Raw genomic sequence first — 57,671 nt, 5'->3', positions numbered from 1 at the left:
GGAGCGCGACCCTTGAGGACGCCGAGTTGGCCTGGGTGCTGATCAGCCAGTGCGTCGGCGCCTTGCTGGTCGGGCGCATGCTGGTCACTGAAAGCGTGCAGTCGCAGGTACTGGACGCCAGCCGCCACTTTGTCGAGAACGCCCTGCATGAAGCGGATTAGCCTACTGCTGGGGCTGCTGCTGGCCCTGCCTGCGCTCGCCGAACAGGCCTGCCCGCCAGGGCAGTACCAGGTGTGCCTGATGGGGTGCTTCTGTGCGCCCGTCGACCCCGGGCAAGCCGGGCAGATTCTCAAGGACGTGGAAGTGCTGGCTTCATCCAGCCTGACGTACGCCTTGCACCAGGCTCGCGACGAAGCCACTGCCAGCGGCGTCGAGCCGATCCCGCTGCATATCCGCGCGCAACTCGAACCCTGGTACGACTTTGCCGTGCTCGACGCGGCACGCTTCCGGGTGGGTGACGAACAGCAGATGAGCGCGGCCAATGCGCTGCTGCAGAACCCTGACGTGAACGCCGTGACGCTGATCGACACGATCATCTTCCGCCGCCCCGCCGATGCCGAGGACAACGTGGCCTTGTGGGCACACGAGCTCAAGCATGTGCAGCAATATCAGCAGTTGGGTGTGGAAGAGTTCGCCCGGCGCTATACGCGCAACTACGACGACCTGGAAGCGCCGGCTTACAAGATCGAGACTGAAGTGAGCAAGGCGCTGCGCGAGCGTGGTTCAGGGCAGGCCAGATAAGCCCCGGCAAGCCAGCGCCCACAGGGATAGCACATGACTTGAGATCGATGCGGCCGAGGTGGGTGCTGGCTTGCCGGCGATGAGGCCCGGTCAGGATGCCGCCGAAGCCTCTGCAGCCACCTGCTCACGGCTGGCATAACGCTGCGCCAGCACCGCACAGACCATCAGCTGGATCTGGTGGAACAGCATCAGCGGCAGGATCATCGCGCCAATGCCACTGCCGACGAACAGCACCTGCGCCATTGGTACCCCGGTAGCCAGGCTCTTCTTCGAACCGGCGAACAGGATGGTAATGCGGTCCTCCAGGTCAAAGCCCAGCAGCTTGCCGAGCAGCCGGGTACCGTACAGCACCAGCGCCAGCAAAATCCCGCAGACGGCAAACAACCCGGCCAGGTGCTGCGCCGATACCGTGTGCCACAGCCCGGTGACCACCGCCTCGCTGAACGCGGTGTAGACCACCAGCAGGATCGAGCCCTGGTCCACCACCTTGAGCCAGCGCGCATTGCGCTTGACCCAGGCGCCGATCCAGCGCCGGGCGATCTGCCCGGCCACGAATGGCACCAGCAGCTGCAGGGTGATCTTCAACACTGCATCCAGGCCAGAACCGGTATCACCGCTGGCCCCCAGCAACATCATCACCAGCAGCGGCGTGAGGAAGATACCCAGCAGGCTGGATGCCGCCGCGCTGCAAATGGCCGCTGGCACGTTGCCACGCGCCAGCGAGGTGAAGGCGATGGCCGACTGCACGGTGGCCGGCAAGGCACACAGGTAGAGCACGCCCAGGTACAGCTCGTTGCCCACCAGCGGCACGAACAGCGGCTTGAACGCCAAGCCCAGCAGCGGGAACAGCACGAAGGTGCAGGAAAACACCAGCAAGTGCAGGCGCCAGTGCCCGGCACCGGCGATGATCGCCTCGCGCGACAGCTTGGCGCCGTGCAGGAAGAACAGCAGGCCGATGGCCAGGTTGGTCAGCCAACCGAAATACACCGCGCCGTCGCCCGCGCAAGGCAGCACGGTGGCAATCAGCACCACCCCGAGCAAGGCCAGGGTGAAATTGTCGAACAACATGCGCAAATACTTCATCACAGTTTCCATCTTGTCATTGTGCAAGGGCAGACGATAAGGTCTTCGGCTTTTCGCCGCTAACGCCGGAACCCCCACCGGTGTCGCTCAACGGACACGCTCCAACCAAGGACCCGACCATGCCCCTCTCCCGCCTGGCTGCACTTGCAGCCGCCATCACCCTCACCCTGAGCCATGGTGTCGCCCAGGCCGACGACCAGTTGCAGGCCAAGGTCGACCAGATCATCCGCCCACTGATGCAGGAGCAAGGCATCACCGGCATGGCCGTGGCGATCTATGCTCGCGACCACGCGCACTACTTCAGCTATGGCGTGGCCAGCAAGGCCGACAATGTGCCGGTCAGCCGCGACACGCTGTTCGAGATCGGTTCGCTGAGCAAGACCTACACCGCCACCCTGGCCGCACTGGCCAGTGCCGAAGGCAAGCTGGACCTCGATGCTCCGGCCAAGCGCTATCACCCGGCCCTCGCCGGCGCACCCATAGGCGACGTGAGCGTGCTGGAACTGGGTGCCTACAGTGCCGACTGCCTGCCGTTGCAGTTCCCGGACGCGGTGCAGACGCCGCAGCAGGTGGTCGATTTCTTCCGTCACTGGCAACCCCGCGCCAAACCTGGCACCCAGCGCTGCTACTCGAACCCCAGCCTGGGCTTGTTCGGTGACCTGGCCGCCCGCGCGCAGCACCAGCCGTTTTCCACGCTGATGAGCGAGGGCCTGCTGAAACAGATGGACCTGGAAAACACCTATCTGCAGGTCCCGGCCAGCGCCCGGGGGCTGTACGCCCAAGGCTACGACAGCGCCGACAAACCGGTGCGTGTCGGCCCCGGCCCCTACGCCGACGAAGCCTACGGCATAAAGACCAGCGCCAGCGACCTGCTGCGCTATGTGCGCCTGCACATGCAGCCGGCGGGCTTGCCAGCGGCACTGGCGCAAGCCATGGCCATTACCCAGCGGGGCTACTTCCAGGTCGGCACCATGACCCAGGGCCTGGGCTGGGAGCGCTACCCCTACCCGGTCACGCTGGGCACCCTGGTAGATGGCAATGGCCCGCAGCTAATCCGTGAACCGCAGGCAACCACGCGCTTGCAACCCGCCCTGCCTGCACTGCCGGCAGCCTGGTACAACAAGACCGGCTCGACCAATGGTTTTGGCGCCTACGCCGCCTTCGTGCCCGCCGAACAACTGGCCGTGGTGTTGCTGGCCAACCGAAATTACCCGAACGAAGCCCGGGTGCGCGCAGCCTTCGACATCCTCTCCGGGCTGTAGTGCCGGCAGCAATTGTCGAACAAAACGACAGGATGTAGTGGTAAAAAATATTCACTACAAAATGGTTGACGCCGTTCATCGCCCTTGGGCATGATGAAGCCGTCTCCCTGATCGGGAGCGGTGGCAAGGGTGTTCCAGACGGCCTGCGCGGTAACGCAGGCCGTCCGTGGAGAGGGAAACTGTCCAAAAGGCAGCGTGAGAAAGCCCCTGTTGCGATGCTGCTGTAGCAGCCTTGGTAGTGCGCTACACCGTGGTAGCGCCAACTGTGAAAAATCACCTACGAATGGGTAATGGGGGCTTTATGATGAACCTGAACAACAATCCGACTATCGACCAATTGGCCCAGCTGTTCGCCGTACGCAAGGACAGCCTTGACGACCATCTGCTGTGGGTCAGCCAGACCGGTGAAGTGCGCCTCGACCGCCTGCCACCGAACACCGTCGAAGATGAATTCGAAGAGCACCTGCCCAGCATGCGTGCCCGCTTCAAGGTCTACCGCCGTGGCCAAGGCTACGTCGGCAAGAAGGCCGCCGCCGACACCGAGTTCGTTGGTCGCGTCCTGCAGACCCTGCAACAAGAATGGCCCGCTGCCCGTGAGCAGCAGGCAGTCAAGGTGATCGAACCGCTTAACTGAGGGTTCCCGCCTTTACCTGAGCCCGGCCCGCATAGGCCGGGCTTTTTCATGCCTGGCGCCGCTGGCTGCGGGGTTCCGGCAGCGGCAAGGCGCCGGTTGCCATCGCCCGGGCGCGGTCAACACCCCACACCAGGGCGCGGGTCATGGTTTCGCCTGGCCGTGCGGGGTAATACTCCTCCAGCAGTGCTCGCCCATCCTTGGCATACAGCCCCAGGAATAGTTGGGTCGCCCCCAGGCGCGACAAGCGCACCTGCACATCCAGCGTGGTGCCGTCACTGAGTGCTTCGTCGTGGCAGCGGCTGTGCAGATGGGCGTCGGCCCACTGCCAATAGGTCTCTTCCCTGACTCGCATGAGCATTCAATCCTCCGTTGCTGGAATGCCGCGCCAGAAAACCACAGCCTTGGCCATCCTGCGAGCGCTACCCGGCAATACCATGAGGCGGATCAAGAAATGGCAATAAAAACCCCGCCATTCGGCGGGGTTGTGCTGGAGCGGGATCACTTCTTCAGCGGAACCCGCGGCATGAAGCGGCCTTTTTTGCTGCGCTGCAGGTGTGCAGGCTGGAGCTGTTCGGAATCATCCAGCGTCATGTGGGCAAAGCCCAGGCGAAATGCCGCCTGGCCACACCGCACCTGGCTGTTGATCGGGAACGCGTCGTTCAGGTCTTCGAAAAAGGATTCGCTCATGCCCTGTCTCCCTCCAGTGGCGGACGCGCCGACAACCAGAACAGTTGCCCAGGTAAACGCGACCAGTGAAAGTGAGACTAGCCGGTCATTTGCGGACCGCCCAGGCTAAAGCCCTGGCCCCGACCAGCGGCAAAACGCTCTACTTCAGACGCACCGCCGTGCCGGTAGCAAATACCACGACCATGCCGCCCTGTACCGACGGCATGCTGATCTCGAAATCCACCCCCACTACCGCATCGGCATGCAACTGGCGTGCCCGCACCTTCAGTTCTTCGGTGGCCTGTTCGCGGGCTTCGCGCAGTGCGCCTTCCAGGGTTTGCGAACGGCCGCCGAAGACGTCGCGAAAACGTGCAAAGAAATCGCGCACGAAGTTGATGCCCTGCACCGATTCGGAACTGACCACGCCCAGGTATTCGGCAATCGGGCGGCCTTCGAGCTGGCTGGTGGTGGAAATGATCATGCGGTGCGCTCCATTGGCCTGGCAAAAGAGGCCAATTCTAACAGAGTGCTATAGGGGCGGCTCAGGCGCTGGCCGCGCGCAAACGCCGCCCAAGCCTTGCGCCGAACACGTTCACCAGCAACCCGGCCATCACCAGTAAAGCACCCCAGCCCTGGATTGAGGTCAAGCGTTCACCCAGCAACAGCGCCGACGAACTCAGGCCAATCACCGGCACCAGCAGCGAGAATGGCGCCACCTTGCCGGCCGGGTGGCGCGACAGCAGCTTGCTCCACAGGCTGTAGCCGAGCATGGTGGCGACAAACGCCAGGTAGACCAGGGCCAATACCGAACTCCAGCTGATATTGGCCAAGGCATGGCCAATACGCTCCGGCCCTTCCAGCCACCAGGATAGTGCCAGGAACGGCAGTGGCGGAATCAGCCCGCCCCAGATCACCAGCGCGACCAGGTCAACCGAGCCAAAGCGCCGGGTAATGATGTTGCCCAAGCCCCACATGGCACCGCCACACAGGGTCAGCAGCAGCGCCAGCATCGGGACATGGCCACCGTCTTCGCTGCCGATAAGCGCCAGGCCGCTGGCCGCCACCAGCAGCCCCAGCACGCTGGCCAGGCGCAGCTGCTCACCGAGGAACAGCGCGGCGAAACCGAGGGTGAAGAACGCCTGCGACTGCAGGATCAGCGAAGCCAGCCCTGGCGGCATGCCGCTGTACATAGCCTGGAACAGGAAGGCGAACTGGCCCAACGAAATGGTCGCGCCGTAGGCGATCAGCCAGCGCCAGGGCAGCTTGGGCCGCTTGACCAGCAAGATCGCCGGGAACGCCACCAGCAAGAAGCGCAATGCCCCCAGCAACATCGGCGGCAAGCCATCGAGGCCAACCTTGATGACCACGAAGTTGACTCCCCAGGCGACAATCACCACCAGGGCGATGAGCAGGTCCTTAAGTGGCATTGCAGCTTCCTTCTTCAGGCTTTTTAGACATATTTCGTTACAGCATAAGGCTATTCCTTTAACAGTCACCAGCACAGTTGTGGCCTAGGGTTGCGCAACAGTGACTGTTGCGCAGTACGTTGTGGAAGTAACGGTATTGGCCTGATCAGCGGCAAGCCAGCGCCTGATAGAACTGCGCATAGCTCATTGAGTCAGCAGTGCCCCTGTGGGAGATGGCCCAGCCCTTTGGGCTGCGCTGTCGCATTAGAGAACTGAATTCGCAAGCGGTCCGTGCATCCTGTGGGAGCGGCTTTAGCCGCGAAGAATCCAACGCGGTACATGGCACCGGCTTTGCCGGTGTTCGCGGCGGTTCGACGCCTCGGCTCGCTCGCGCCCACTAAAGCTGCGCAAGCATACCTGCATCGCAGTTTCCTCCTGTCGGTGCCCGAGGGGCGCGTTTTGTTGTTGTGAGGTCACGCCCTCGCCGTGAGGGTGAGAAAAACCTGGTCGTCGACGAGTAAAAATACAAGTTGATTTTTTACTTAAGCTACACTTTTATAAGAAAAACAAGAACAACAGCGCACCGGAGCCGCCTGTATGCAGACCGCCTTCCCTCACCTGTTCGAAGCCTTGCAGATCCGCGGCAAACGCTTGAAAAACCGCATCATGTCCACCGGCCATGACACCTGCCTGCCTACCGACAATCTGGTCAACGACAAGCTCATCGCCTACCAGCGCGCCCGTGCCGCAGGCGGCGTCGGCCTGATCGTGCTGCAGGTGGCCGGGGTGCATGACAGCGCCCGCTACACCTCGCATGTGCTGATGGCCACCGATGATGCCTGCATCGACGGCTACCGCCAGCTTGCCGAGGCCTGCCATGAGCATGGCACCATGGTGTTGTCGCAACTGTTCCACCCCGGGCGGGAGATCATGGAATCGGCGGACGGCTTGCTGGCGGTGGCCTACTCGGCGTCCGCGATGCCCAATGAACGCTTCCGGGTGATGCCGCGCGCGCTGGACCAGGCGATGATCGACGAGATCGTCCAGGGCTATGCCAGTGCTGCCCGCCGCCTGCACCTGGCCGGGCTGGATGGCGTTGAAGTGGTGGCCAGCCATGGCTACCTGCCTGCGCAGTTCCTCAACCCGCGGGTAAACCAGCGCACAGATGGCTACAACGGTGAACTGGAGCAACGCCTGAGGTTCCTGCGTGAAGTGCTGGCCGCCGTACGCGCGGCCACCGACGAGCAGTTCATCATCGGCCTGCGCATCAGTGCCGACGAGCGCGACAGCCAGGGGCTGAGCGAGGACGAATCGTTGGCTGCAGCAGTTGCCTTGCAGGGCCAACTCGATTACCTGCACATCGTCGCCGGCACTTCGGCGTCCCTGGGCGGCGCGGTGCATATCGTGCCGCCGATGGCCATCGCGCCGGCATACCTGGCCCGTGAGGCCGGCACCTTCAAGCAACAGCTGGACATTCCGCTGTTCGTCACCGGCCGTATCAACCAGCCACAGGAAGCCGAACTGATCCTGGCCCGTGGCCAGGCCGATGTCTGCGGCATGACCCGCGCGCTGATCTGCGACCCGCAGATGCCGAACAAGACCGAGCATGGCCAGCTCGAGGACGTACGTGCCTGTATTGCCTGCAACCAGGCCTGCATCGGCCATTTCCACCGTGGCCTGCCCATTTCCTGCATCCAGCGGCCGGAAACCGGCCGCGAGCTGCAGTACGGGCAACTGACACCCACCCCCCGCCCCAAACGCATCCTCGTCGCCGGTGGTGGGCCCGCCGGTATGAAAGCCGCCGCCGTGGCCGCTGCCCGCGGGCACCAGGTCACGCTGTACGAGGCTGGCCCGCAGCTCGGCGGCCAGGTACTGCTGGCCCAGTTGCTGCCACGGCGCAGCGAGTTCGGTGGTGCCAGCACCAACCTGCAGCGGGAAATGGCCCTGGCGGGTGTGGAAGTGGTACGTAACACCCGCGTCGACCGGGCACTGGTCGAGCGTGAACGCCCCGATCTGGTGATCGCTGCCACCGGTGCCAGCCCCTACTGGCCGGCCTTCGAGCGCACCGGTGAGCTACAGGTGGTGGATGCCTGGCAAATACTGCGTAATGAAGCAAAACTTGGCCGCTCGGTGCTGGTGATCGACTGGCGCTGCGACTGGATCGGCCCTGGCATCGCCGAACGCCTGGTGCGCGAGGGCCACCAGGTGCAACTGGCGGTCAATGGCACCCATTGCGGCGAAAGCCTGCCGCTGTACGTGCGCGACCAACTGGCCGGCGAGCTGCATCGCCTGGGTATCCCCATCACACCGTACGCCCGGCTGTATGGCAGCGACGACAACACGGTGTACCTGCAGCACACCGCCAGCGGCGAACCGATGATCTTCGAAGGCATCGACACCCTGGTACTGTGCCTGGGCCATCGACCGGAAGACCGCCTGGCCACGGAGCTGGCCGGCCTGGTCGAGGTGCACCGCGTTGGCGACTGCCTGGCGCCGCGTACCGCCGAAGAAGCGATCCATGATGGCCTGACGGTTGCCTGGGCACTCTGAGGCTGTACATACTGCGGCTTTTACGATGGATCGACGTGCATGAGCCAACTCCCCCAGCCCCCCGCCAGCGAAGCCGGGGGCGCCGCGCCGCAGTTTCTCGGCAGCCGTATTCGCGGCCTGCGCAAGCGCCGTGGCATGACCTTGGCGGAGCTGGCCACGCACAGTGACCTGACCGCCGGCTACATCAGCCAGCTGGAGCGCAACCTTTCCTATCCGTCGATTCCGGCGCTGTTCAACATCGCCCGCAGCCTGGGGGTGACCATCCAGTGGTTCTTCGCCAGTGAAGCCACCACTGCGCCCGAGGACCAGGGCTATGTCGTACGGCGCAACAGCCGCCTGAGCGTGCACTATGAAGATGGCATCGTCGATCAACTGCTCACGCCCCAGCCCAACCGCCAGCTGGAAATCCTGCATTCGCGCTTCCCTCCGGGTAGCTACAGCCAGCAGAGCTACAGCCATGAAGGTGAAGAGGCTGGCTACATCCTCAGCGGCAGCTTCGAGCTATGGGTGGGCGAACGGCATTTCCAGCTGGGTGAAGGGGACAGCTTCAGCTTCTCGAGCCAGGAACCGCACCGCTATGGCAACCCCGGTAAGGTGGATGCCGTGGTGATCTGGGTGATCACGCCGCCAACATTCTGAAGCATGCTCGCTCCCCGGCATCCAGCAACAGGGTCTACCTTGTTAAGCGAACTCTAGAGGAGCACAACCATGAAGCAGATCCTGATCATTGGCGCGGGCTTTGCCGGCCTGTGGAGCGCGCTCAGCGCCGTCCGCCAGCTTGACCTCCATGGCTGCAAGGATGTCGAGGTCACCTTGCTTGCCCCCCAGGCCGAGCTGCATGTGCGCCCGCGCTTCTACGAGCCCGATGTACACACCCTGGCCGCGCCGTTGCAGGAGCTGTTCGATGCCGTCAACGTCCGCTTCGTGCAAGGCACGGCCTTCCACATCGATGAAGCGGCCCGCCGCGTCAGCTACCGCACCCGCAGCGGCACCCAGTGCGCCCTGCCCTACGAGCGCCTGATCATGGCCTGCGGCAGCGTGCTCAAGCGGCCCGACATGGTCGGCATCGACCACGTGTTCGATGTCGACAAGCTCGACAGCGCCGCGCGCCTGGAAACCCACCTGAAGTCACTGGCCAGCCTGCCCGACACACCGGCACGCAATACCGTGGTGGTGGCCGGCGGTGGCTTTACCGGCATCGAGACCGCCACCGAACTGCCGACCCGCCTGCGCGAAATACTCGGAGAGGACGCGGCGTTGCGCGTAGTGGTGGTCGACCGTGGGGCGAGGATTGGCGCGGCCCTCGGTGATGGCATCCGCCCCGCCATCGAGCAGGCCTCCGCGGCCTTGGGCGTGGAGTGGATCTGTGGCGCCACGGTAGCCTCGGTGGACCCTGCCGGCGCGCTGCTGGACAACGGCCAGCGCATCGACGCCAGCACAGTGATCTGGACCGTGGGCTTCAAGGCCAACCCGCTCACCGAACAGATCAGTGGCGAGCGCGACCGCCAGGGCCGCTTGCATGTCGATGGCAATCTCAAGGTGGCAGGCAATGATGCCGTGTACGCAGCAGGTGATGTGGCCTATGCCGCCTGCGACGAGCTTGGCAATTACGCGGTCATGTCCTGCCAGCATGCAATTCCGCTGGGGCGTCATGCGGGCAACAATGCGGCGGCCGAACTGATTGGCGTGGCACCGAAGACCTACAGCCAGCCCAAGTACGTGACCTGCCTGGACCTTGGGGCCTGGGGGGCGGTGTATACCGAAGGGTGGGAACGCACGGTGTCGCCACCGGAGGACAAGGCCGAGGCCAAGGTGTTGAAGGCGCAGATCAATACGATGTGGATCTATCCGCCAGCGGCCGATCGCGCGGCAGCCCTGGCAGCGGCTGACCCGGCTATCCCAGTAGCCTGAAACGGCCTCGTCGCCAGCAAGCCAGCTCCCACCTCTACTGCATTGACCTCAAGGCCTGTGCAGTAGAGGTGGGAGCTTGTCGGCGATGAGGCCCTGGCAGCCCCTTGCCGAAGATCAGGCCGCAGCGAACAGCTCGTTGGCAATCTGCGTCTGGGCAGCATCGAGCGCCTGGCTGCGCTGCTCAGGGCCATAGGCCAGGCCATGGGCACGGACGATTTCCAGGTCGGTGACACCGATGAAGCCCAGGAACACCTTGAGGAAGTCCTCATGCCCGGCACCAGTCGGCTGGCCAGCGTGCAGGCCACCGGCGGTGGACACCAGCACTACCTTCTTGTTGCCACACAGGCCTTCCGGGCCGGCTTCGGTGTAGCGGAAAGTCTTGCCGGCGACGGCGACGCGGTCGATCCAGGCCTTGAGCTGGGTCGGCACGGTGAAGTTGTACATCGGGGCACCAATCACCACGGCATCGGCAGCCAGAAACTCTTCCAGGGTTTCCGCGCTCAGCTTGGCTTCGAAGGCCTGGGCTGCGTCGCGCATGTCTTCCGGGGTGCCGGCCGCTACCAGGGTAGCCGCAGAGAAGTGGGCGATGGCGTCGGCGGCCAGGTCGCGGTACACCACTTCCGCGCTCGGATCGGCGACCTTCCAGGCTTCAACCACTTCGCGGCTCAGTTGGCGGGAGGCGGAATTGTCGCCCAGGATGCTCGAATCGATATGCAACAGTTTCATGGGACTCTCCTGTGAATGAAGACCGCAACGCTGGGCGATCATGATGGGGAGAATCCTACTGACCTAACCAATGGCTGATAAGTCGGCAAAAATGCGTTAGTTTGTCCCATAGATGGAACAGTGAGACATTCCCATGCAAGACCTCAACGTTTTCCTAGAATGACCAGTTAACTCATCAAAAAGATCAGCAACCTACGCTGAAGCCGCCATAAGAGACATGGTGCTGAGTGACGGGAAGTGCTCCTGAACCTATTTCCAAGTGAACATCGCGCTGATGCTTTATTAGTACCCAGAGTAATCTTTGATCCCGCCTTACCTGCTCATCCCCCTTCCGTGCTCCAATCTGCACATAGTAGATGCCCCTCTATTGAATCAGTGAAATCCGCCCACGCTGGCGGAACTGCCGACCCGATCAGATCTCAAGGAGCTCGAATCTCTCCCCAAGCATCTCGAGCAGCGCTCGGATAGAGGGCAATAACGCCTTCCGAGACGTAAAAAAATCGCGTGTATTAGACGGCTTTGCGGACGATATTGAGGTGGCAGTGAAACCAAGCGTCCAGCAATTAAGTCATCTCTCACCATAACCTCAGGAAGCTGCACAACGCCCACGCCAATGCGCTAGGTCAGGGTGTTTGACCAAGCGTTGACAGCTGTCGCCCAGACGCTTTACGACCAGACCGTCATCCACGAGGGAGGAATCAAAAGCGGAGTGCAATATCGACGCCAACCTCGAGATTGGTGATTTCCTGATGGACGAACACCTCTGGGTACAATGCAATGAAATCAGCGATCATTGCGTTGGCCCCTAGCCCCCGGCGGGCAAGTGACCTTGATGATGCCCTGCGGCTCTATTTTGGCCGACTGCGCCGTTCCCTCGGCGGCCTCAGCTTGCTCAACCATATCCCAACAATGGCGGTAGTAATCCATCCCAATTTCAGTGAAAAAGAAACGCCGGGGCGATATACATATTAGCTGTACACCCAATCGTCCTTCGAGCGCGAGGACTCTTCGACTCAGCTTGGATTTGGAACGTCGATTTCTCTGGATGCTGCAGCAAAGCCGCCATGCACCACTACCGTGACGAATAAGCACAGATCAGTGAAGTCAATCACAGGCAGCCTATGGACAGATGTGAGGACAGCACTAACGCCCCCGTACAGGAGATTCAGCATCCATGCCAACGAAGAACTCTCCCAAAAGCCTGGATGCCTTGCTTTCGAATTCTTCCTGACTGATCTGCCCGGCGTCCCGATCTTCTTCAAGGTCTTTGAAGATCGCTCTTGCGGCTTTGTATTCAGCAGTAGCATTCACCCGCTCCACTACAGCAGGCATACCAGCTAACTCAGAGAAAGCCAAATGGATATAGCGATCCAGGCTTTCGACTATCTTGTGCCCTGTCCATTCCTTGAGCTTCGTCTTGATAAGCTCGGAGTTAGATATAGCCCTACGCATCACATCCGTATTTTGTAGATCATACTCTATGATCAATTCTTTGAATTTGTTTGTAATAAAGCGATGCCTAAACATGTGTGGATGAGCTCGCTTAGCAATGCCTGATGCAAATTTTAGGTCACTGATATCATTAGTGATTGTATTGATACTCAATGGTTGCCCATTGCGCAAATTAATAAATAGATAATCATGATCGAGGACTCCCCCATCTGGGTTTTTCTTCCGCAACTCAGCTAGACGCGGGTTCCGAAACTCGACGATGTAGTCATTCCATGTCGATATTATCGAATGGCTTATAGGTACCAGCCTTGACCCCACACGCCCCTTAACCATAGGAATTCTCAAGAGTGGAGAGCTTAGGCTTGAATGATAGGCTGTCATGATATCAGAGACCTTTATCCGGGCTGCCTCGGCTCTCCTGCAACCCAAGGACTCCAATACAGATATCAGAATCTTTAACCGCGCAGCAACAGGTCTCGCTCGTTTACGAGAAGCCATTTTTAAAGCGACCAGTGACTCAGTAAGTATAGGACTTCCTTCACCACGAGAACTAGAAAGAGGAAAAGAATGATGATGCCAAACCACACGCCGATACTCGGATGGATATTTTCGCTTATCCGACGATTCTATCCTGCAGCCTTTCACAATTCCACTTAGAGAAACAAAGTTTGCATATCCGTACATCTCCGTTGCGAACGCGAGAAACTCCAAGCATTTCGAACCTATTGCCCGCACTGTCTCAGCAGATCTTTTATCCTCCCCACTTGCTTCCTTTTCCGCCATTAGCCCATTGACAAACAATACAAAATAGGAGTCAGTAACCGTCAAAACATTTAATGCATTGCTCTCCATAAACCGCACAAACTCGCTTAGCTGCATTACCCATTGGCGAAGCGTCCCCCCCCTGTTGGTTGTAGAGTAATTAGAGTACTTCCATGCACTCAGAATAAATGCATTAACCTCAAAGCAGAAGTCACCGTTAGGGTAGTAAAAACAGGGTAAATTTGAAGCATCCTGCTGGGTTGGAGCTTGAACACTTAGCCCAGTGGGCAACATAGCTTCCATGTCAAGAGGTCGATGTAACTGAAAGCCAGACACTTCAACGCCCTCGCGTGATGAGCATCAAATTGATGCGAGAGATTTCTTTTTTGTAATACCCACTCCTGTCCGGCAAATCTAGCTCAGCGAGACGCTGAGCAAGATCCTTCAATTCCTTCACAATCATTACGAGACGCATCAAATCAATATCCTGTGCAGCACGCTGTTTCCTCAGAAGAGCTATAGCCTCACTTTGGGAGCGCCGCGAACTAGGTTTTCTCCTGCACGCTTTATTCTGTTGGATGGCCCTTAACGCTGCTTTTCTGATTGAGTCGATGCCTTGAAAAGTCTCACCCAGTCCAATTGCATGCTTCTTGAAAGTGTTCAGACTAAATGCTTTGATTCCCCGCTCGTCATCTGCATAAGAGGCCAACGCAACTTGACTTCCAAGCGCTGTCACCAACGCCATGTTTTCTCTGTACAACGCGGGATTGTTAATGACATCATGCATTAGCGCCAACAGCTTTACCATAGAAGCCCTTCCCGCCTCGATCTTATTGCTCATGGGTAGCGTACTTTAACGGAAAGCTTCATCTCAAAAGTACTGCCGTCTTCTGTGGTCAGCATGGCGAAATCTGGCTTTAAATCAATACGATGGCTTTGGACAAGCTTTGCCACATCGGCGTAAATTTGACCGTAGCTGAAATCAGCAAAGTCAAAATCAGCAACGATGTCGCCACGGTCAGCGGCCTCCTTAAGTCCATGATAAATTTCTGAATATGATTTAGCCCCAATGTCGCGACAACCTAAACACTCGCACAGCATATATTTAACTTCATCCAAATGTTCTATTGTGGATTCGTTTTTGAGAATGGCGTCGGTAATACACTCAACCTTAACACCTTCGAGCATCGAGCCAGGTGTGATTTCTAGGATATAATTGTAGAGATGTTCAAGGTCGCTATGCCCTAAAAAGGCGCGCAATGCGTCCAAACCTTTGAATCCAGCTGATGCAAAAAATGCCATTGCAAAAAACCTGCGCATTTGATGCTGCCGGACATAGAAGCGAGCCTGCGTCCCATTCTCCAGTGTCACCACCGGCGTTTGAGTATAATCGCAGACAGCACTTAAGCAGTTGTTGAAAATCCGGGCATCCATAGGCCTAAAAGACAGATTATCAGGACGAATATAAATAAATAGAGGAGTATCGAAGGAAATCAGCCCCGCCTTGTAACAGTTTGCGTGAAATCTCTTCAAGTCCCATATCAATTTCGCCACCATTGTCGGCACCGTAACGCGCATCAGCTCTTTACCATGCCTATTTCCAGTTTTACCCCCATCAAATAATAACTCATACTGAATACTTTTATTTTCACTAAAATAGGGATCTTTATTTGGCAGCAGACAAGTATTAGCACGCAAATTTAATAGTTCGATTTGACGCCTAGCCGTTAGCAAGCCTATGATTGATATATAAGCCCCCATCAGAACAGCATAAGAATCATAGAGACAATAATCAGCCCTAAACAACTCAAAATAATCTGACTGACGCTGAGTATATGGAATCATCCAAGCGGAAAATATGCTAGGTTGAGTCATAACTTTACTGTTCATATCTTCGAATGGAGCACCCATTATATTGAATGCCCTTTTGGTCTTGCCGCCCTGATTAGCGACGGAATTGAAAGTTACCGAAGACATAACTCTGAAAGCATTTTCCCTTATATATTCATAAGACGCACGAACTAAATTAAACACCACTTCCCCTGATAGTGACCGAAACCTACCCTTAGGTTTTTCACCTACTTTGGAAAGTATTGTCTTAACCGTAATTTTGGCGAGCGCCTGACTATCAAAGCGTGCGGCCTTGAAGTAATTATTCAGAATGGGAAGCTTTTTAAGCGCACGCAAAATACGCCCCAATGTTTTACTAGATACCGTCGGAGTTACTTCATTTCGAATAGGGACAGATGGGTACTCTGTCTTCCAAACCACCCCACCATTCAACTCATCAAAAGTTCTAACAGCAAGCCTCACACCTCCTAGCGTATTCCGATAAAGCGACCGAATGAAGTGCGCCGAATTATACCTCAATACGCCAAACTGCTTAATGTAGTAGCCGTTTCGGTACATCCAGACCCTCGCCCTGATTAGGTCATCTTTGCTCATATCCAATGTCTGATCGGCAATATCAATGAGCTCGAAACACTCGTGCCATTTTTCTTGTGTATCAATCGCGTCCTCGATTGTGATCTTTGACGACAATCGCTTCAACTCGATAGCCAGCCTTGTGGGGTAAACGTAAAGATGAGTTGATATGGGGTTGCTCGTATTAAGAAGGAGGTATTCAATAAGGTCGCTTTCGGTAATGAGAGAAAGCCCGCACTGCGTTATATTGAAGCGTTCTCCCCCCATCAATAGCCAATCGACGAAGTGAAGACCATGCCTGAATATCTGCGCCTCTGCGTCTGCCCCTCTTCTTGAGCCACCGTTGTAGCGTGGATGGATCTGAAGCACCAAGAACACCTTGATAATCTTTAAAAGTGTTGTGTTGACGCTATCAGTTAGCATGCTCCCGTCATAGAGTTGGATGCAGAAATCAACCACAATCTTGATTCCTTTTTTTTCGGTACCAAACCAACACACCCAAAGTGGTGATTCAATATTGCTCCCCTCAATAAGCCAATCTGGCGTATCTATATCTGCCTCTCCGCCAGCACCAATGCTAACCAGCTCTCGAAGCCTCATCCTTTGCTCGTAATACCTCATGTCCTTTAGCTTTGAAAGTTCTTCGGCAAGGATAGGATTCTCAACCTTAGCTTCAATGTTCTTCGCGCGTCGATTAGGCATATGAAAGCCCCTCTTCATCATCTTCGATCATGAGACGAAGTTTCGCAGCCAAAGGAATGGAGTAGCCGGACTTCCGAAAAATCGAAGCGACTTCCTCAGAGACAACCTCAATCTCGCCCCGCTCATACAGCGCTACAGCATGCGTTAAGTATTCGCCGTTCAAAGCCCAATTCAAGTACTTCTCACTGATTGTATGCCCCTTGGACTGCCACTCTCTAAAGATTGGTGCCATAGTGATCAAAAGTGTGCAGAGCATTGGGCAGACAGGAATGATTCCCTTAACCACAGCGCCTCCATCATTTCGCTCATTGGCTGGCAACCAGTTTTTTAGATTCAACTGCGGCGGAAGAGGGGAAAGCCTGTGATGCTTAATGAACGTTTCGAGTTCTCCAAGGGTGTCGATGTTCATGACCTCCAGCAGATATTCAGACTCCTTAAAACACTCAAAAATAATTCCGAGCTGGAAAGTACGTATCCATCGACTCAGATAAAACTGCCGAATCGGTTTCGGCAGGTATTTATCGAGCAGCTTAGGAATGTAGGTTTTCTGCCCAAGAGCCTCAGCCATCGCATGGACGCTCGATGTCTTGAAATAAACTATAACCGCTGACGAGGTGCGCATGGTTTTGGGGGTAAGGTTTTCTAACACCTGGCCCGTATCCTCGCCAAAAACAGCCTCTATCTTTTTTGCCATCAAAGAGTCTTTGTTCTGCTGCACACTCATCCCCGACCACTTTGTTTTCTTTGAAGGCAAAGAGGTTCCGGTGGCACTGGTCAACAGCAAATACTTAGCATCAATCTTATTATTCTTCTGGAGGTAGGCTCGTGCCTCAGCTGTCAGCTCTTTAATTTCATCAATTAACTCTTGCGCCTTGGACGTAAGGTGTACACCTTGAAGTGCCGAAGCGGGCCCTCGACGTCGCTTTAAGCTCTTGGTGCGATTGCTTTCCTCGTAATCATCAGTATCTTGGTTGTGCTTGTCCTTGACTTGGTAGTTTAATAACCATGACTTGGTAATTGCCGGCACTTCATTGATTAATAAATACAAGAACGGCAGAAGTGTTGTGCTATCCATCAACCCAAGGCAAGACGAAAGCTCTCGCTTCAGGCAACCAAACACCCGCTCAAACTCTTTATCGTCTATATCCGGATATGGGTTACTTTCCCAAAGCTTGGATCTTGACATATATAGCTGTTGATTCGAAGTCGCCTGTCTATACGCTTCTGCATCTTCGGCAAGATGTGCAGCCTTCTTGCGCCTTCTGTAGGCACTGATGATGTCTTGCCTTGCCTCTTCACAGGCTTTTACAACCCCGTTGATATCCCCATTGATCTGTTCGTAGAGCTTACTTGCAGCATCCTGGTTTGAAACAGTATCGGGAATTGGCGTTATTAATTTAATCAGCTTTTTGCGCCCACGGTGGGTGTTGACACCACGAGTGGCCGGGCTTGTGTACCGTTCAATCGCAAACGGATACTCAGGCTCGGGTAGTATCCCCTGCCTAACGTAGAAACTCATCACAAAATGGATTAGCGCAGCCCATTCCCTATAAAAAGCCTCCAAGTCATAGCCATTTTTAAGTCTCTCTGCAAGCTCGCTATTATATGCAGCCTCCATGAACAAACTAAGCTCATGAGAATTTTGCAACAACTCCAACTCTTCAACATTCAGGAAGGTTTCACTGACAATCCTAGCAAAATTGTCAGAATGACGAATCTTATCTTTCATTGTCTCTGTTGTGTGCTTTTGAAGATACGTCTTAAGCTTGCTAAACACGTAGGATGTATAGCTTTCACCGTACTTAACATAATACGGTATTAGATTGACAAACTGCTCTCTGTCGCTTCGCCATCTCGCCCACCACCCCTCATAAAAACTCAGACGCGCTGCATCTTTATATCCATTAGAATATAAAGCCCTGCATTGATGTTCATAGCGCTTCCCACAACTCGACTTGAATCCAGATACATTTAACCCTATTTCATCCGCCGACTTTCTTACGCACGTCAAGATACGCCATGCAAATGTATAAGTGGCGTTGGTCTCAGAAAGCAGAAAACCCCAGAACCGGGCAATAATCTCAGGACAACTCAGATCATGTTGCCTTAGGTGACAAGCTCCCATAAACACGTCAAATACACATAGCGCTTGCCTGGCCATGTTTTTGTCAGTGGTGCTTTTATGCATACCCATGCATCGAGCGATCATATTATCGGTGACATAAACTCTCGGATAGTATGAAAGTACGAGTGTTCTGAGCATGGTAAAAACTCCAATGAGAGTAATTTAATTGCTAGCACACCCCAATAATTAATGCAACCAATAACTCTTGATTATTCACACTTAAATCAATCAAGCTTATATAACTTCAACAACGCTTATTTTCGGAAAATTGACTGCTTATTCAACCCCAATTTGGGGCTCTGACCTCAGCCTAGCTTTCCACCCTTCCCCCCCCTTCAGAAAGCTACCCCAAATTGGGGTAGCTGCCATTCGCCAAACACACAAACGGGTACGGCCAAGGCCCTCAGGGTAGGAACTTACGATTAAGCCATATATTGATAGTTAAAATACCTTCCGTCCGAAGAAGCCATCTAGTCAATACGCTACGATTGACTAATATGAATTCAACGCTAACCTCACCGTGCTGACCCAATGACTTACCTGCAACACTCGAGGAGAATATCGTGCCAACTCATACTGAGAGACGCAAAATTGCCTTGGCGTTCGTTTCTAAACTCATGCTCGCGAGTAAACCTGCATTGTCATTGGAAAAAAGAAGGACGTGGACAGGGCACACATCGCACATTGTCGGCGGTAAATATCTGACAGTAGGCTTTCGGCAGGAACGACCGCGACCTGACGCTGAATGATGCTAGCTTTCAGCATAGGGCAGGCGGCTAAAGAAACCATCGGGAGTAGCTAATAAATGCAAGCATGTCACTCGAGCCCCTCTCAGTATCTAGAAACATGATAGCTGTTCACCCGGCCTCATCAAACCTCTCACCACCCGTAATCCCAGTGGTGGTCGTTCATGATCCGGTCATGCTTCTGTCTGCCGTTGATGTTTTGCGCCTTCATGAACCCAAGAGCCCCAGCCAGTGAGTGCCAACGTGTAGGTGGTGCTGTTGAGGCGATGATTTCCAGACGGTAGAGGTCGCAGCCAGTAAATCCTTCTACGAAATAGCCTTAGTATGTGTTTTGTCACCAAGGGCAGATCCTTGCTTGATCCCTCTCTCCACGCGTTGTGGTCACTTCAGAAGACAATATCTGGTCTTGAAGGACTTGGAATGGGAGCGGCGTTCTTGAGGCATAGGCGTCCGCTTAAAAAAGCTAAAGATGATATCCACTTAAGGTGGACACCGTGTCCTCAAGCGACGGTGTCAGGAAATAGCGTTGACCGAACGGTTACGTAGCAGAGAACTGCGGAGCCAGTGCATCATGACATTCCACTCCAGGCATGCCTTTCACAGCGGCAAGATGGGACATCTCGATGAGCAACCACTATCTGAGTGACGCTTTTTCTATGCTAAGTGAACTGGGAGTATACAGAACGTCCGCGGGCACGTGGGCATTCACCGATATGGAGACAGCAAGTTCATGCTACATCCACCACTCTCGCACCCCGGTTGCCATGACTGCCTATGCAGCTATTGACCCCCACTTTGCGGCAGGCCGCATCCCTAACTACGCACTTGTGGATTTAGTCGATAAAACGCCATGCATGGATGGGGTTGAATCCACTGCTCTGGCCATCATCTGTGATGCTGAGCCTCCTGTTTATCCTTCGGCAGCGCTGCGAGGCGAAGTTTTTGGGAACACCGCGTGGAAGATCGTCGATGACTACCAGCTGGAAAGCTGCTTCATCCAAGTCACGCCCTATGGCTCTCAGGGTCGTCACTTCATTATGCGGCCACAGGGCTACGACTATCAGCAATCTGAGCCTATCCCAGCCATATTGAAGGCCATGCGCAGGGCTTACAGATCCATGGAGCCCGTTCAACAGATTATGGTTCTGACCCTAATGCACCTTTACCATTCGGGGCCGGACAAGTTTTTCCTGATTGGCGGGTGCCCGACCAAAATTCCTGCAGCGACTGCGCTTCAAATCCTTCGCAGAGACGGTCAGGCATTGACGACATGGGCACACCTTTTGAGCCATTACGCGGGCTGGTGATCACCCCGCACACAGCCCACGATCTGAAAGACGATGCATAGAGCCGCACTAAATGGGTACCACAACGTCCCTACCCGCTTCGGTAAGCTCATCATGACGCCCGTCTAACAGGGTTCCGCACGTGGTTTTCCTCTCTTATAAAAAACGGCCCACCGGGCCGTTTTTAGTAGTAAGCAATACTCAAGATACCCAGGATTCCACTTCATCTGCCCCGTACTGGGCTTTCCACTCTTTCAGCAATTTGTGATTGCCGCCTTTGGTCTCGATGATTTCCCCGTTATGCGGATTTTTGTACTGCTTCACTTGGCGTGCACGACGCGGCGATTTCTCTGCAACAGCCGGGGCGCTGCGACGGCCAGCTTGCGGATCCAAAATGTTGATGATATCTCGCAAGCTGAAGCCGTACTTGTTCAGCAAATCACGAAGCTTTTCTTCAAATTCAATTTCTTTCTTCAGCTCGGTGCTGCCCTTCATCGCCTCAAGCTCAGCGAGCTGCGCGGCCAGGGTTTGCTCAAGCTTTCTGAATTCTGCCAAACGAGACATTTCTAATCCTCCGGTGTTTGAAAAGTGCCTACAGGCTAACCCAAATGCACAACCGGGCCTAATTAATTTGATGCTGCTACTCGGAGTTCACCACAACAGCACTAGGAGGCTCAGCAGCAACATAAGGAAGCTATATCCATCCTTTTCGCTTCATGCCCCTTACCGAGCGAAGCGCTGCGCGTCCAAGGAGGTTACCGCCGAAAAGCCAGCACCCTTTTTAAAGCTCATATTGTGAACAAAGTTTTTCATCGCATCTGATCGGTCGATGGCTTCGAGGTTAAGACCTTCGACAGTAGCACGGCAGAATGCAACGCTGAGGATGGCAGCACGGTAACGTGATTCAAATCAGCGATCCAACCGGTGCCCATGTACATCGCCCTTCAACAGCTACGCCATACGCTGGCGGAGGTCGATCAGAAGGACTTGGGCTCTCGACGGCCCTATCAAAATCCCTACTGTTTTGGGCCCAATCCCTCGATACCAAGAAGCCATCGATCAAAATTACGCCGACCTCAGGAAGTTTCTGAAACTGTCCTTCAAGCCCCCCCCCTACCCGACCAACCTTCCATCGTCCGAAGTCGTCAACGTCAGTCATTCGCTTGAGGTAGCGAAACTCAGGAACCTCGTCCGCCTGACTCCTATCATTCAAAAGCATGCTCACGGAAGGCGCGTCACGCGCTGGGCTTATAGCTTCCGACCGGAAACAAATCAATTCAAGACACAAGCCCTGGCTATGATGGCCAATTTCAATCACCGATCTTGGAGTCAAGCCGGCGCTCGGCTAGAGTCCCAATACCTATCAGCTAGGCAGCCCGCCCACTGAGCCGTCGCAGGGAAGAGACCATGCAGATCCAGTACTTGGAGATAGCGAACTTTCGCAAGCTCCTATCCGTCCGAATCGACCTTGCAAGCACCACCACCCTTCTGGTCGGCGCCAACAACAGCGGCAAGTCCTCCGCGATGCTAGCGCTGCGCAAGTTTCTGCTTTCGAAAGCAAGCGCGTTCCGCCTCCAGGATCTGACGCTTTGCCACCTCTCGACGATCGACGCTATTGGCGCCGAATGGGAAGCGGCGGATGAGGGGTTTGAAGTCCCCGGCGCGAATGATTGGGCGCGCTGGTTACCCACCCTGGATCTCTGGGTGGAGGCCTCCCAAGGCGAGTTGCACCATATAAGAGATCTCATTCCCAATTTTGCCTGGAAAGGCGGCCATGTCGGGATGCGCTTTCGGCTCGAACCCAAGGACATGGGCAAGCTATTTACCGATTACCGGAAAGAGCGGGCACGCGTAAAACTGCTACAGCAGGAGATCCTGAAAAACTCGGCCGAAGGCAAGGAGCCACCCGCGCTTCCGTTATGGCCCCAAAGCTTGCACGACTACTTGAATCGGCGCCTCGGGACGATGTTCACCATTTGCTGGTACCGCCTCGATCCCAATCAGCTCCACGCACCTGATCCCAAGACGCGCCACGCCGATCTACAAGCGCTCACTGACAAGGCCAGGCCGCTTGAGAGTAACCCGTTGACCGACCTTATCCGCGTGCACGAAATCAACGCCCAGCGAGGCTTTGGGGACAGCGCCGAAGAATCAGTCACCGAAGGCAGAGGTGGTTCAGGGAAAAAGCTGACAGAACAATTGCGGGCTTACTACAAGCGACACTTGGATCCGGGTGACAGCCCGGACATTTCTGATTTAGAGGCTCTCACTGCCATCCAGGCCGCTCAGTCTGCATTCGACTCCCGACTCACCTCCAGCTTCGCGCCTGCGCTTGAGGAGGTCGCAGGTTTGGGATACCCCAACAACTCTGACCCTGCTATCAGAGTTGAGACACGTCTGTCTCCTACTGACGGCATGAACCATGAAGCGGCAGTACTGTTCGAGTTGGATTCAGCGGCAGGCGCGCCCGGTGCCCCTCCCATGCGTTTGCCCGAGACCTCGAACGGTCTGGGCTACCAGAACCTGATCTCGATGATCTTCCAGCTGATGGCCTTCCGGGACGAATGGTTGGGGAAATACAAGAACACCGATGAGCAGTCCGACGCGGGCGTCGAGCCGATTCACCTGGTGCTAATCGAAGAGCCTGAAGCTCACCTTCATGTTCAAGTGCAGCAAGCCTTCATCAAGCATGCGTATCACGTCCTTTGCAACGACCCGTTGCTCAAGAGATATCCGAAGCTCAAAACTCAGCTGGTGGTCAGCTCCCATTCGAGCCACATTGCCCATGAAACCGAGTATGCAAACCTCCGCTACTTCCGCAGGTTACCCGCGGGAATGGCCGGCATCCCTATCCCTGTGTCGACCGTTTCCAACCTGAGCACTGTGTTCGGCCAGAAGAACCCACATAAGCAAACGAAGGAGTTCGTGACCCGGTATCTTAGGGCCCAGCATGCCGATCTGTTCTTCGCTGACGCGGTCATCCTGGTAGAAGGCGCAGCCGAGCGGATGATGCTCCCGCACTTCTTGCGCAACCACTTCCCTTTCCTCGACCGATGCTACATCACCACCCTGGATATCGGAGGCAGTCACGCGCACCGTCTCCGCCCGCTGGTAGATGCGCTCGGTATCGTCACATTGGTGATCACGGATCTGGATGCCGGCTACAAGAAGTCAGCCGTGCCTGTTAGGCGAAACGCGGAGCAGGTTACCAATAACCCAACACTGCGCAATTGGGTGACAGCCCGACAGATCGGACACGATGTCGACACCTTGCTGGATCTAGGTGAGGAGCAGAAAACCCAGGAAATTGACGAGCTGTTCGCTATCCGAATCTCGTATCAGACCCCTGTCAACGTTCGACTTACCAGCATGGCAGGTGACACCGAAGCGCTGCCCAACACCTTCGAGGACAGCTTGGTGCTGACTAACGTCAACCATTTTGCGACTAAGCAAGGACGCGGTTTGACCAAGCTTTTTGCCAACGCACTGCGCGACTCCAGCACTGCGAACGATCTGGGCCAAGCGTTGTTCGATGCACTCCGGGATGGGGACAAAGCTGAGTTTGCCTTGCAGGTATTGGGTGATCCTTACTTCGCCAAAGTGAAGGTTCCGGAGTACATCCGTGAGGGGCTTGTTTGGCTGGAGGGCAAGCTCAGGAAGAAGAGTAAGGAGCTCCTCATTATTCCAACGGCCAGCATCGAGGTGAGCGAAAAATGAGTGCCGAGACGGATATCGCCGATGATGCGAAGCCAACTGCCGATGACGTCATCCAGGAGTGTTTGAATCTGGAGAAGCCTCGCAGCTTCTTTCTGTATGCCGGCGCAGGCTCAGGCAAAACTCACTCCCTCGTCGAAGCAGTAAAATCGCTGAAAAATCGTGAGCGCCAGCGCCTGACGTTTGAAAGCCGTCAGATCGCGATCATTACCTACACCAACGCAGCATGTGAGGAAATCGCGCGTCGCCTTGAGCATGATCCCTTGGTCGAAGTTTCAACGATCCATGCATTCTCGTGGAGGATGATCAAGGGCTTTAACGACGACATTCGCGAATGGTTGCGCATCAAGCTCAATGCTGACATCGCTGAACTGGATGACAAACTCCGGCGGGCGCAGGGAGAGAACAAGACGTCTCGTGCAAACCAGGCGAGCCGAGACAGCAAGACGCGTCGGCTGGCGAGCCTGAACGACATCCCCGACTTTACCTACAGTCCGACAGGAGACAACCGCAGCAGGCAATCGCTGAACCACAGCGAGGTCATCCAGATGGCCGCAGCATTCATTCCGCAGCCGCCGTTGCTCAACGTGATGGCCGATCGGCATCCGGTGCTTCTGATTGATGAAAGCCAGGACACCTACGGCCCGCTCATGGATGCCTTTCTACAAGCTCAAGCAGCAATCCCAGATCGGTTTTGCGTTGGGCTTCTCGGTGACACCATGCAGCGCATCTACAACGACGGGAAGGTTGGATTGGATGCTGCAATCCCAGCTGACTGGGCTAAACCCGTGAAGTGCATCAACCGTCGATGCCCTACGCGGGTCGTTAATCTGATTAACGTGATCCGTGCAAGCGTTGATGGCCATCAGCAAACACCCAAGCCTGGCGCTATACAGGGCACAGTGCGAATGTTCTGCACGCAGCAAGAGCCGGGTCAAGATTTTAACTTTGAGGAGCGTGTGGCCAGGCAAATGGCCGAAATCACAGGTGATGCACAGTGGGCAGCCGGTTCGAAAGGCCGAAAAACGCTAATCCTGGAACATAAGATGGCCGGTCGCCGCATGGGGTTTGAGGGCGTGTTCACACCACTGTATGAGGTCGAGCATTTAAATACGGGCCTGCTGGACGGAACTCTACCCCTTCTCAAGCTCTTCTTCGAGCGGGTCGCCCCCATTGTCGAAGCTTCACGGGTTGATGATTTCACGCTCATGGAGGCAGTTCGACTGCGCTCACCCTTGCTCGATCCTCGCTATTTCGAATCGGTTGCCAACCAATTGGGAGTATTAGAATCCGTGGGCGAAGCAACCCAGTCGCTCTGCGAGCTGCTCACGGACAACGATCCAACTATCGAGGAGGTCGCTCATCTTCTTCGGCGGACTGGCCTTCTCGACTTGCCAGAGCGCTTCGCAGAAGCTTTGGTTCAAGGCGCCACTACAGAACCAGCACCAGAAACGTCCGATCGAGAAGCTCTAGAGATCCATGCTTACCGGGTTGTACTAGGACGACCCTATTCGGAGATGGCTGCGTTCGCCGGTTACGCAAATGGGCTGTCACCGTTTGACACGCACCAGGGTGTTAAGGGATTGGAGTTTCCGCGGGTCATGGTAGTCCTGAATGACGAAGAAGCCGGTGGCTTCCTATTCAGCTACGAAAAACTACTGGGGGTTAAGCCCGCATCCCCAACCGACGTGAAAAATCAACGCGCCGGCAAGGACAATTCCCTCTCGCGCACACGCCGGCTTCTATACGTAACCTGCAGCCGCGCCGAAGAGAGCCTGGCCGTTGTGGTCTACACCGTCCAGCCTGAGGTAGCCAAAGCGAGAGTGATCGAAGCGGGCTGGTTAGAGGCTGAAGAGATCATTGTGCTTTGAGATTTGCCGCCGGATCGACATCGGTTGCGAACCTTCCTCCAATCAAAGCCAAGCCAGCAATTTGAAACAAGGATAAATGTAAACATGGCAGACATGATGCGGTACCTCACGAAGCAGAAGCTGGAGTGGCTCATCGCCGATGCAGGCTTGTATGTGAGTGCCGCAGAACATCCAATGGATGAATATGAAGGCGTCTCTGATCAAACCTACCTGTCCACATACCAGGCTCAAAACGTAAAGGACGTAGATCCTCAACTCCTTACCGATCTAGACAAGCTCATGCTCGATATGCAAGACGTAGGACGCAAGAAGAACTTTCTGAGCTGCTGGTACCTCGGCACAGAAGAAAATCATGAAATGTGGGATGAATACGGGACTGAGGGCGTGATCCTCTTCACCGAGGAATGGAGGCTGATGGATGCATTTGCCGAACCGTTGGAACACGCGTTGGAAGGTTATCCTGTCACGTATGATGATGCACTCAAAGCAGGCGCTCCTCATGATCCACTGCGGGTGAAGCATGAAAAGTATCACAAAGAAAAGGAGTTTCGGGTCGTCTTCAGCCTCTCTAGGTATTCGATACTCACTGGCTTCGAAAGCATGGGAGGACGCGATGGCGATCGCTTGACTCATGAAAGTCCGATTATCACCGTCTGCATGTCCCCCGAAGGGCACACCCAAGCTCGCAAGGTGATCCGAGGGAAGAACCTAGGCCTTGTGCTGGATTTCAATTTTGGGCGCGCCATCCGCGAAGTCAGAGTGCACCCGTCAGCCACCGACGAAGAGCTACGCGATGTTGAAAAACGCCTTTTGAGCATAGGGTTCACTTGCCCAGTGAATCACTCGCAACTTCGTCGGGACAATTATTCAGAGGCTGCAACACTCCCAAACAAGGGGCTCGGAGCACCCGATAGCATTCCCGCTCAAGCGCAAGACAAGCGTCCAACAGCATGAAAACGTTGCCCGCCAATGACCAGCTCGAGTATATCGGCTACTCAATCGCGATGTTAAGAACAGCCGTTGATAACTCACGCGCGGCCTGCTCGGCTTTGCGCAGCAAAGGTCATCAGGGATGAGCTGGCGGTCTTTCGCCAAAGCTTGGCTCGCTGGGCATTCACTTACAGTATCGCCAACACTAGGTATAAGCGCCGTTACAACCAGAGGAGTAACCATGGAGATCGTTCTGCTCGCCCACATCCGCCTCAATCGAATCGGCTCTGCGGGCACTGGGTGGTATGCGAAAACGCGGCATCAAATGTTTTCTGCTGAAGTCGCCAATAGCGATCAGTCGACCCTGCGTAACCTCGTGATCGAGATTGCTGAAACTAATGGTGAAGCCATCGGAGCCCTGGAGAACCTGCGATTCGAGCCAGGCTATTCAGACTCGATGATATTCGACATTCAAAGCCCCAGCATCTCATACAGCACTCCTTATGCTGAATGTAAAGTCATCGCCGCACTGAAGGCTAAAGGACAGTATTTCCAGCTTGAAGCGGTTGATCAGCAAGGGGTCAAACCCTTTATCTCTACGCGTCAAGCGACCTGATAGGTGAGTGCCATGAAGCTCACGATGCTGCAGAGGGCCAATCAGGAAAATGTGTAGGTTAATCAGATCGTGGCCTCAGCCCTCTCCAGCGCCTCAGGAGAAGGAAATTTAGTCTCAGGCCACTAGCCCGCCATCTCCGCCTAGGCTAGTTCCTTTCCCGCACGGTGCGGCTCATCCCGCATATCCGGCACCCACCTAAGACGATCCATGCAATCATCACGCTCTGCGAAGGAGCGAATTGAATGACGAAAACTGAGTTTTTGATAGATCCGGACACCCAGGCGTTCATGATTTGGTTTGAGTCGGCCGTGGTGGGCACCCGTCCTACCGATTTTCCGCACGCCGGTGGAGTTGATCGGCTGCTCAGCGACTCGTTCGAACGTTATCGGTGGCCGATCAGAAGGATTGACCTGGTGACACCTACGGGTAAAGAAAGCATTTCTGCTCGCTCAAGCTTCCACGACAATGCGATTTTGCTCGGGAAACTCTCAATGGGTATCCAGGACTGCCTGAATGAAAAGCCCATCAATCATGACGAACTGGCGAGTTGGGCCAGAGCCATCATGGAATGGGGCGGTGTTTTCAAGCGTCCCGGCAATGGCACCTGGTTGGATAATATGAGCAATAAATTGCATGGCTATTTTGAGCGTGCGCTTCCCGCGCTCATCTCGGACGATGAACAAGCTCTGAAGGGAGTGCACGATCTACGCTCAAATGCCGGCACCACCAAGATCCACTCAATGGTTCTACCGAACTTCGTGATCTATGACAGCCGCGTAGCTGCCGCACTTGCATGGCTCGTTCAGTCTTGGGCAACATCGCATAACCGTGCGGTACCCCAGCATTTGCGTTTCGGTTGCATGCCCGCCAATACGCAGAAAAAGCCACGTACCCCCAGAACGCCTGACGCAGTTGTGTTCAAATATTTCTCTCCTGCAAAACACGTCAGCACTCACCGAAAGCACGCCATGTGGAATCGCAGAGCAAACTGGATCATAGAACAGATGGCTAAGGCCCCGACTGTTAATGCAACAGGGGCCAGGTTACCTAGGACATGGTCGGGTCGGGAAATCGAGGCGGCGCTTTTTATGATGGGTGAAGACCTCACTCACGCCATTTCACTCCACAGTCAAAAGACGCGCTCCTCTGCTAAGTCGATCCCATGCTAGACTTCAGATCGCCGTCAATTCGGCTATTCATGGCATGACACTTCGCCATTGAATATTTCAAGTCAGGGAGGCTGCTCAGCACGATGAACTTACTCGACCTAGCGGCCTAATGGCCCATATGACAATAAAGTCATCATTGGCCGTTGTGCTTGGTGCCATCCGGAGTGAACGCAAAATCACGCGGCGTCAGTTCCCCGACACCACGAGTCGGACTTATCTTTCGAAAGGTGAGGACGGGCGAGGCAGTATTACCTTGTACAAGCCCAACCAAACGAGCGAACACCTGGAACTACGCCCAGCGAAATACTCGCATCGACATGGAGCGGCGACTGAGAAAAAACCTCCGACCAGATCAATAAAGAAGCTTAATGGCAAGCTCCAGCAGACCGTTTAAAAACTTACAACCCACCTACAAAACACCGACATAACAGTTATGGAAAACAACTACCTAACATCAATCTCCGCCCTTTTCGAAAAAATACCTGTAGCACTAACAACAATTGCGATCATTTATTTTTTCTGGATGATGATAAAAACAGAATCTTCGTTCATCTTAAAGCATCGAGTATTGGAGCTATTTGGGGGCAAGCGTGAATTTTCAGACCCAAAGATCAATGCTATCGTTAACCGACATGTAGAGCTCCATTACTTCAACTGGCATTTAAGCCTAAACATTAAATCCACACGCCAGATGTACCGACTTGTAGCCTGGGCCAAGCGGCACAACCTGGATTTGGAGTTGCTAACAAAAGCACGACCATACTTCGATGTTAACACGTTGAAAGTCAAACTTTGGAGGCGACGGACTCGGAATATTCTCACCAATCTATTTCGCTGTTACTTCATTCTAAGCCTGTGCGCTGCGCTCTGTCTATTTATCTACCCTGGAGTACCTTTGAAAGTAAATAAGACTGGAACATGGTTTATTGCGCGCCAAGATAAAGCGTTCAGCCCCACCTTCGAGTGGGAGCTTGATAGAGGGCGCTGCCTTCTCGATTTAACACCAGCGCCTTTAAAATCCGCATGGGACAAGGAAGTTATATGCAAGCTGATTTTAAACGACTCCTCAGATTATCTTTCAAAAGCTCAGAAAAATTCACACAAATTAACCATCATAATAGCCATAACATCAACCATTCTAGCGCTTTTAACGATTTTCATTGTTGGAAAAGCCGCGCACGCAGAAAGCATCCAAACAGCAATCACCCGAAGATTAGAAAAACGCAACAGAGGGCGACTCCCTTAATATCTTTAGTATGCCACCCCACCCATATGGCCACCACAATCTGAAAGATTTTTTCACGGTGCGCGTCCTCTGCCTAGAGGCGCTCCACCTGACGCGTGAAGGACTGTGGAAGATGGATGGACGCATTAAGTTTCCGTCTTTTCAAGGCAACTATTCTAAGACTCAGTAACTTCAAGGCTGCTGTGATGAGCTAACCTGATTGCATCTCCAACCATCTGGCGTAAGCCATGATCATCTCCCAACCGAAATCCCGTACATGGCTGAATTCTTCGGCAGTCGGTACCCTGAGAAGGCCCTTTGATTGCCCACGGTGTCGACTGACACTTGATGGGTCATTGCACACAGCGTGAAATTTTCCGACCTTGGCTCTCTCAACTGCCAATGCGTCTGTCCATTTCGGAGGCTTCCCGAATTTGGCTTGGAGGGCCTCCAGGATTTCATAGAGGTGGGTGAATTCATCTCCTGGATGACATATGGATGCACTATGGCTTGCTAGCAAGCGGCAGAGCAAATCGTCCTCTGCATGCTTCGAAAGCAGATCCGACTCAGACTGAAGCCGTTTTTGCCGCTCCTGCTCAGTGTCTTCGATCAAGATGCCATTGCGGAAAATCTGAATCTCAAAGCTTTCAGTGATCGAGATGGCGGCATAGCAATCAAGGTGAATTTCACGAGGCCTGCCATCCGCATGAGTGATCGTGAGCATCGGCGAGGTATCGATGTGCAAAGGCTGAGAGCTCTGGCGCTCGTAAGGAGCGAGTCGGGCTTTGATAACTCTAAGCAGCGCATGCGCAACTGAACTGTCAGCCCGGTAGACCTCCTCGTTCATATCAGCACGAGCTACACCATGGTGAATGACCACCGTTGCTCCACCGACCTCGACAGCCTGGACATCTCCAAGAAGGTTCGCTGGAGTGTAATGCCATTCCAAGGTTGCAGTGCTTGCCGTCATTTTTGAGTCCGAAGAAGAGATGATCCCATCATACCTGCTGCCGTAGGTTAAGAGGGCGAGGTGAGCCTAGATGAGCCCTGTACTTAGAGGACGAGCGAGCCGTAAGATCTGAACGACACCATACTGAATGGGGGCTGCTATTTTGCCAAACGTGTTTTTCTCTTACTGCCACGCGGACGAAGCGCTTCGCGACCAATTGGAAAAGCAACTCACGATGCTCAAACGCCAAGGCGTTATTGAGACATGGCACGATCGTAGAATCGGTGCAGGCCAGGAGATTGATGCCGCCATCGACGATCACATCAACAGTGATGACATTATCCTGTTACTGGTGAGTCCCGACTTCATCGCTTCCGACTACTGCTACAACATCGAGATGGCGCGCGCAATGGAGCGTCATGCTGCGGGGGAAGCGATCGTCATTCCTGTGATTCTCCGCCCATGCGACTGGCATCACGCACCGTTCGGCAAGCTGCTCGGCACGCCTCAGGACGGTAAGCCAGTGACACTTTGGCCGGATCGGGACGAAGCATTTTTGCAAGTGGCCAAGGAAGTTCGAAAGGCAGTCGAGCGGTGCGGTCGCAGCCAGCCGACTACAACAGCGCGATCTGAGCGCAACGATTTCAATGGAATTTCAGCCACCTCACCTAGAGCGTCGGCGGGCCCTAGATCTAGCAACCTTCGGATGTCCAAAAACTTCACTCAGCTCGACAAAGACCGCTTCCTATTCGACAGCTTCGAGTACATAGGCCGTTATTTCGAGAACTCATTGCTGGAGCTTCAATCGCGCAACCCAGGGTACGAGGGGGTGTTTCGTCGTGTAGATGCGAATCGCTTTACTGCGAGCATCTACAAGGACGGCCACGACCTTGCAAAAGCGACCGTGTTCACCGGCGGCCAGCTCGGTGCCGGGATCTATTACAGCCATGGAGACTCATTCGGCGGCAGCTCGTACAATGAGGCACTCACGGTAGATGCGGACGACCAATCCCTTTACCTGAAGACCTTTGGCATGTCTTTCAACACCCGATCAGACCAAAAACTTTCCCAAGAAGGTGGTGCCGAAACCCTTTGGAGCATCCTCATTGCACCGCTGCAACGCCGCCGCTGAATCATTGATAGCAGATAGTCAGGCAGGGCACTGGGGCCACCTGCGCCAACCCAAGCTCAGGTGACCGACCCTCCTTGAGGGTTGAAAATGCAGGCGACTCATCGACTCACAATAAGGCTCTCACCATGGAAGCAGCCCTGCTCGCTCACTTCACATTTAAACGCATAGGCTCTTCCAATGGTGGCGGAGGGCTTTTTTAGCCGTACCAAGTCAATTTTTCCGCTGATGCCTTAGCACCAATTGCGCTTAGGAGTTACTGAGACGTATTACCTTCCGAGCAGTCCGCACATCAAATGACGCACGCCTACCTACATAAAGGACTATATCAAGTCGACGACCTCCACACTTGACGTAGGAATTATCGGGAATGCCTACAACTTAGTTAGCAGCGCACCATCAAACAAAAACCATGTAAGACATTAACTTTTACTGGTGCGCATGCTACACTGCCCCGTGATATTTCGGTGAAGAGGTTTATCCGTCATGAATGAGATCGCAATCCCTTCCGGATGTTCTATAAGTCATTTATTCCAGAACATCAGACACGATCAGAAGTCCAGCTTCAAATTTGACAAGGACTCTAGCTTCTCCATAGGAGCCGAAGGTTTCTTCATCTCCTGCATCATAGGCCTTGGCCGATCTGGAAACTTAGAAAGAGTAAAAATTCACTTATCCAGAAGCGAGCTTGAAGAGTATGGCATTCGAGAAGACTCTTACCTGGTCTCAGCTTGCTTCATCAACATCTGCATGCAAGATCTAGTAATCCTAGACAGGTATGACAGAGATATAACACAGCTGCTTCTGGAGATGGTCAGCGCTGCTGTAGACATGGACTATGGTGCGTTCCAGGGGAGCCAATCATACTCGCTCTATGCATTGGATCCTTACTATGTACACCCTCCCGTATTAAACTTAAGTTCGGCCGAGCCTTCCGAGGAAGACTTCCGCACGCTCCTAGGCCCCAAAATTGAACAGTGCATGATTGGGACTACAGCTGAAGCTCAAGGAGCACTTGATAAAATTGTCAACTCCATGAGCTTGTATGTTTTCCTGAAAGAGATCTGGGAAAATACAATCCACCATGCTCGCCAACCCACTACGTCGTTACGATACATGAAAGTATCGAGAGTCATCTACAACAGCCTCACTGAAATCAAGAACGCAGGACTGCCAGTAGCCTTAGACGCATACCTAAAAGCAAGATCCCAACAAGATGGCGCAAAAAAATATCTAATCATTGACATCGTCGACTCTGGGCATGGCATTTACGAATCCCTAAAGGATACACTTCCTACGCTCAATAAAGCGGAAGTTATAGAACGAGCATTCTACCAGCACAGCACTTCCAAAATTCAGCGGAAACCTATAAGACGTGGCCTTGGTTTGTTCGCGGCAATGGAGTGCGCTCAAAAGCTGAAGGGCTTGGTTGTTATCACGACTTCCGGAGCTTTGTGCGCCAACTATGACCATACCAGCGATACATTCCTAGACAATATCAGGGTCTTATATTCCGAAACACAAACCGATACACTTTCGACATCAATCTCGCTAATCATGCCGGTTTGACTATGAGCCCAATAATTGTAAACTGCATTGACATAGTCGGCCCTGCGGACATAGAGCCACTACTGGTAATGGCAACCAGTTCATCCGATGAAGCGTACGACAAGTGTTATATTCTGGCTAAGAACCTGGACTTGGTTACGGAGATAGACAAAGAAGACAATGCCCCCATTCGAAGCAAGTTAATAAATCGCCTGAACCTTCCCTTTGTGGGGATAGTTAGCTACAGCACTCAATTCAAACGCTATCAAGTTTACCAAGTAACGAATGAAGGCGCGCCACTCGTTGACGATGAGTTTGACACCAGGGAGCTTTCCTCCATCGATCTAGATAGGCTTCTTAACAAATATTCTAGTGAAAGCTTCCTACGCGGAGGAGAGCAATACCACTTCACTACTCCTTCTCACAATCATACTGATGCCTTTTTCCGACTTGGAGACTCGATCAAAAACAAAGATGACTTAGACAGGGTCGCATTTTGGCTATTACAAGCTATCGATCATTCTGATTATATTTTTATCGACTCTTGGTCGATTGCAGCGCTTCCACTGCGCGCAATGCAGATTCTTGGTAAAACGACTGTCTTTGATGCCCTTCCAGCCCACCCGGCCAGGAAGCATGGTGATTGCAGGTCTGTCATCTGCGCCACAACGCCGGCCTTAAAATCTTCGAACAATCCACTACTGATCGTGAGTGTAGATAGTAGTGGTAGCCTGATCAGAACATTCCGTGATATTTTCAGCGCTGCCTATCCTCTGAAAAAACTCACCGTAGTGGCCGTGTATTCGTTCAATGGCGGTGACGAGACGATCTGCAAGATCAACGCCGATGTCAGGCGTTTTAATTTTGATGAATGTGAACTCTGCAAGAAAAACAGCAAGCCTATTGAAATCCACGCAAGTGCTTACTACGTAAAGAGCCTTACCGACTCCGGAATTACTCTATGCAAAGATATCGCCAGCGTAGGAAAGCCTTTTTTTGAAAAGTATCACAGTAGCCTGAATGACATGATCCGCTTTCATAAAGGCGATCATTTTAAAGGCAATAAACATTACGCTTATTACATCGACTATAGCATACTCTCCAGCACCGACAACTTCTCTCGTGCCTTGACTGAAAAGCTAACCTCTGTCCTGACGCCTACCACGCTTGTTTTGACATTTTGCGACGACGAGAAACTGCGGGATGAAATTGGCTCACTAGGGGCCACATGCATATATTTACCCGAGGTAGAAAGCGTTCTCGATGCCGATACCGTTAGTGCCTTTGCCGCCTCTGATAAGGTTTTGATTTACGACCCAGTCGTTATCAACGGAAAGCCATTCGAGCGGCTAAACAATTTGATAAGAGAGACGCCAGAGCTCGACCAAAACCTTCGTGACATTACTTTCCTATCAGGGCTGTACCGCCCTGCTTCAGCAAATTCTGAGAAAAAACTCAGGAATTGCGTCGCGTACAAAGACCGAGAAGGCGTAAAGCGAAGCCTTCAACATATTGAAATCCTAATACTACCTGACTACAATCAATTCGATTGCCCTTGGTGCCTTGAATTCAACTCCATAAACGGCTCCGTGAAAAAAGGGATTAAGAACTCCGGTATCTTTTATCATAGGCTTACCAAGCTCTCCAATGTCCAGGAAGGACTTTCGGGCAAAGATGCACTATTCCACATAGATCCACGCACCGAATCAATCACGCTAGGTGGTGGTTCTTATCTCGCCCCAGAGAAGACCGGAATTTCTGGCGTGGTGCTTGCTGTAGCATCTTCCCTCCAGCAAATGAGAAGCCACGAGAATGAGACCAAACGTCTCTCTCCTGGGTTTCCATACACTCAGGTATTAGGAGCCAGAAACTTCATAAACTACTCTGAAGGGCTTATCAGGTCTGCCATCATCAGGAACGCGTCGGCTATCGAGTATGGAGTTATTCAGAAGGAAGAAACTTTGGAGGTTCTCCTTCCGGCGCTGGATGATCCTCAACAGGGAAGCCTTCTGTCCGAATACCTGATCGCCGTCATCTGTGGAAAGCTACCGCCGTTTACGACTCTAAGCGAAAATGTAAACGCTCAGCTTGCAGAGCTTAGAGCACAGAGCCCAAAACTCATGGCACTGACCTCGGCCAGGAGTATTACGTAAGTCAACAATAGCGCTTGACTCTTAAGGGGCTACACCAAATGGTAGCCCCTTCTATCCAGAAGCCCCCAAGATACACTTTATAATGAAATAACAGCCAGAATCAGACCAATGACTGAGAGACTTAGGGTCTGGCCTTTGTTGTCTTCCAGTTATTAACCTCAAATAGAACCGCAGCATCGCCATCGTCGTTCCAAATCGGGGTCTTGAGCCCGAAATAGAAGTGATGCCACTTGACGCCACCACTTACCGTTGTCTGATATGCGCCCGGCTTGGTATGAAGCGAAATTCGCTCACCTTTTTTTACCGCAACAGACTGGAACCAATGCACATGTCGATGTTTATTAGAAATCCGTCCATCAGCGGTGAAACTGGTATCTGCAACCATGTAGTATTTCATGTTGCAGTCGTCCACCACACTCAGTAATACTCGCTCTTCAGACGCATCACCATGTCCATGAACGTGATCAATCTTGACCTTCATGCCGCTTTCCTTGCTAGAGTATCAATCGAGCGACAGACTTTAATTGAATCGAGCCTGAAGTGCCACTCTCGGTAGCGCTCAGCATATAGACGACAGGTAGCGTCACTAAGACTACTCACTGCTACCGATCAGAGCCCCCTCTCGTTGCGCGATCCACCGCAAACTGTGCTTCCTAAGGCGCAAGCGGGCCCTGACTCTTCAACCCGATCTTGCAAAACAAAGCCTCACTCGGATACAAACACAGCTGGCAGCGAAACTCGGCTAAGGATTCCGCGACCAGATACTGACGGACACGCTCACGCTGCCACAAGGAGCGTTCAAAAGCCACGGGGGCAGCATGCTCCCCGGTGGCTGGTGTGGAATCGCTTCGATACGTCAAATCCCCCAGTACGCTTGAGCTCACAGGCATTCCCTGCTCATTTATTCTCCCAGGTACTCCCTTCGTCTATTCAGCTTGGCCGGGCCAGAAAAATCCGTAAGAATGTCATTTAGCCATTACCTACAGTACGGAACACTCATATGCCACGGAAGCGCAAAGGGAGCGGCGGCGGGCCGATCGCTCTGTACGCCTTGTTGTTCGTCGTTGCCCTCTTGGCACAGATTCCAAAACAGGTGTGGATTGCCCTAGGCGTTATCCTAGGCATAGGCGTATTGGTATGGGTCATCAGACGCGCTACCCAGGCAAAGCCTTACGTTCCTGAAGATGAGATTGCCAACGAGATCGCTGCGTCCTCTCGACAAGCAGCCTCCCCCACTGTATCCGTCCAGCTCAGCACCAATATCCGCGAGCGAGACTTCCATACCGTCCAGGTCGGTTCGTCCAGCGATAGTCAGGGCTACGCCATCCCAAAGCCCAGTGCTAACCCCACCGGGGTTCGTTGGCTTGCTGAAGGTGAGTCCTTCAACGTAGCTGGGCTGGCCATCCCAGGCGGAATGCTTTACATCACCGAGCGAGCGACACAATTCGGCCAATCTGAACCGTCCCTAATCGATGCCACGCTTCGAGTCGCGCGCTCACCGATGAACCTCACAGAGCGGCAGATGCCCTACTGGCCAAGCTACCGAAGCATCACACCTGAGGCACGGCGAGCGTATCTGCAATGGCTAGCAGGAGGCCGTCGACAGCCAGCTGATGCGGGTTACGTGTTCCTGTTTTTCTACGGGCTTGAACGCCGCGCGCTGGTCGATGCATCGACTGACCCTCAGGCCAAGGCAGAGATCCCAGCAATCAAGGCTGAGGTCGAGCGCTTGCTTGGTCTCTACGGCGACAACAACTCTTTCCGCAGCTACGCTACCCGCTTCCTCGCCCATATCGACGCCGGCGCTGTTCAGCCTCAGAGCTACCTAAGCGAGCCCGCTGCCAGCGCTGCAGATGGGTATGAGCTGCCCATGTCCCTGCGTGTCGCGCTGGGACAGATGGCCGTGGACAAGTATCCGCTCAACCCGAGCTGGGCGTTGGCCTGGGCGCTTGCAGAACCGAACATTTCCAGGCGTACACCTGTTACTCGGTGCCCGGAGCAATTCGCAGCGCTCTTCAAAAACGAATGCGCGAAACGTTATCCCAACGGCATTGCGCTCCCCCAGAACAAGACCAAGCTCAAGATTGCCTATCGCCCTGCTTCTGCCGGATTGAGCATTCCTGCAGTGGCCGTAGGTGACCTTCCCGATGTCGCGGCGACCTCAGGAACGCGTAACAAGCTCCAGGTCATTGTCGAGGAATGCGCTACTGTGCTTGACCCCTACAGCCGGTATCTGGGGCGCAATCCGGACGCTGGGGATAGCCTGGAAGCCATCCTGCAGTTGCCAACAGAACTCTGGCCTGCTGAAGCAAAAGCAGAACTCGAACAGTTGGAGCAACGCGCCGGGGGCGAAACCATCTGCATGAGCTTCGGTGAGCTGGCAGGCCGATTCAAATCCGCCGGCGCACTCTCCCGCGACAAAGTCGTCGCACTCGCCCGGGCCTTGGAAAGCAAGCGAATTGGATTGGAGCCCGATGTCCTTTCTGGCAGCCGTACGCCCAAGGCAGAAGACACCATCGCGCTGTTCGCCGCGGACTCTGCCGAAGGCACCCTTCGCTCTACCGATGCTTACAGCGCTGCAGCAGTGACCTTAGATCTCGCCAGTGCAGTCGCTGCGGCAGACGGTGACACCTCGCTTGAGGAGGTGAGTCTGCTGTCAGGCCACATCGACTCATGGGATCACCTCTGTGTCGCGCATCGCAAACGCTTGAAGGCGCACCTCCAGATTCAATTGAAGCAGCCCCCCACGCTGGCCACCCTCAAGAAGAAACTCGAGCCCCTTACGATCGATGCCAAGCGAAAAATTGCCAGTTTCCTGGCCCACCTCGCGCAAGCGGATGGTGAGGTGACGCCGCAGGAAGTGAAGCTACTCGAGCGCGTTTATAAAACGCTCACCCTCGATCCGCAGTTCGTCTACAGCGACCTCCATAGTGCAGCTGTTCGCACCTCCCATGCAGTGGAGGCAATGACTACGACCGCTGTACCGAGCACGGCGGTTCAGACATCAGAAAGCGCTGGCTCAGGATTTGCGCTGGACATGACCAAGGTTGCCCGACTGCAACAAGAAACGGCAGAAGTGTCGGCGCTACTGGCCAGCGTGTTCAGTGAGGAAGCGTCCACTGAAACACCTAGCGTATCGGAACCAGAAGCGCCCCAAGAACAGGAAGGCAGTACCGCCGAACAGCTTGCTACCGTACATGGTTTGGACGTCGAGCATTCCGCGTTCCTCCGTCTGTTGGTTTCTCGGACTGAATGGAGCCGCGCTGAGCTGGAAGACGCAGCCAGTGATATGGAACTGATGTTGGATGGCGCCCTGGAACGGATCAACGACACAGCGTTTGAGCTGTTCGACATGCCCGTGACCGAAGGCGACGATCCCATCGAAATCAACCCCGACATTCTGGATGAATTAGCCCTATGAGTAAGATACGAGCCAAGGATCGCGACGCGGTCATTCAATCACTGCGTGCGGGCGTCGTGCCCCGTGTAGGGCAGCACCTGATCCAGGTTGGTCGGGCAGGTGAACTCGACTCGCTGCTCAAGGATGTGGATCGTCTTGCAGATGGCGGCTCCGCATTTCGCGTCGTCGTTGGCGAGTATGGCGCGGGTAAAACCTTCTTCCTCAACCTGGTTCGCGGCATCGCAATGGAGCGCAAGCTCGTCACCATGCATGCCGATTTGAATCCTGACCGTCGTCTTCATGCTTCGGGTGGTCAGGCGCGCTCCCTTTACTCCGAACTGGCCAAGAACATGACCACACGCACCAAGCCCGATGGTGGTGCGCTTCAAGGTATCGTCGAGAAATTCATCTCCCAGGCTAAAACGGAAGCCAAGGCCAAAGGTGTCGAGAGCGAGGTGGTCATTCGTGAGTACCTGGCGGAGCTCACCGAGATGGTCAACGGCTATGACTTTGCCGACGTCATTGCCGCCTACTGTCGCGGTTTCGAGGAAGGCAACGAGCAGCTCAAGGCTGACGCCATCCGTTGGCTGCGTGGTGAATTTTCCACCAAGACCGATGCTCGGGCTGCGCTCGGTGTGCGTACGATCGTCGACGATGCTTCCGTCTACGACCAGTTGAAATTGCTGTCTAGGTTTGTGCGCCTGGCCGGTTTCGGCGGTTTGATGGTCTGCCTGGATGAATTGGTCAACCTGTACAAACTGGCAAACACCCAAGCTCGCAACGCCAACTACGAACAGATTCTGCGGATCCTCAATGATTCGCTGCAGGGTTCGGCTGAAGGCCTGGGCTTTGTCTTGGGCGGCACACCAGAGTTTCTGATGGACACGCGTCGAGGACTCTACAGCTACCCTGCCCTGCAATCGCGTCTCGCGGAAAACAGCTTTGCGAAGTCTGGCCTGGTTGACCTTTCTGGGCCTGTCATTCGGCTCAGCAGCCTGACACCCGAAGATTTCTATGTGCTGCTGCAGAAGCTGCGCAACGTCTACACCTTCGGCGAACCTGATAAGTTCTTGCTGCCGGACGAAGCTATCCCCGCGTTCATGGCGCATTGTAATCAGCGCTTGGGCGAGGCGTACTTCCGCACGCCGCGCACGACCATTACCGCATTCATCAACCTACTCGCGGTCATCGAGCAAAACCCTACAGCAGATTGGCGAACTTTGCTGGGCGCCGTGGAGCTGTCCAGGGATGAGGGTGGGCAGCAAGATCTTGAAGTCGAGGCCGACGATGAGCTCGCCAGCTTCAAGCTCTGACTCTTCTTCGTTCAAGCGTCTGCACTCCGAGGTTCAGCAATGGATCTGGTCACAGGGGTGGACGTCGCTGCGTGATGCCCAAGAGTGGGCGGTACCGGCCCTGGTGGGTGCTGATCGCGACGTGATCATTGCAGCGTCCACCGCGGCAGGTAAAACAGAGGCTGCATTCCTCCCCATCCTGACCAACCTGCTCAACGACAGCGAGCCCGCCGGCGCGGTGCTGTATATCAGCCCGCTCAAAGCACTGATCAACGACCAGTGGGACAGACTCAGCCGGCTGTGCGAGCGGCTCGAGCTGCCCGTCGTTGCTTGGCATGGTGATGTGGCAGCAAGTAAGAAACAACGGTTTCTGAAATCGCCTGAGGGCATCTTGCTGATCACTCCGGAGTCGCTCGAGGCACTGTTCGTAAACAGGGGCTCTAGCCTGACGGGAGTCTTTCAAAACCTTCGCTATATCGTCGTGGATGAGCTTCACGCATTCATCGGCAGCGAACGCGGTAAACAGCTGCAGTCACTGATGCAGCGGGTAGAAATCGTGACAGGCAAAGCGCTTCCGCGAGTGGGCCTGTCAGCGACACTGGGTGAAATGTCCCTGGCGCGTATGTTCCTCAGGCCATCTCACCCCGATGACATCACCGTCATTGAATCCAAATCGTCAGGCCAAGAACTCCAGGTACAAGTGCGTGGTTACATCGAACGCCCAATGCAGGAGGTTGTATCGACTTACACCGGTCAGCCGAGTTCGAGTGACGATCACACAGCCTCGGCTAAAGACGAGACGCAAGAAGACCTATCCGGCTCCAAGGCGGCGATTGCAGGCCATCTGTACAAAGTGCTCAGAGGGCACAACAACCTGATTTTCCCCAACAGGCGGCAGGAGGTTGAGTGGTTTGCCGATCGGCTCCGCTCATTGTGTGAACATGATGGTGTGCCTAACGAATTTTGGCCCCACCATGGCAGCCTATCCAAAGAGCTTCGAGAGGACGCAGAACGCGCCCTGAAAGCAGGCGATCCACCCGCCTCCGCCGTGTGCACGACCACCCTTGAGCTCGGCATAGACATTGGCAATATCAGGACAGTCGCTCAGATAGGCAGTCCGCCATCAGTGGCAAGTCTAAGGCAGCGTCTCGGTCGTTCAGGCCGGCGCCCTGGTGAACCTGCAACGCTGAGAGCGTATTGCCGCGAGCGCCCTTTAACTGATCAATCTGACCTCTCTGACCAGCTACGAGAAGGCCTTGTGCAGACGATCGCCATGATTCGTTTGCTGGTGGCCGGTTGGTTTGAGCCTCCCAGGTCGCAAGGGATGCATGCTTCGACACTGGTACAGCAATGCCTGTCTTCTATTGCTCAACTCGGCGGGGCTTCGGCTGCTCAGCTATGGAACAACCTGGTTGCTAGTGGCAGTTTTGCGAGCATTTCGAAATCCGACCTGATATCACTACTCAAAGGCATGGGTGAGAAAGAGCTGATTATCCAAGACAGCTCGGGACTTTTACTTCCAGGGGAGCTTGGCGAGCGCCTGATCAACCATTACGAGTTCTACACTGCGTTCACAAGCGATGAGGAATTTCGCTTGCTCAGGGATGGCAAGCCACTGGGGTCGTTGCCCATCAGTCGCCCACTTTCCAAAGGCCAGCGTATCATATTCGGCGGTCGTCGCTGGGAGGTTCAAGACATCGATCTGGAAGCCAAGGTAATTGTGGTGACCCCGGCACGTGGTGGCGAACCTCCGCAATTCGATGGATTGAGCGCACAGGTGCACGACCATGTTCGCCTCGAAATGCGAAATGTACTCATGGAAACGACGCCCTGCCCCTTCCTGGACAAGCAGGCTCAAGCTCTTCTTCAGGAAGCCCGACATACCTTCCACGCACTGGGTCTCGGCACCAAGTCGATTACAGGTTCATCCAGTGTTAGCCACCTGCTGACCTGGCAGGGTGACTACACCAATGACGCCTTGGCCCTTTTGCTTCGGCATGTGGGCATTCAGTGCGAAAACTCCGGACTCTCCCTGGAAATTGCCTTTGGGGAGCAAGATTGTTTAAAGGCGCTGCACATTGTCGGGCAATTGGATGTGACAGACCCCGGGCCCATTCTGGACGATGTCGAGAACATGATCAGGGAAAAATGGGATTGGGCCCTACCCCGCCCTCTGCTGATGAAATCCTATGCCTCCAGCCATCTCAACCTGCAGCGGGCAGTTGAGGTTGCGCGCGAGCTGAGTGATCGTCGCTAGAGCTCGCACGATGATCCCCCATTTAGTGCTGACGTTTTGCGAGGCGCCAATGTGCAAGCTCATCCGCGCCAGCCCCCACCTCAACCTTGACAGACTTGAGGGGTACCGGAGCTCCAGAGACCGCGTTTACATGCGCAATGATCGCAGGCTCACCGGTACGCCCATCAAGGGTTCGCAAGGGCGGAGCCCTCACCTGGGCCGTCTGAATGACAGAACCACCTACGCGATGGGTTACAACGGTTTAGGCGTGGCGATGGCCTCAAATATGGGCAAGTACGTGGCTGAGGTCGTGACAGGAGGCAAGCCATCACTGGGCATGGTCACTGAATCCGTGCTGAAAACCATCCCGTTCTACTCGCTGCGCGAGCCGGGTGTGCGAATGATAGCCGGCTGGTACCAGTTACTCGATAAACTTGGCTACTAACCTACTCCAAATAAAAAGGGCTGTTCTTAGAACTGCCCTTTTTCATGCGTTACTCAGCCTGTCTGCGCCAACTCGACCAAAGGTGTAGCGATGTGTCCAAGAACTTACGTACAAAAAAGGCCCTATCCATCGCTGGCGGGCCTTGAGATGATGTGCCACCAAGCTAGTGGTGTCAGGCGTTCAGCTTCTCAACGCGCTTACGCAACGTGGTCAGCTCTCGACTCTTGCCAAACTTCTCCGTGATCGCCAAGAAATCATCATCTGCTAATGAGGCAGGATCGACGGTCTTCAGAACCGCCGAAGTTCCGAGCTGATGTGCCAGAGTCGCGAGCTGGCCTTTGGTGGACATGGATGGGCATCGTGGAAGATGCTTGAGCAGTATCTCGGCGATATTGTGACGCTCGCTCTGGCTGCTAAAGCGCCCAGGCAGAGCCTTGAGCTCCTCTAGCACGGCGCTTGCTGTTTGCGGCGAATCCGGGATTTCCAGTAGTGGCAATGCGACCTTAAGCAACTCCATGTCGTCGGACTTAATGCCTGGAGAGATGATTTGCCGCCACAACCGGCGCCGCCCATCATCTGTAGCGGCATCCACGATCGCTCGCTTGAGCGTCGGGTAGGCCTTGGTGCCGAGACACGTCGACCATAGCGTGAGGCACTGATCTGTGGCCTCCACATCCCCAGCCTGAGCTTTGCTTAGTATCAAAGACGTCGCTTCGACCTGCTCTTCGGCACTCAGCTTGGCTGCAAGATTGCGCCACACCGCTGCCAAGCGAGCCACTTCCTGGTCATTGCCCCACTGAATGGCATTAGGCAGCGCGGCCACCTGGACGCCAGTAAATGTGGCTTTGCTGTTTGCCAGGAACCACTCAGCTTCAGCAGGATGGGTTTGCCAAGCAGTGCATGACAGTGCTGTCAAGGCGTTCTGTTGAGCGGGATCGACGAGCCCATCATCAATCAGCGATTGCAGCGATCGCAGCACGCCCGCCTTAGCTTGTGCTGGGTATGAGGTCATCGTAGAGATGGCATCAGTGAAGATTGTCTGAGGCACATATCCAGGCGCATTTTCCGCAGTCGGCCAAGTCAAAGCGAAGAATTGGTGGAGAAGATTGAGCATTGCAGGGTAGCTGTTGCCTGTACGGAAGGTTTCCCGCAGACAGATACCAACGGTACTTGGCTCTGCGTAGTGGTAGACCTGGGTGAGGCCCGGTAAAAGTGCTTTGAGGTCTGCCTCGTCTCTGGAAAGCATAGAAGGCAAGCGGCTCATGGCCGCATTCAAATGCGCCTGCAGTTCCGGCTCCTTCCAGCAGCGCCCAGGAATTTTCGATGCAGCTATTGGGTAAACCTGACTGAAGCGCTCGGACAGCGGCGAAGCTGACGAGCCGCTTTCAAGTTGGTTGGCTATCGAAGCTTTAACTGCCGCAGGCAGCCGATCATACGACCTGAACATCGCTGCGCAGCACAGCAAAGGAAGATCCTTGCTCAGCGACTGAGCCCAGGACTCAGCCACACTTGCCAGCAAAATGTTATCCCGCTGAATGATCCCCTCGTACACCGAGACAGCGTCGGCCTCATAGTCGTCAACTGGCAGGTCTTTAGCTAGAGCTACCAAGGACTCCCGGGCTTTGTCGTCCAACTCCTCAAAGCGACTGCTAGCGCTCTGCATTACCCACTTCAAGCCACGGTCGAAGTCAGTTTCAGAGTCTGGCTGCTCGATCAGAAGCTTGGCTACCGTTTCAAGGCACGATGACAATGCCTCACTGCTCATCAACTTCTGGTGCTGCTCAATCACAGCGAATGCACGGCTTCTCAGGGTACCGTCCGGAAGCATCAGATAGCTCTCGACCAGCTCCCACAAGTCTTTCCTGCTCTCCTCTCCAGCCTGAGCCAACGTTTCAAACAGCTCGGCTACGCGAGGCGCCACGCGCTCCATGTCGATCTCCTGGCTACGCCCGGACTCGACTTCGTTACCCAAGAGGTTGAGATATTCCGTACCCAGGGCTTTCATGAGCATGGTTTCGTGATCGCTGATCCAGGACTCCAGCGTACTGAACGGGAACGAATAGGCTTTGCCGCCCACGGTGATGCTGCGCTCTTCAAGCCACTTAACGAACTTGCGATCTTGTCCCGGAGCAAGTCCGTGCTCTTCTCGTACAGCCAAGACAACCTCCGCGGCCTTCTCTGCCATTAACTTGGCATCATCCAGGCTTGGGGTCTGCATATTCGCGAGGGTCAACCCGAACGGTTGACCGGTGGTGCAGAGATCATCGACCAGAGCCCCTGCGACCTGACGCTGATCCTCCCGACTGGCGCTCACCAGCACTGCGGCAACCTTCGAAATGCCTACCATGGATCTAAGGGTGCTCGAGCCAGCCAACTCGGTGCACAGCGGGCCAAGAACCAGGCGCTTGGTTCGTTCCGGTAGATCATTGATCAAGCTCGCAATGACCCGCAAAGCATTGTGGCGACGACCCACAGTTTCCAGGTGAAGATCGCTGATCATCTGGTGCAGAAGGTGCGCCTGGTCATCGTTGAGCACGACCTTATCGGCACGCGGCGAAAGGTGTTCGATTACCCCTCTCACATCACCCGACATCAACAGGCCATAAATAACGTTGGTACCGGCACCGAACTTGCGACTGATAGGATCTTCCGACAGCAGCAGCAGGCTTTGTAAAGAATCCGGCCACCGGATGCCGACCAGGCTCGACAGAAACTGTCGAAGCTCCCTGCAGTTTTCGCGAATTTTGGTGGTGCCGCCCCCTTGGCCGTCATCGTCAAAGATCACGTATCGTTTGACCAGCAGTGGTCGCAGGTCTGCCGGGAACTCGAGGACGGACACCTCATGTACCAGTACCGACGTCAGTCGCCCTAGCAACTGCGGATCATCCTGAAGATCCCGATAGAAGTCAGGGAAGCTGACCTTCGCGGCGCTCAGGGCTGCTAGGGAAACGGGATGGCCTGTAACTGCTTCATGGTGTAGCCCACCAGGACGCTCGCTGATATCGCCCTCACGCTCGCGTCGTCTTGCCAACCACCAGGACTGAGCGAATGCGTTGACGATCTGCAGTGCGTTACGTGGGTCAACCACGTTCACGTGAATCATGCGATCAATCAGTTGCTCCGGGCTCGTACCGCGGCCCTTCAAGTCAGTGACGATCTCCTCAAAGGACGAGAGGTGGCTCAGTGCGAACTGCCGCATATCGCTGCGCGGTGGTGGCGGAATCTCCAGTCGGAACTGGAAGATGCGATCCAGGTATCGCCGTGCGTCTTTGTGAGTGAACACCGTACCTGGTTGCTCAGGGTTGTTGCTTCGCCCCCTGGCAAGTGCATCTGCGACCTTTGCCTCATCGCAGGAAATCACGAACACCAGACCAAGCCCTTCCGGCAACTTTTCAGCCGGTATTTCCATGAAGGCCCTGACGGCATCAAGCCCCAGCACCATCTCCTCAGCAGATAGACGATCAAGATCATCCACGAAGATCACAAGCCGTTCGCAGGTGTTTGCCTTGCTCAGGATGCCTTTGGTTGTGCCTTTGAAGACCTTGAGCTGAGCCAGCAGCATCTCTTCGTACTGCTCTGCGCTGGCACTTGGCAACGAAACCTTGGTAATTGATCTAAAGCTGTCGATTTTTGAAGGCTTCAGCTGCTTGAGTAGGTAACTATACGCATACCCGATGACCAGCGATAACATGGTCTGCGCAGCAGTGCCGTCTGCAGGCAAGATCTTCAGACCTGCCCAGATAAAGAACAGTAGCCCCATCATGGCGATGAGAAACGCCGGCAGTGGCATAGCCCAGGCACGCCAGAGCTGGGCGGTGTATTCACCCCAGCCTTTCCACTGCTGCTCGCTTTGGGTCACATTACGGAAGAGCCTGTCGTGAAGCGCATTCTCGTCTCCGTCAAGCTCCAAAAATACGTGGCGCAACAGCGCCCGTTTGATGTCCTGGTCTTTGCCACCAAAACGCCAGGCATTGAACGTGATGCTTTTGTAGCGATCTTTACGGCTGACACGCCGGTCATTGAGGGTGGCATCATCCTCCAACCCTCTCGTGTATAGCTCCTTGATCGAGCTCTTACCGGTACCCCATCCGCCGAGCAAGCCAATGCTAAAGGGCGGTTTGTGATGCTCAGACTCAACCAAACTCCGCAAAGCCTGTGCAAAATGCCGATGCCCGAAGGCATCCTTGTCTTCACTTCCTATCTGCCGATCCAGCACTGCCGGCATCGAATCAAGGGTGTCATGCATACGTCGTGTTCCTTCATCAACGGGCGCGGCCGATGGCCAGCATCAGGCGAGGTTACTGGAACGGGAATGCGAACTCTAGCCGTCGAACAGCAGGCACCGGCGTGGCGGATGGAGTAGCGTAAACGAGATTTCAGTGTGGGTCTTGACCTTGGATGCGGCGGAAGCACTGCAGCCGCATGAGCGCCTAGACATCATTCCATGAGGCAAAAAAAGAGGGCGTTCTAGCAGAAAGCCCTCAAAAACAGCGCCTAACGCTGTCTGGTGAGATCAGTCCACGCGCCAAAACGCAGCGTGCTTACCCATTCGTCCATTCGGACTGCGATGTGCAGCGGAGGTATGCCCTCGCCGCGGTATTTTCCTTGGCCATGCATGTGAGGCAGGCCTTACCAACTGAGATGTCAGAATGATATCTCGCAATCGGCACTATATTGCATAGAGCGGGAGTCATCAACGTGGCTTCATCCTCGTTTTTAGCGAGGATGCTGAATGTCACTCATGCCGGCACTAGCCGCCCTGATGCGCGTGATTAGACATGCCAAGGGACTGACGCAAGAGCAGATGTCCGGCTCAGTCGAAGCGCGTCATTTGCACAATATTGAAAACGCCCGTTCCAGCATCACGATTGATCGCCTTGAAGCCGTGGCTGCTAAGCTGGAGATCGATCCCGCCACACTCATTGTCCTAGCATCTGCGCTTAGTAAAGGGATGAGCGATGAGCAGCTCCTGGAACTGATCCAACAGGAATGCCAAGGTCTCAACAGCCGTGGGGCACTAGAGCGCATTGCTGATCACTACCAAGAGGGCAAGGTCACCCGGGTGCGACCAGGGAAACCGACTGATCCCCAGAAGCTGGCAGCCATTCGACTTGCAAAGGCCGCGGGGGAATCACAAGCCTCAGTTAGTGCGCGCCTGGGTATTCCTAAGTCAACGGTAGGCCGCCTCTGGCACTACCCAGAAGACTAAACCGCCTCAGCCTTGCATCATTGAGATGAGCCTAGACCTCGATGGTGAGGTCAGCTGAGAAGCCTGTACGTTCTCCTGGATAACCACGTGGGTTCGACACAAGCCGGCACCCCTTCAGGACTGTGTCTACCGCGTGATGGGTGTGTCCAAAAATCCACACGTCAGCTTGGGCCACAAGGTCGTGCCACTGATTGAAATACGCTGCGCCTAGATGACCTTCATGCCCCTCGCCGGCAACGTCTTGGATTGGGCAGTGATGAGTAATCACGATCGTCTTTCCCTCAAAGGGTTTGGCGAGCTCAGTGAGGAGAAACTCACGAGCGGCGATGTTCCGACCTATGACGTCAACGGGTCGAAGCTTTCTAAAATCCTCCCCTGCCCGGATCCTCCTGAAGTCGCTCATGAGCTCGACGCAGTCCCTCATGGCAGCTTTGTAGTCGCCCGTGGACGTATAGTCTGTCCATGCCGTCGCAACCAAAAAGCGTGTGCTACTTATGATGAGAGTTTGGTTGTCCATGACGTGCACATGCTCTGCTGCGGCTTCGCGCATTTTGATAAGCGTTCGGTCAATGTGGCCTTTGTAAAACTCATGGTTACCACACACGTAAACGACTGGGCACTCGAAGGTTTCATTAGCCCAGGTTACCCCTCTCCCACGCACCGATATATCGCCGGCAAGGACAACAACATCCACATCCACCTGGGGCGGTTCAAAACCTTTGAACTCAATGTGCAAATCTGAGTAGATCAAAATTTTCATCAGCTCAATTGTGCTCCGAGCGGCATTTAGAGTCGCTCGTTCATGGCTTCAGGGAAACCATGAGGTCTGAGCATCACACCCTGCCGTGCTTCGACATGCTGCATTGATGAGCGCAGCGGCGGCAGGTTGACTTACGAAGCTGCGCCCAGCCGGGCCGGCCGGCACAACCCAAACTATCAGCCGTTCAGGCATACGACTGTTGCGCATAGCCAGTCACCAGGTCTTAGCCAGGTGAGATCGCACTACGGCGCACCTAATGACCAATGGGCCTGGCTAACAAGGCCCCCCGAGGTCAGGTCAGGCGAGAGCGACTGACGCCCTTTTCCAACGCGCTCGCCAGTTCATCGAGCGCATAACGCAAACGTTGATCGTCGCCAGAACTGGGCTGAAATTGACGAGCGTACCTGATGAGCGTTTGGAGATGCTGCACACTGAGCTCCAGCTCAATCAGCACGCGATTTTCAGATGAAAACTCCCCAACTCGATCGAAGAAAACTGGTACAACACGTATCTCAGTGAAGCCCCCATCTTTCGGGGTACCAAGTAGGTATCCACAACAAATAGCATCTTTAACTAGCACAACCATCAGTAGCTTATTAAGCTCGCGACGCCTTCCCCTAATCCAATCTTCGAGAAGTCGTGGATAGCCGGTCACTTTAACAATATAGCTATCTAACTCGGTCATTGACTTAGGCCATACGGCTTCCGACCAACCCGTATCAATGGCAACGGGGACTAGTAAGCAATACCCTTCCCTTAAGCTAGCAATGGCCTCATCGCAATGGAAGGTAATGGGCAACGGGTCGATTTCGTAATACGGCACGAAATATAGCGTACCAATCATTAGCTTACCGCCAGAGAAATTGGCTGCCATTCGAAATTCCGCTGCCCCATCAAACTGGGGAAGGTCAACCAGGGCAGAAGAAAATCCTGAGCTTTCTGTCACCTGTCGACACCATAGGCAAAATCGCCCCCACTCGGTATATATTTCATTCATGTCGCCGCTCCTGGATGATGAGCGCATTAACTTCAATGGCATAGCGTTTAATGAATGAGAATTTTGCTCTGATGCTGCATCCAAGTAGCTGCCGCTGTGCAACGCGCAATTTTATGGCTGGGTTTACATATGGCTTAGGGCCCTGAATTAACCGCACTTGGCAAGATTTGACTAACAGGCGTAGCCGTGCTCGATGCGGTCAAGTTCCCACTTTACTGTCCGATACCCAGCCTCATCGCACGCGCACTCCAATGCGGTGACGCCACTAAAAACAGTCCTAGGCTGCGACATCCAAGTGTTGGCCTTCGCTTTGCTGCCAAACACCCGCTCAGCCTGACGTCGAATCAGTTCCTCAAAATTCGTTTCCATTTTGATAGTTCCTTCGCCTTATGATCATGTCTATCGGGCGAATGGCACATTGGCTGCGCTCAGGCATTTTCCAAGGCTTGGAGTGCAGGAAGGCTCACATGTTTTCTTGTCCCTGGCCCGGCTAAGATGTAACTCGTATTTATGCTTTCAAAAGTGCAATCATCTAGCGCACGTTGGAAGCTAGATCTAATTGCACCTACTCGGGAGCCTCGAGCTTTACTGTCGTACACCACGATATTGGCAAAAACCACCGTTGGCTGTAGGCCCATAGCTTTGAGATCATCTTCAACATCACTAGGCACCATGATTTCGAGTAGGAGCCAATCCCGGACAACATAGAATGGTCGGCCCTGATTATTTGCCCATGCAGTCTCGACGATTAGCTCATCTAATCGGCCGTCCCCATCCAGAGGAAAGCCATGCTCGGATAAAAAGTCTGCTACCAACGCTGCTTCCACTGTGCCTACCTGATTCGTCTTAGCGCGCTACTTCTCGCATCGCTTCGCTGCGGTATATGCCGGCCCTAATGAAGGGCGCCCTCGAACTGAGGGCTTCCACCTTTCAGCGCCCAGTCGCAGACGACATAGACGCTTCCACTCCTGGTCTCAAACAGATGGTACGCACCATGCTCCAGGCGCTTTCCCAATGGGGACGTTCGGATTGTCGAACCATCTCGGAACCGACCGCGGCTCTCGCGATACACAATGCCCACTAGACAATTGATTGAATGGTCGTACAAAGCGCAGCAAAGGAACCCCGTGATAGCGATGCCAAAATTTATGGCCATCGCCCGCTCCACAGTGGCAGGCACTGAACCTGGTGGTGTTTCCGCGGGGGACTGCTGGCTAGCCAACAGCTCAAAATCGCTGGATTTCACGGTGCCCCCTCGTGAGTTAGCCGTATATTGAAAGCGTTATCGGACACCAGCCTTTCAGCATTCTCTGCAAAGACAAGCGCCAAGCAGGTGGCTGATTAGCCAGCCAGATCCCACAACGATGAATATATACATTTGAATGAGATCACGCAAACGCGGCATACCGTCCACTTTTATCAGGGCGGAAGAAATGGGCCTGCGTGAAGCCTATGCAGCGGTTCTGCAACTGCTGAGAGAGCAGCAGCAGCTGTCTCAATACGATGTCGCCGGCGGGGTGACCCAGTCGCAGGTCAGCCGCTTAGAAGGCCGTCAATCCAATCCCACACTGGAAACGAATCGAGCCCTGGCTAAGTCACTAAGCGTGCACCCGTTGACCTTCTTGGCGCTCGTACATGCGTCAGATGAGCAGAAGACGCCTAAGGACATCCTCAACCTGGTGCTAGAAGAGCTCAAGGCTATGGAGCTTCTCAACGCACCTCTTCCCGAGGCACCGGCAAAAAAAGTGCATCCCCGTACTCGCAGCGCCGAGGAAAACCTGAAAAAAGTACGCGAGCTGAGATCTGAAGGTAAGACCCAGGCTGAGGTGATAAAGCTGTTGGGCATCCCTCGTTCTACTGTTAGCCGTTACTGGCGCAAGGAATGATGTCTTAATCCCGTGCGAGGTGCGCGACATCGATGACAACCTCAAAACCAAAGCTTCGCCGCTGAACCGACCAGTGGCCCCGCTAATCGGCCGTCCGACCCTTTCTCAGAAATTGAACAGAAGTCTTTTGCTCAATTCGCCAGCATGTGGATGAACCAGCTACTCGATTGACCCCATGTGTGTTCGCATACGTGCCCCGGCCATCACTACCTCCCGGCGACGCCTTTTTTAGGAAAACTCACAGAGGGCAGCGGCCTTCGGCCAAGACGTCGATTTATGCATAACACACCCTACTGAATGGCCATTCAGACACGAATCAATCCAAATGAATTCCTTCCGCGCTCACAACCCCATTCCCACACAAAACGTCACACCTTGAGTAGTGGCAAACTAAAATCAATTGTTAGATCATCGGGTTAAGCGAGCCAAGCTAGGAACAGGTAAATCTGCCGCGTGGCAGCCTCATCCTCGCTCCTTGACTGCTTGCCGTTGCCGGCTTTCGCACGCTTGCGAGCAAGTCTGGCCTCCGTGGAATCAGGCGCAGGGGACGTGCACATGGACACCCAACGATCGGAGTACTTACTTAGGCTTCTGTCGAAGGCAGCGTCCTTGTGCGAGTCGGATCGAGGCGCCGCACTGTTGTTGCTCCGAGAGGCTCAGGCACATCTTTGGCGCCTCTCTCCCGGCAAGCCCCTCAGCTCAGCCCTGCAGCTGGAACGTCAACTGTCGCTCCCATTGGAGTCATGGCTTCCAAAGTCCGTACGGTTTGATTACACCGGCCCTCTCCTCGCATCGGGTATTTCCACCCAGACCTGCAATGAAATGCTCCTTGAACTCGACGTTCATGAGCTCTGGGAAGCAATCCAGTCGATCGTCCGAGAAGTACGTGACCTGTGCCAGGTGATTTCCAAAGGGGATGAGCTGTATAGGCGTTTCAGGCGATTCCTGATCGAAAACGCCGTGATTGATCCTGTGCGGGCGGCTAGCGTTTTCATCCCGCTTGGCAGGGGTCTCGATGACTTTTATGAGCGCATTCCGGAGCACCTTGCTCACAACGGAAAACTCTATCAGTGCCCAGAATGCCGATGGCCCATGAACCCACAGAGACGAGAGGTTCAGTGCGACTCTGCCTGGTGCAGAGAAAAAAGCAGCCTGTACCGATGGATGCAAGGACGACTGGTCAATGTTGTCACCGACCAAGTACTGGAAGGCGAAGCTGCGGGTAAGCGCTACATGCTCAAAAGCGCACTTTGGAAGTACACATTGCTGCCCGGGCTGCTCGAGCTTCAGCTGGCCGAAAAACTCTCGAAGCATGGCCTCGATGTCACCTTGTGGCCAGATGTAGATCGCTCAGATCTGCGAGTCAGCTACGGCGGAATGACGCTCGACATTGATGCGAAGGTTTGGGTATCACCGCGTGCCTTGGGCGCCTACTTGGAATCAATGCGGCCCACAACGATGCGCTGGTTCGTCATCCCGGATTACCAGCAGGCTCATGTCCCGTGGCTCCGAAGTGTATGCCCTGGCTTGCAGGTCTTCACCCAAAGCGAATGCATCAAGGAACTGACAACTCGTGCGAACCCTTTCTGACATCGCAACCACGTTGTTCATGGCACTGGCGGCTCGCCACACTGAAGGCACGCCTTGCTTAGCAGATGCGGCTGCACTCATTGCAGGTCGAACCCACAAATGGAGTACATGGGACAGCCTCACTGACGAGCAGCAGATCACGATCGCGATGGGGCTTCGGCTCCGCCCCTCATCGCTCGCACAGCCGGCACGGTTCGTAGAAATTGCAGCGATCGTTCTTGCAGACGAGCTATGCCCCTTTGAACTGATTGAACCCGAAAACTTGCGACCCAAGCTGGCCGAGGGTGATCACTACCGCATTAAAGTGATTTTGGACGTCGACCAGGTTATCAAGGAAAGCTTGGATGCGTTGAAACGTTGGCATCAGCCCCCTGCCATCGCAAAGCTGCCTGAATCCGGCAACTTGGTCTTCAAGTACATCACAGCTGAACGCACCCGTATCTTCAGCATCCCGGCCAACGAGAGGAAGCGATTACCGCCCTCGGATCAATACCTCAAGATTTCCGATACGCCAGCGACCCCTGACATCAGCTGGGACTACGGAAATCTCCGGTCGATTGCCGAACGACTAGATGCCGCCTCGACGCCGCATACGCAACACTGCGCGTCCCTTCACAACATTTGGGGAAACAGCCACCAGCGATCGGCGAGCTCCGGTAACTTCTATCGCGTGAATGCCGCCACCGGTACTGGTAAGACGGTAGTGATGTCATTGATGGCGCTCGATGCAGCTAGCCGCGGTCACAAAGTCGTTATTGCAGTGCCTGGCTACGTGGAGCTGGACAATACCGTGAGGATCATGCGACTGGCGGCATCAGTCGTAGCGCCAAACCTGAAGGTTGCGCCATTGCATTCTCTTTCTCGAACCCATGAGCGTGCGGGCGTACATTTCAAGCAGCACAATGAGGATCATCCCTACGACTACGCGTGCTTGCTAAACGCCTACTCGAGCGAGCTGGAAGCTATGCCGGCAGGTTCGGAGCCTTGCTTCAAGCTTCACGTCGTGTCCTCTAAAGGCAATGCGAAGGAAGAGACAAAGCGCTTAAGTCATTGCCCTTTCCTGTTCTCTTGCGGTCGAACAAAGATGCTGTCGCAAGCGCTGGATGCTGACGTGATCGTCATCAATCACCATGCCTTGCTGTCCGGCACATCGCGCATACCGTTCAATGATTCAGAACAGTTCCCGGGCCCTCGTAGCTTCATCGAGCTTTTGCTACGTATCTCGCCTGTGTTCTTAATCGATGAGATCGACGGGCTGCTCAAAACCGCGATCGACACAAGCGCCTTCAGCCTCCAGTTGGGCAACACGGGCGAGGCAAGCCCGCTCGTTCAACTCTTCACGGCGATTTTCAGCCGACTGAATATTCCAGGCATCGAAGAAAGCAGCCGAATTCGCTTGTCCCTAGCCCTCGGCTTCTGCTGTACCAACGTCGATCAGTTGATGAACCTTCAACAACGCAAGTACTTCGACTGGCCCAAGAAGGAAACAACCTGGGCAGAGGCAGAAGACGGCTACATCATGACCAAGCTGGAGATTGACTTCGAAACGCTTAAGGCGCTCTACAGCAGCGGCAATGCCAGCGTTCCGGAACACCTGCGTAGCTTGCGAGAAAACCTGATCTACTGGCAAACGAATGAGATGGCCAGCAGGCCGGAGAATCAGGCGATGGAGCTGGGGCGATTGCTCACAACGCTCGCCGGTAGCGGCCACCTGAAGGCAAAACTGAACTCGAAAGACCTGCAGCGCCTTAAAGCAGCACTGATTCTGCGCGGCATCCTGGACAACCTTGAAGTCGCCTTACGGAATCTGCAGATCGAACTGCCCAGCTTTGCCAATGCTGAATTCCCTTATGCCCAAGAGGTCTACAGCAATCTGAAAGGTCGCGAGCCACTTTCGTTCAGTCCCATCGGCCCACTACATCGCACCGTCTTTGGATTCAAACGCAAGCCGGCCAGCGAGGCGACATCATCACTGAACGTCGTGGCAATGCGAGGTGATCCCCACGGCACCCTATTGGCTCTTCCCGAGCTCGCGTCGCTTGGGTATGCCGGCGTCAGGCGCATGTTCATGGGGTTCTCGGCCACTGCTTACTTCCCTGGCGCCAGTGCATACGACCTCAAGGCCAAGGACTTCATTGATGTGCCCGACGCTGCTGGCCAGGTTGCATTCGAGAATGTAGGACTCACTACGACGGTTTCAGGTGCACCTTTCTTCGAGCGAAAGGATCGAATCAAGCAACTTGCCGCGGAGCTATGGCCTTGGATTGAAAAGCGCCTGAAAGCATTGGCCAAGGATCCGGTCACCGCAGATCGTGCTCGATTGCTCCTGGTCGCCAGCAGCGACGCCGATGCTGAGCTACTGGCAATCACGCTTGCTGGCCTATCCCCCAGCCCCACCGTTGGCTGGGTGCGGGGTCGGGCTAGCGAATACAAGCCCACATTGCTAAACGCTGAACACACGCTGGTGTACGACGATCTTGCGCAGTTCATTGAAGGGGCGCACCGGGACAAAACGATTCTGGTCAGCGCGCTCCACCCCATGGCTCGCGGCCACAACATCGTCAATAAAGATGGCCTCTCAGCGATCGGTGGCGTGGTGATCTGCGTGCGCCCATTACCGGCCTCCGATAGCCCCGAAAACAACCTTGCGCACATCAGCTACGAAACCTGGAATCGGATGCGTCCCGAGCCCAGCCTCCAACATGTGCTGCACAAAGAACGTGCTAACGCGAACTCAATCCTCAATGACATTCGCACCGCTCCGCCAGCTTTTGGCCAGCAGCCCGCCAACATCCGCCATTACACCGTGATGAACATACTGGTGACCCTCACGCAATTGATCGGGCGTGGTCGGCGCGGCGGCACACCGGTGACCTGCTATTTCGCAGATGCAGCGTTCACCAATGGCCGCACGCCGTGGGCAAAACTGCTCTCGGAGTCCGTCCAAAGACTAAAAAATGAAGGCAGCTGGAATCAATTTTTCCTGCACCACAACGGCATCGCGAGTGCTATTACGCACTACATTGATCGATCAGCTAAGGAAGCTCGATGAAGAACCTTGACCTGCGCACCAGCCTCTTCAGTTTCGACCCGCAAGCGCTCGCGCATGCCTATCGTGCCCAGATCGGAGAACAATACCTAGCTGCCTGGCAAGTCCTGCAGAACCTGGGGAAAAAGCATCACCCTGGATTGCCTACGAATGCGCTGAAAGAAATGCTGGCTGCGGTATCGGGCGGGCCCGTTGAAGTCAACCTGTTCCCCTACAAAGACAAAGGTGCGTCAGCAATCCTCATGCTGAAGCCCCTGCCCGTCGATACGATCAATCAGATGCTGTATCTCTGGTCGCTCGAAGTGATGCGTATGTGGGACGAGCAGGTTGAGGGACTGGAGACCAAGCTCGCAGTCACGGAGCTTCATCCCCTGCTACCAGGCGACTTAATCAATCCCGACGGAGTTTCGCCCCTGGCCTACACCGTTGTTCCGTGGCTGGTTGGTCAGGCAATGTGCTCGACACCTCTTGAGTCGACTCAGAACGGAAACCCCGATCCCATCCCCAAACTCATCCCCTTGCAGCAAGCCTCCGATGGCTCGCTGATCGCCTGGAACGATCCGATCATGCCCACGGGTGATCGCAATGCCAGCGCCCTGCATGTCATTAAGCCCAGCCTGAAGCTACTTCGCGACTGTACTGAGCCTTTCATCCAACTGCGCGTGAAGCTAAGCCAGATCATGCCCAATTCGATCGGGCGTAAGCGACACGCTTGGGTGCACACTGGCCAATCGATTGTAAGAGCGGGTATTCGAAGCAAAAAGACTGACACGGGCTGGCAAACCGTTTACGACTTCCCGACCAACAAGCTGCTCGCCTTCATGGGTGTCCAGCCTCTGCCCGATCTGATTGAAGGTGATATACCCGTCGACAGTCTCGTTAGGCCAATCTACGTCACACCACCACTCATGCCCGCCATCGGTTCGGGCCCGGGCCCCCTCTTCCTCGACCAAACTTGCTTCCACCTACTGCGCAGTCTCCGGGGCTCGCAGCCGCTTTTGGCTCGCAAGGCCGTTTCCAGTATTCG

At 54.7% G+C, this 57,671-nt stretch carries 44 protein-coding genes (2 of these 44 running past the window's edge); 26 read left to right on the top strand and 18 right to left on the bottom strand.

The genetic code is table 11. The features are described 5' to 3' along the window. Together FQ664_RS14680 and FQ664_RS14675 are read left to right on the top strand one after the other, a co-directional pair. Positions 1 to 161, top strand: the 3' portion of a protein-coding gene (locus FQ664_RS14680; protein ID WP_144172822.1) for a TetR/AcrR family transcriptional regulator. 403 nt of this gene lie to the left of the window's left edge; the window shows 161 of its 564 coding nt (coding positions 404-564); its start codon lies beyond the left edge, outside the window; the stop codon is at positions 159 to 161. Next, complete coding sequence (locus FQ664_RS14675; protein ID WP_144172820.1) at positions 148 to 741, top strand: eCIS core domain-containing protein; 594 nt, start codon at positions 148 to 150, stop codon at positions 739 to 741. The genes FQ664_RS14680 and FQ664_RS14675 overlap by 14 nt, the downstream gene beginning before the upstream one ends. A 90-nt stretch (positions 742 to 831) precedes the next feature. On the opposite strand, the gene FQ664_RS14670 is transcribed toward FQ664_RS14675, so the two are convergent. Then, on the bottom strand, positions 832 to 1,836 hold the full coding sequence (locus FQ664_RS14670; protein WP_144172818.1) for a bile acid:sodium symporter family protein: 1,005 nt from the start codon (positions 1,834 to 1,836) through the stop codon (positions 832 to 834). Between the two features lie 107 nt (positions 1,837 to 1,943). On the opposite strand from FQ664_RS14670, the gene ampC reads away from it, so the two are divergent. Beyond that, positions 1,944 to 3,086 (top strand): class C beta-lactamase, encoded by a 1,143-nt coding sequence (gene ampC / locus FQ664_RS14665; RefSeq protein ID WP_144172816.1) that lies wholly within the window; start codon positions 1,944 to 1,946, stop codon positions 3,084 to 3,086. 301 nt (positions 3,087 to 3,387) lie between these two features. Further along, positions 3,388 to 3,720: a hypothetical protein gene (locus tag FQ664_RS14660; RefSeq protein WP_003253895.1), complete on the top strand. Its 333-nt coding sequence runs from the start codon at positions 3,388 to 3,390 to the stop codon at positions 3,718 to 3,720. A gap of 46 nt (positions 3,721 to 3,766) precedes the next feature. Here the strand turns inward: FQ664_RS14660 and FQ664_RS14655 are convergent, their stop codons facing one another. From FQ664_RS14655 to FQ664_RS14640, 4 genes are all read right to left on the bottom strand, one after another. After that, complete coding sequence (locus FQ664_RS14655) at positions 3,767 to 4,078, bottom strand: hypothetical protein (RefSeq protein WP_144172815.1); 312 nt, start codon at positions 4,076 to 4,078, stop codon at positions 3,767 to 3,769. Between the two features lie 140 nt (positions 4,079 to 4,218). After that, positions 4,219 to 4,407, bottom strand: a complete 189-nt coding sequence (locus FQ664_RS14650) for a hypothetical protein (protein WP_003253897.1) — start codon at positions 4,405 to 4,407, stop codon at positions 4,219 to 4,221. 139 nt (positions 4,408 to 4,546) lie between these two features. Next, entirely contained in the window at positions 4,547 to 4,867 is a 321-nt protein-coding gene (locus FQ664_RS14645; RefSeq protein ID WP_144172813.1) for a YbjQ family protein, read from the bottom strand. Between the two features lie 61 nt (positions 4,868 to 4,928). Continuing rightward, positions 4,929 to 5,813 carry an EamA family transporter gene (locus FQ664_RS14640; protein ID WP_144172811.1) on the bottom strand — a complete coding sequence of 295 codons (885 nt, stop codon included), beginning with the start codon at positions 5,811 to 5,813 and terminating at the stop codon, positions 4,929 to 4,931. 576 nt (positions 5,814 to 6,389) lie between these two features. On the opposite strand from FQ664_RS14640, the gene FQ664_RS14630 reads away from it, so the two are divergent. From FQ664_RS14630 to FQ664_RS14620, 3 genes are all read left to right on the top strand, one after another. Next, complete coding sequence (locus FQ664_RS14630; protein WP_144172807.1) at positions 6,390 to 8,342, top strand: oxidoreductase; 1,953 nt, start codon at positions 6,390 to 6,392, stop codon at positions 8,340 to 8,342. A gap of 39 nt (positions 8,343 to 8,381) precedes the next feature. Then, entirely contained in the window at positions 8,382 to 8,981 is a 600-nt protein-coding gene (locus FQ664_RS14625; RefSeq protein WP_144172805.1) for a helix-turn-helix domain-containing protein, read from the top strand. A 69-nt stretch (positions 8,982 to 9,050) separates the two neighbouring features. Next, the gene (locus FQ664_RS14620; protein ID WP_144172804.1) at positions 9,051 to 10,253 is read left to right on the top strand and encodes an NAD(P)/FAD-dependent oxidoreductase; all 1,203 of its coding nucleotides are present in this window, start codon (positions 9,051 to 9,053) and stop codon (positions 10,251 to 10,253) included. A 114-nt stretch (positions 10,254 to 10,367) separates the two neighbouring features. Here the strand turns inward: FQ664_RS14620 and FQ664_RS14615 are convergent, their stop codons facing one another. From FQ664_RS14615 to FQ664_RS14590, 5 genes are all read right to left on the bottom strand, one after another. Next, on the bottom strand, positions 10,368 to 10,979 hold the full coding sequence (locus FQ664_RS14615) for an FMN-dependent NADH-azoreductase (RefSeq protein WP_144172802.1): 612 nt from the start codon (positions 10,977 to 10,979) through the stop codon (positions 10,368 to 10,370). A 1,143-nt stretch (positions 10,980 to 12,122) separates the two neighbouring features. Next, positions 12,123 to 13,496, bottom strand: a complete 1,374-nt coding sequence (locus FQ664_RS14605) for a tyrosine-type recombinase/integrase (protein WP_144172800.1) — start codon at positions 13,494 to 13,496, stop codon at positions 12,123 to 12,125. A 34-nt stretch (positions 13,497 to 13,530) separates the two neighbouring features. Further along, on the bottom strand, positions 13,531 to 14,034 hold the full coding sequence (locus tag FQ664_RS14600; RefSeq protein WP_144172798.1) for a hypothetical protein: 504 nt from the start codon (positions 14,032 to 14,034) through the stop codon (positions 13,531 to 13,533). Beyond that, complete coding sequence (locus FQ664_RS14595) at positions 14,031 to 16,319, bottom strand: hypothetical protein (RefSeq protein ID WP_144172797.1); 2,289 nt, start codon at positions 16,317 to 16,319, stop codon at positions 14,031 to 14,033. Before FQ664_RS14595 ends, FQ664_RS14600 begins: the two co-directional genes overlap by 4 nt. After that, on the bottom strand, positions 16,312 to 18,582 hold the full coding sequence (locus FQ664_RS14590; protein WP_144172795.1) for a hypothetical protein: 2,271 nt from the start codon (positions 18,580 to 18,582) through the stop codon (positions 16,312 to 16,314). Before FQ664_RS14590 ends, FQ664_RS14595 begins: the two co-directional genes overlap by 8 nt. A 1,231-nt stretch (positions 18,583 to 19,813) precedes the next feature. On the opposite strand from FQ664_RS14590, the gene FQ664_RS14585 reads away from it, so the two are divergent. Then, positions 19,814 to 20,497 (top strand): hypothetical protein, encoded by a 684-nt coding sequence (locus FQ664_RS14585; protein WP_144172793.1) that lies wholly within the window; start codon positions 19,814 to 19,816, stop codon positions 20,495 to 20,497. 180 nt (positions 20,498 to 20,677) lie between these two features. On the opposite strand, the gene FQ664_RS14580 is transcribed toward FQ664_RS14585, so the two are convergent. Beyond that, positions 20,678 to 21,040 carry a histone-like nucleoid-structuring protein, MvaT/MvaU family gene (locus tag FQ664_RS14580; RefSeq protein WP_144172792.1) on the bottom strand — a complete coding sequence of 121 codons (363 nt, stop codon included), beginning with the start codon at positions 21,038 to 21,040 and terminating at the stop codon, positions 20,678 to 20,680. An 843-nt stretch (positions 21,041 to 21,883) separates the two neighbouring features. Between FQ664_RS14580 and FQ664_RS14570 the strand changes: the two genes are divergently transcribed. The 6 genes from FQ664_RS14570 to FQ664_RS14545 all read left to right on the top strand — a co-directional run bounded on the left by FQ664_RS14570 (position 21,884) and on the right by FQ664_RS14545 (position 30,022). Beyond that, positions 21,884 to 24,193, top strand: coding sequence for an AAA family ATPase (locus tag FQ664_RS14570; RefSeq protein WP_144172790.1), 2,310 nt, complete (start codon positions 21,884 to 21,886; stop codon positions 24,191 to 24,193). Beyond that, the gene (locus FQ664_RS14565) at positions 24,190 to 26,061 is read left to right on the top strand and encodes a UvrD-helicase domain-containing protein (protein WP_144172789.1); all 1,872 of its coding nucleotides are present in this window, start codon (positions 24,190 to 24,192) and stop codon (positions 26,059 to 26,061) included. The genes FQ664_RS14570 and FQ664_RS14565 overlap by 4 nt, the downstream gene beginning before the upstream one ends. Positions 26,062 to 26,145: 84 nt before the next feature. Beyond that, entirely contained in the window at positions 26,146 to 27,015 is an 870-nt protein-coding gene (locus tag FQ664_RS14560; RefSeq protein WP_144172788.1) for a hypothetical protein, read from the top strand. Between the two features lie 217 nt (positions 27,016 to 27,232). After that, positions 27,233 to 27,607 carry a hypothetical protein gene (locus FQ664_RS14555; protein ID WP_144172787.1) on the top strand — a complete coding sequence of 125 codons (375 nt, stop codon included), beginning with the start codon at positions 27,233 to 27,235 and terminating at the stop codon, positions 27,605 to 27,607. Positions 27,608 to 27,849: 242 nt separating this feature from the next. After that, entirely contained in the window at positions 27,850 to 28,776 is a 927-nt protein-coding gene (locus FQ664_RS14550; protein ID WP_144172786.1) for a hypothetical protein, read from the top strand. Between the two features lie 433 nt (positions 28,777 to 29,209). Then, positions 29,210 to 30,022, top strand: a complete 813-nt coding sequence (locus FQ664_RS14545; protein ID WP_144172785.1) for a DUF6216 family protein — start codon at positions 29,210 to 29,212, stop codon at positions 30,020 to 30,022. A gap of 190 nt (positions 30,023 to 30,212) precedes the next feature. Here the strand turns inward: FQ664_RS14545 and FQ664_RS14540 are convergent, their stop codons facing one another. Continuing rightward, positions 30,213 to 30,971 (bottom strand): hypothetical protein, encoded by a 759-nt coding sequence (locus FQ664_RS14540; RefSeq protein WP_144172784.1) that lies wholly within the window; start codon positions 30,969 to 30,971, stop codon positions 30,213 to 30,215. Between the two features lie 142 nt (positions 30,972 to 31,113). Between FQ664_RS14540 and FQ664_RS14535 the strand changes: the two genes are divergently transcribed. From FQ664_RS14535 to FQ664_RS14525, 3 genes are all read left to right on the top strand, one after another. Further along, positions 31,114 to 32,082, top strand: a complete 969-nt coding sequence (locus FQ664_RS14535) for a toll/interleukin-1 receptor domain-containing protein (RefSeq protein WP_144172944.1) — start codon at positions 31,114 to 31,116, stop codon at positions 32,080 to 32,082. 483 nt (positions 32,083 to 32,565) lie between these two features. After that, entirely contained in the window at positions 32,566 to 33,648 is a 1,083-nt protein-coding gene (locus tag FQ664_RS14530; protein ID WP_144172782.1) for a hypothetical protein, read from the top strand. A 68-nt stretch (positions 33,649 to 33,716) separates the two neighbouring features. After that, complete coding sequence (locus FQ664_RS14525) at positions 33,717 to 35,780, top strand: hypothetical protein (RefSeq protein ID WP_144172781.1); 2,064 nt, start codon at positions 33,717 to 33,719, stop codon at positions 35,778 to 35,780. 121 nt (positions 35,781 to 35,901) lie between these two features. Here the strand turns inward: FQ664_RS14525 and FQ664_RS14520 are convergent, their stop codons facing one another. Next, positions 35,902 to 36,261, bottom strand: a complete 360-nt coding sequence (locus tag FQ664_RS14520; RefSeq protein WP_144172780.1) for a hypothetical protein — start codon at positions 36,259 to 36,261, stop codon at positions 35,902 to 35,904. Positions 36,262 to 36,780: 519 nt separating this feature from the next. Here FQ664_RS14520 and FQ664_RS14515 point away from each other — a divergent pair. The 4 genes from FQ664_RS14515 (at position 36,781) to FQ664_RS14500 (ending at position 43,153) form a co-directional block, all read left to right on the top strand. Further along, a complete protein-coding gene (locus FQ664_RS14515; protein WP_144172779.1) occupies positions 36,781 to 39,201 on the top strand; it encodes a tellurite resistance TerB family protein in 2,421 nt (806 codons plus the stop codon). Next, positions 39,198 to 40,493 (top strand): ATP-binding protein, encoded by a 1,296-nt coding sequence (locus tag FQ664_RS14510; protein ID WP_144172778.1) that lies wholly within the window; start codon positions 39,198 to 39,200, stop codon positions 40,491 to 40,493. The genes FQ664_RS14515 and FQ664_RS14510 overlap by 4 nt, the downstream gene beginning before the upstream one ends. 43 nt (positions 40,494 to 40,536) lie before the next feature. After that, positions 40,537 to 42,729, top strand: a complete 2,193-nt coding sequence (locus FQ664_RS14505; protein WP_256675973.1) for a DEAD/DEAH box helicase — start codon at positions 40,537 to 40,539, stop codon at positions 42,727 to 42,729. Between the two features lie 130 nt (positions 42,730 to 42,859). Further along, positions 42,860 to 43,153 (top strand): hypothetical protein, encoded by a 294-nt coding sequence (locus tag FQ664_RS14500; protein WP_256675964.1) that lies wholly within the window; start codon positions 42,860 to 42,862, stop codon positions 43,151 to 43,153. A 172-nt stretch (positions 43,154 to 43,325) separates the two neighbouring features. Here the strand turns inward: FQ664_RS14500 and FQ664_RS14495 are convergent, their stop codons facing one another. Next, the gene (locus FQ664_RS14495) at positions 43,326 to 47,399 is read right to left on the bottom strand and encodes a KAP family P-loop NTPase fold protein (RefSeq protein WP_144172776.1); all 4,074 of its coding nucleotides are present in this window, start codon (positions 47,397 to 47,399) and stop codon (positions 43,326 to 43,328) included. Between the two features lie 486 nt (positions 47,400 to 47,885). Here FQ664_RS14495 and FQ664_RS14490 point away from each other — a divergent pair, with 486 nt between their 5' ends. After that, positions 47,886 to 48,362 carry a helix-turn-helix domain-containing protein gene (locus tag FQ664_RS14490; RefSeq protein WP_144172774.1) on the top strand — a complete coding sequence of 159 codons (477 nt, stop codon included), beginning with the start codon at positions 47,886 to 47,888 and terminating at the stop codon, positions 48,360 to 48,362. Between the two features lie 31 nt (positions 48,363 to 48,393). Here FQ664_RS14490 and FQ664_RS14485 read toward each other — a convergent pair whose 3' ends face one another. From FQ664_RS14485 to FQ664_RS14470, 4 genes are all read right to left on the bottom strand, one after another. After that, positions 48,394 to 49,122, bottom strand: a complete 729-nt coding sequence (locus FQ664_RS14485) for a metallophosphoesterase (protein WP_144172772.1) — start codon at positions 49,120 to 49,122, stop codon at positions 48,394 to 48,396. 292 nt (positions 49,123 to 49,414) lie between these two features. After that, complete coding sequence (locus FQ664_RS14480) at positions 49,415 to 50,119, bottom strand: hypothetical protein (protein ID WP_144172770.1); 705 nt, start codon at positions 50,117 to 50,119, stop codon at positions 49,415 to 49,417. A gap of 171 nt (positions 50,120 to 50,290) precedes the next feature. Then, a complete protein-coding gene (locus FQ664_RS14475) occupies positions 50,291 to 50,488 on the bottom strand; it encodes an MbcA/ParS/Xre antitoxin family protein (RefSeq protein ID WP_144172768.1) in 198 nt (65 codons plus the stop codon). Positions 50,489 to 50,547: 59 nt separating this feature from the next. Then, the gene (locus FQ664_RS14470; protein WP_144172766.1) at positions 50,548 to 50,946 is read right to left on the bottom strand and encodes a DUF6957 family protein; all 399 of its coding nucleotides are present in this window, start codon (positions 50,944 to 50,946) and stop codon (positions 50,548 to 50,550) included. Positions 50,947 to 51,552: 606 nt separating this feature from the next. On the opposite strand from FQ664_RS14470, the gene FQ664_RS14460 reads away from it, so the two are divergent. From FQ664_RS14460 to FQ664_RS14445, 4 genes are all read left to right on the top strand, one after another. Then, the gene (locus tag FQ664_RS14460; RefSeq protein WP_144172762.1) at positions 51,553 to 52,005 is read left to right on the top strand and encodes a helix-turn-helix domain-containing protein; all 453 of its coding nucleotides are present in this window, start codon (positions 51,553 to 51,555) and stop codon (positions 52,003 to 52,005) included. 555 nt (positions 52,006 to 52,560) lie between these two features. Then, positions 52,561 to 53,595 carry a restriction endonuclease-related protein gene (locus tag FQ664_RS14455; protein ID WP_144172760.1) on the top strand — a complete coding sequence of 345 codons (1,035 nt, stop codon included), beginning with the start codon at positions 52,561 to 52,563 and terminating at the stop codon, positions 53,593 to 53,595. Further along, complete coding sequence (locus FQ664_RS14450) at positions 53,579 to 56,647, top strand: DEAD/DEAH box helicase family protein (protein ID WP_144172758.1); 3,069 nt, start codon at positions 53,579 to 53,581, stop codon at positions 56,645 to 56,647. The genes FQ664_RS14455 and FQ664_RS14450 overlap by 17 nt, the downstream gene beginning before the upstream one ends. Beyond that, positions 56,644 to 57,671: the 5' end (the start) of an RNaseH domain-containing protein gene (locus FQ664_RS14445; protein ID WP_144172756.1), read on the top strand. The gene runs 1,339 nt beyond the window's last position; 1,028 of the gene's 2,367 nt are visible here — the first part of the coding sequence; it begins with the start codon at positions 56,644 to 56,646; its stop codon lies beyond the right edge, outside the window. The genes FQ664_RS14450 and FQ664_RS14445 overlap by 4 nt, the downstream gene beginning before the upstream one ends.

The sequence above is a fragment of the Pseudomonas persica genome (assembly GCF_900291015.1).
Taxonomy (GTDB): domain Bacteria; phylum Pseudomonadota; class Gammaproteobacteria; order Pseudomonadales; family Pseudomonadaceae; genus Aquipseudomonas.
The sequence above is the reverse complement of the archived record's forward strand: the minus strand, read 5'-3'. Positions and strand labels throughout refer to the sequence as shown.

Coding starts and splice junctions, on each gene's coding strand:
- FQ664_RS14540 (WP_144172784.1), bottom strand. CDS start 30,971: ATGACGGCAAGCACTGCAACCTTGGAATGGCATTACACTCCAGCGAAC.
- FQ664_RS14500 (WP_256675964.1), top strand. CDS start 42,860: ATGCGCAATGATCGCAGGCTCACCGGTACGCCCATCAAGGGTTCGCAA.
- FQ664_RS14595 (WP_144172797.1), bottom strand. CDS start 16,319: ATGCCTAATCGACGCGCGAAGAACATTGAAGCTAAGGTTGAGAATCCT.
- FQ664_RS14630 (WP_144172807.1), top strand. CDS start 6,390: ATGCAGACCGCCTTCCCTCACCTGTTCGAAGCCTTGCAGATCCGCGGC.
- FQ664_RS14520 (WP_144172780.1), bottom strand. CDS start 36,261: ATGAAGGTCAAGATTGATCACGTTCATGGACATGGTGATGCGTCTGAA.
- FQ664_RS14600 (WP_144172798.1), bottom strand. CDS start 14,034: ATGAGCAATAAGATCGAGGCGGGAAGGGCTTCTATGGTAAAGCTGTTG.
- FQ664_RS14640 (WP_144172811.1), bottom strand. CDS start 5,813: ATGCCACTTAAGGACCTGCTCATCGCCCTGGTGGTGATTGTCGCCTGG.
- FQ664_RS14515 (WP_144172779.1), top strand. CDS start 36,781: ATGCCACGGAAGCGCAAAGGGAGCGGCGGCGGGCCGATCGCTCTGTAC.
- FQ664_RS14615 (WP_144172802.1), bottom strand. CDS start 10,979: ATGAAACTGTTGCATATCGATTCGAGCATCCTGGGCGACAATTCCGCC.
- FQ664_RS14550 (WP_144172786.1), top strand. CDS start 27,850: ATGACGAAAACTGAGTTTTTGATAGATCCGGACACCCAGGCGTTCATG.
- FQ664_RS14525 (WP_144172781.1), top strand. CDS start 33,717: ATGGCAACCAGTTCATCCGATGAAGCGTACGACAAGTGTTATATTCTG.
- FQ664_RS14545 (WP_144172785.1), top strand. CDS start 29,210: ATGGAAAACAACTACCTAACATCAATCTCCGCCCTTTTCGAAAAAATA.
- FQ664_RS14655 (WP_144172815.1), bottom strand. CDS start 4,078: ATGCTCATGCGAGTCAGGGAAGAGACCTATTGGCAGTGGGCCGACGCC.
- FQ664_RS14660 (WP_003253895.1), top strand. CDS start 3,388: ATGATGAACCTGAACAACAATCCGACTATCGACCAATTGGCCCAGCTG.
- FQ664_RS14560 (WP_144172788.1), top strand. CDS start 26,146: ATGGCAGACATGATGCGGTACCTCACGAAGCAGAAGCTGGAGTGGCTC.
- FQ664_RS14475 (WP_144172768.1), bottom strand. CDS start 50,488: ATGGAAACGAATTTTGAGGAACTGATTCGACGTCAGGCTGAGCGGGTG.
- FQ664_RS14510 (WP_144172778.1), top strand. CDS start 39,198: ATGAGTAAGATACGAGCCAAGGATCGCGACGCGGTCATTCAATCACTG.
- FQ664_RS14490 (WP_144172774.1), top strand. CDS start 47,886: ATGTCACTCATGCCGGCACTAGCCGCCCTGATGCGCGTGATTAGACAT.
- FQ664_RS14455 (WP_144172760.1), top strand. CDS start 52,561: ATGGACACCCAACGATCGGAGTACTTACTTAGGCTTCTGTCGAAGGCA.
- FQ664_RS14580 (WP_144172792.1), bottom strand. CDS start 21,040: ATGTCTCGTTTGGCAGAATTCAGAAAGCTTGAGCAAACCCTGGCCGCG.
- FQ664_RS14530 (WP_144172782.1), top strand. CDS start 32,566: ATGAATGAGATCGCAATCCCTTCCGGATGTTCTATAAGTCATTTATTC.
- FQ664_RS14495 (WP_144172776.1), bottom strand. CDS start 47,399: ATGCATGACACCCTTGATTCGATGCCGGCAGTGCTGGATCGGCAGATA.
- FQ664_RS14675 (WP_144172820.1), top strand. CDS start 148: ATGAAGCGGATTAGCCTACTGCTGGGGCTGCTGCTGGCCCTGCCTGCG.
- FQ664_RS14605 (WP_144172800.1), bottom strand. CDS start 13,496: ATGGAAGCTATGTTGCCCACTGGGCTAAGTGTTCAAGCTCCAACCCAG.
- FQ664_RS14555 (WP_144172787.1), top strand. CDS start 27,233: ATGGAGATCGTTCTGCTCGCCCACATCCGCCTCAATCGAATCGGCTCT.
- FQ664_RS14650 (WP_003253897.1), bottom strand. CDS start 4,407: ATGAGCGAATCCTTTTTCGAAGACCTGAACGACGCGTTCCCGATCAAC.
- FQ664_RS14480 (WP_144172770.1), bottom strand. CDS start 50,119: ATGAATGAAATATATACCGAGTGGGGGCGATTTTGCCTATGGTGTCGA.
- FQ664_RS14565 (WP_144172789.1), top strand. CDS start 24,190: ATGAGTGCCGAGACGGATATCGCCGATGATGCGAAGCCAACTGCCGAT.
- FQ664_RS14625 (WP_144172805.1), top strand. CDS start 8,382: ATGAGCCAACTCCCCCAGCCCCCCGCCAGCGAAGCCGGGGGCGCCGCG.
- FQ664_RS14585 (WP_144172793.1), top strand. CDS start 19,814: ATGAGCAACCACTATCTGAGTGACGCTTTTTCTATGCTAAGTGAACTG.
- FQ664_RS14670 (WP_144172818.1), bottom strand. CDS start 1,836: ATGGAAACTGTGATGAAGTATTTGCGCATGTTGTTCGACAATTTCACC.
- FQ664_RS14460 (WP_144172762.1), top strand. CDS start 51,553: ATGGGCCTGCGTGAAGCCTATGCAGCGGTTCTGCAACTGCTGAGAGAG.
- FQ664_RS14485 (WP_144172772.1), bottom strand. CDS start 49,122: ATGAAAATTTTGATCTACTCAGATTTGCACATTGAGTTCAAAGGTTTT.
- FQ664_RS14620 (WP_144172804.1), top strand. CDS start 9,051: ATGAAGCAGATCCTGATCATTGGCGCGGGCTTTGCCGGCCTGTGGAGC.
- FQ664_RS14645 (WP_144172813.1), bottom strand. CDS start 4,867: ATGATCATTTCCACCACCAGCCAGCTCGAAGGCCGCCCGATTGCCGAA.
- ampC (WP_144172816.1), top strand. CDS start 1,944: ATGCCCCTCTCCCGCCTGGCTGCACTTGCAGCCGCCATCACCCTCACC.
- FQ664_RS14590 (WP_144172795.1), bottom strand. CDS start 18,582: ATGCTCAGAACACTCGTACTTTCATACTATCCGAGAGTTTATGTCACC.
- FQ664_RS14570 (WP_144172790.1), top strand. CDS start 21,884: ATGCAGATCCAGTACTTGGAGATAGCGAACTTTCGCAAGCTCCTATCC.